Source organism: Enterobacter quasihormaechei (assembly GCF_004331385.1).
GTDB classification, from domain to species: Bacteria; Pseudomonadota; Gammaproteobacteria; order Enterobacterales; family Enterobacteriaceae; genus Enterobacter; species Enterobacter quasihormaechei.
The window spans coordinates 402,304-459,555 of sequence record NZ_SJON01000001.1; the positions used below are offsets into that span (position 1 = coordinate 402,304).

A 57,252-nucleotide genomic window follows, 5' to 3' on the forward strand; every position below is an offset into this window, starting at 1 on the left:
AAGCGTCTGGTAACCTACCAGACAGACGCGAACGGCCAGCCGGTTAACCAGATCCTGGTGGAAGCGGCGACCGATATCGCGAAAGAGCTGTACCTGGGCGCAGTCGTAGACCGTAGCTCCCGTCGCGTGGTGTTCATGGCGTCTACCGAAGGCGGCGTGGAAATTGAAAAAGTGGCGGAAGAAACCCCGCACCTGATCCATAAAGTGGCTATCGATCCGCTGGCGGGCCCAATGCCTTACCAGGGGCGCGAGCTGGCGTTCAAACTGGGTCTGGAAGGTAAGCTGGTTCAGCAGTTCACCAAGATCTTCATGGGTCTGGCGACTATCTTCCTGGAGCGCGATCTGGCGCTGATCGAGATCAACCCGCTGGTGATCACCACCCAGGGCGACCTGATCTGCCTCGACGGCAAGCTGGGCGCTGACGGCAACGCGCTGTTCCGCCAGTCCGATCTGCGTGAAATGCGCGACCAGTCTCAGGAAGATCCGCGTGAAGCGCAGGCTGCACAGTGGGAACTGAACTACGTGGCGCTGGATGGCAACATCGGCTGCATGGTTAACGGTGCAGGCCTGGCGATGGGCACCATGGACATCGTTAAGCTGCACGGCGGCGAGCCGGCGAACTTCCTCGACGTGGGCGGTGGCGCAACCAAAGAGCGCGTAACCGAAGCGTTCAAAATCATTCTCTCTGACAGCAACGTTAAAGCCGTTCTGGTTAACATCTTCGGCGGTATCGTCCGTTGCGACCTGATCGCCGACGGTATCATCGGTGCGGTAGAAGAAGTGGGCGTTAACGTTCCGGTTGTTGTCCGTCTGGAAGGAAACAACGCTGAACTCGGCGCGAAAAAACTGGCTGACAGCGGCCTGAATATTATTGCAGCGAAAAGTCTGACGGATGCAGCTCAGCAGGTTGTTGCCGCAGTGGAGGGGAAATAATGTCCGTTTTAATTAATAAAGATACCAAGGTTATCTGCCAGGGCTTCACCGGTAGCCAGGGGACTTTCCACTCCGAACAGGCGATTGCCTACGGCACGCAGATGGTTGGCGGCGTAACGCCAGGTAAAGGTGGCACCACGCACCTGGGCCTGCCGGTGTTCAACACCGTGCGTGAAGCCGTAGAAGCGACCGGCGCAACCGCGACCGTGATCTACGTTCCGGCGCCGTTCTGCAAAGACTCCATTCTGGAAGCGATCGACGCAGGCATCAAACTGATCATCACCATTACCGAAGGTATCCCGACGCTTGATATGCTGACCGTGAAGGTGAAGCTGGATGAAGCGGGCGTGCGCATGATCGGCCCGAACTGCCCAGGCGTGATCACCCCGGGCGAATGCAAAATCGGCATCATGCCGGGCCACATTCACAAGCCGGGTAAAGTGGGCATCGTGTCCCGTTCCGGTACCCTGACCTATGAAGCGGTTAAGCAGACCACCGACTACGGTTTCGGCCAGTCTACCTGTGTAGGCATCGGCGGTGACCCGATCCCGGGCTCTAACTTCATCGACATCCTGAAGCTGTTCCAGGAAGATCCGCAGACCGAAGCGATCGTAATGATCGGCGAGATCGGCGGTAGCGCCGAAGAAGAAGCGGCGGCTTACATCAAAGATCACGTCACCAAGCCGGTAGTGGGTTACATCGCGGGTGTGACCGCGCCGAAAGGCAAGCGTATGGGTCACGCGGGCGCGATCATCGCTGGCGGTAAAGGTACGGCGGACGAGAAGTTTGCCGCGCTGGAAGCCGCAGGCGTGAAGACCGTTCGCAGCCTGGCGGATATCGGCGAAGCGCTGAAATCCATCATTAAGTAAATCCTCTCTGCTCCCCGGATGGGGAGCGTTAAAGTATAAAAATGTCCGTTTCGACATGGTTGGCCGCTGAATAGCGGCCTTTTTTTTACATGACGACGCTGAAACCGGCAAAGAGGGTGAATTTCGGCAGATTATCCCCGTCGTGCGCAACCGTCCACTGCGGCTCGACAAAGGCGCTGACCACTTTTCCTCCCACTCCCCAGGCGCGCCCGCCGCCAATGCCAACCGGAATGTAATAATCATCCGACTCCCGATCCCAGGTCCAGATGCCCGAGCTGCGCAAGTACCAGCCGCCCTGAAACTTATAGATGAAAATCGGCTGGAACGTCGCGGTCTCTACGTCGTCGCGCGCGTCGTCTCCGGCAAAGCTTTTCTGCCATTGCACCAGCGTGCCCGCCATCCAGCCGGGGGTGGATTTGATCGCAACGGCAGAGAGCCCGCCCTGCCATTTGCCGCTGCCCAGCGCGTCGTCGCTGGCGGAGTCTGCGGTGATGAGCGGCCCCACGCCAATTTTTACCCCCTCCTGTTTGAGCAGGAAAATATCAAACACGTTGATATCGCCAGGCCCGGTCTTATAGCCCTGCGGCTGTGGGCGGGTTGCCATCGGAACGGTTAAGCGAAGGATCTGCGGCACGGGTACCCAGCTGTTAGCGGCTAACGGAACGGTTGCGCGAAAGAGCGTATCGTTGAGATGCCGATCGCTGTTGTAAAGCTCAGGCGTGTAGTAATCCTGAAGCGCAACGGAGGTTGAAAGGTGTAACGGGTTGGTGGCTTTTTCAATGGCATCCTCTACCGCGGCGTGGCCGAGAGCCGGCATCAACATCATCAGGCCGGGTAACAGTAAACGGTTTCGCATGTTGTCCTCCTTACCATAGATATTGCAGACGGAATGACCAGGTGGTGACGTCCGGCGAGCCATCCCGCTGATGCGTGGTGTCGGTGTAGGCGATCATCCCCCCAAAACGCGGGCTCAGCATGAAGCCCAGAGAGCCCCCAAGCAGCACGTTCTCCTGTTCGTCGTCCTGCAACGTTCCGTCAACGCGGGTTTCGCCGCCTTTCGTCCAGCTGGAGTCCAGCGAGAGCCAGAGCGCGGGCGAGAGGGTATAGCTCCAGTGGCCCTCGAGGGTGTAGAGCGGGCGCTGTTCCAGACGGCTGTTTTGCTGGTAGTCGTTATTGTCGGTGAAGAAACTGACCCAGCTGTTGAGCTCCAGCCAGGTCGGACCGAGCGGCACGCCGAACGCCAGCTCGGGCTTAAAGGCCCAGCGGTTCGCGCCGATGTTGATCGCGTTATCGCTGTCATAGTCTCCCGTGGGAAGGGTGAGCCAGAGCGCGCCCGTCAGGAACATCTCCGGCTGCCAGCGCTTAAATTCCTCCACGCTGAGCGCCGGGCCGCCGAACAGGTTATGGGCAAAGACCACCTGGGTATCGCCAAGATTTTCATGATTGAGCGAACCGGTAAGGTATTTGGCATTATCCAGCGAGGCCGTCATGCTGGCGTAGGGCTGGATGACCTGTATCGCTGAAACGCGTCCGTCGATATCGAACGAATGCGCGTAGCGTAAAACGTACACGTCCGCGTCCACGCTGGCGCCATCGGCGGGAAGGTTTCCGTCGAGCGAGGTATTGGTATGAACATTGTTGTAATAGCCGAAGATGAGATTGGTGTCCTTCGGCAGGTTTTGCCAGTCGCGGGCGTTATCGGCCCGCACGTACAGCGGCAACAAAACCAGCAGCAGGCCTGCGATCAGAACGATAATGGCCACCACGAGATGACGTTCAGATTTTTGCATAACATTGTCCCGTTATGTTTTTGCAATAAACGCCCCGACCGCGCGGGCAGGGGCGGGCAAGGGTCAGGGGGTGACGATGTTGAACATCTGCGGGAAGGTATCCAGCAGGTCCAGCAGCTCCTTCAGCTTCTGGGTGCTGCCGTCGACGCTGAGCTCGCCATCAGCGATACTCTTGTCCAGCGGCTGCTGGTGGTTTATCAAATGGGACATCCCGGCCACGCTGGTCTTCACGCTGAAATCAGGGTCGCTGAAGGGGAGATCCTTGTGGTACATGATGACGCTGTTGTTAAGCGCGATCCCCCACTTGTCGCCGTCAGGCAACGTCCAGTTGAAGCGCAGCTGCTTGCCGTTGGCCTTCGGCCCGTTAAGCGCCACGCCCATATAATCAAGCAGGGCTTCAGGGGCAATGCTGGCGGTTAAATCGCTGTCCATTGTCGACCCGGCCGGGATAACCGGAACGCCGTCGCGCAGCTCTTTCGCGCCGCTCAGGTACTCATTGCGCCAGAGCGCGTTCTCGCTCTGCCAGCCGAGCTGGGAGAAGACGTCCGCCTGTAGCGCCTTAGCCTGCTTGTTCTCCGGGTTGGCGAAAATCAGATGGTTAAGAAGCTGTGCGGCCCAGCGATAGTCTCCGCTGTTCACCGCCTGCTGCGCCTGCTGGTAGACCTGCTTCTCGCCGCCCATGAGGTGAATATATTTAGGCGCGGCCTCTTTTTCGGGGAGAGGATTCAGGTTAGCGGGGTTACTGTCGTACCAGCCCATGTAATACATGTACATGCCTTTGGCATTGTGGCTGACCGTGCCGTAGTAGCCCTGGTTGGCCCAGTTTTTCGCGAGGCTGTCCGGCAGGCGGATGGTCTCGGCGATCTCATCCATGGTATAGCCCTTGTTGATCAGATTAAGCACCTGATCGTTCAGGTATTTATACATGTCGCGCTGGTCGCCCATGTACTTCCTGATGCGGGCGTTATCCCACATAGGCCAGAGGTGCTGGCTGATGGTGATTTGCGCTTTATCGCCGTAGGTGACGAGCGCTTTGTCCAGCGCTTTCCACCAGTTCACCGCGCTACGCGCCTTGGCGCCCCGCAGGGTATAGAGGTTGTGCATGCTGGGGTTCAGCAGCTCCGTGGTGTCCAGCACGTTGAACTGCGGGAACCACATCATCATCTCGGACGGTGCCTCCGTTCCGGGAACCAGCAGGAACTCTATATCAATACCGTCTATGTTCACCCGGTCGCCGGATTTATTCACGATATACGTCGGAGCGATTAAGCTGTTTTTGCCGGTTGCCAGCGATTTGCCCATGCCGTTATCCACGTGGCCTTCTGGCCCGGGTTTCAGCATCATGCCGTACATATAAAGCGCCCGGCGGCTCATCGCGTTTCCCGCCAGCAGGTTTTCGCTGGTGGCTTCCTCCATGAATCCATCCGGCGCGTAGATTTTCACCTTGCCGCTCTTCACGTCGCTCTCGGAAACGACGCCCTTCACGCCGCCGAAATGATCCACATGGCTATGCGTATAAATGACGGCAACAATGGGCTTTTTCGGACGGTGCTGATAATAAAGCTCAAGCGCCGCACGGGCGGTATCGGTCGCCACCAGCGGATCGATAATAATAATGCCGCTGTCGCCTTCAACAATGGTCATGTTGGAAATATCCAGCCCGCGCACCTGATACATTTTATCGGTGACTTTAAATAACCCGGAAATATTGTTGAGCTGGGCGTGGCGCCATAAAGAAGGGTTAACCGTTGCCGGGGCATCTCCCTTGAGGAAAGACCAGCCGTCAATATTCATTACGGTTTTGCCGCCGTCGGTTTTAATTACCGGCGTGGTGAGCGTGGCGATAAATCCGCGTTTCGCGTCAGCGATACCCTGCTGGTCGGTGAAATCCAGCGTTTTATAGACGGCGGCATTGCGCTCTTTCGTATAGGCAGAAGGGCTGGGGGCGCTGTCGTTTGCGCTGGCCTGAAAAGCGAACAGCGTGAAAAGACTAACTGCAATCAGAGTCGGTTTCATATCCTGCATCCTTAGGTGATAAATCTCACGCTAAGAGTGCGGCAAAGCAGATTCGGAAAAGACAAATTATATCCGCAGCTACTATAAATCGGCGGAAATAAAAACAAAAGTGGCGGTAATTATTGATTATTTGTATGAGACTGGCGAAACAGCCACCACAAGGGATGCGCGCGCTGATGGTGTCGCGCGTCGAAAAACAAATGTGATGCTCTGCACAGAATTCTATTCATGAAATAAATAGCCGGAAAATGCATTTTTACAATAAACCACGAAATGCAATGGCAAATAATTAAATGTCAGCGATATCCTAACGCGAAGCTATTAGGACATCGCCTCTTAATGATGGCGCCGGGCAATTAAGGTGAAGCGATAGTCGTCGCTTTTAAAGCTGTTGCGGCTGTACTCAAACAGCGTCCCGTCATTAAGAAAACCGCGGGAGATTTTTTCAAGAATCGGGCGGGAAGGATCGATTCCCAGTGCCTCGATGGTTTCTGGCGTAGGGTTTACCGCGACGATCTCCTGCTCGCTCCGGTCAATGACCATCTTCTTTATCTGCTCAATGTAGTGGTACTTGGAGTTTTCCATCACTTCCCAGGTGAGATCGGGGAAAAGCGCCAGCGGCATCCACGTCTCTTCCAGCGTAACCGGCTTTTGCTTGATAAAGCGGACGCGCTTAACGTGCCAGACCTTATCGCCTTCGGCGAGCGCCATCGTTGCCGCCAGCGCCGCATCGGCTTTTATCACTTCGAACACCCGCACGTCGCTGTGGGTTTCCACGCGTCTGTCCGCCAGCTTTTCGTAAAAGCTGGTGAGCTGGTAGATGTCGTAATTAACCCGTTCCTCTTTAACGTAGGTGCCGCTGCCCTGAACGCTCTCCACGATGCCCTGCTCGGTCAACAGCTTCAGGGCCTGCCGGACGGTTACGCGGCTCACGCCGAAGGTGGCCTGGAGCGCGGATTCGGTCGGCAGGGCGTCCCCGGCGGCCAGCACGCCCTGCTGGATCTGATCCCGCAGGGTATCCGCGATCTGACGATATTTCGGTTTTCCGCTCATGCACGCCCGTTGTCTTGTTCCGTTAATACCATTGATGACGATTATGCCTCGGCTGATGAAATTGTAAATAATACAAATTAAATACAAATGATCGTTAAACATGAAAATGATCACATAATCGTCTTATTTGCTCTGCGATACTCTCGCCAGTCTGTTTACGGGAGTAACCATAATGATGAACCTGACGGCGTTAACGCATCCAGATGCGCTCTGCCTGAACGCGCGATTCCGCAGTCGCGATGAGGCCATAGACGCGCTGGCCGGCAGGCTGGCCCGGTGTGGCGCAGTCTCCGATCTGGCGCTTTTTTTGCGTGATGTCCACCAGCGTGAGGCCCAGGGGCCGACGGCGCTGGGAGAGGGGCTTGCCGTTCCGCACGGGAAATCCGTGGCCGTGAGCAGGGCTGCGTTTGCCGTGGCGACGCTCGCCGATCCGCTGGAGTGGGAGGGGGTGGATGGCCCCGAACGCGTGGAGCTGATTGTTCTCCTCGCCATCCCGCCAGCCGAAGCGGGATCGACGCACATGCAGCTATTAACCGCGCTCACCACCCGTCTGGCGGACGATGCGCTTCGCGCGCGCGTCATGAGCGCCACCACCGCGGACGCGCTGCTTGCTGCCCTGGAGGATGCACCGCAGCCAGAGGATAGCGCGCGTTTGGCCGACGCCCCGACGGTTGTCTGCGTAACCGCCTGTCCGGCAGGGATCGCCCATACCTATATGGCCGCAGAATATCTCGAAAAAGCGGGACGTAAGCTCGGCGTCAATGTGGTGGTCGAGAAGCAGGGGGCGAACGGCGTTGAGGGGCGCATTACCGCTCAGCAGCTGCGGGAAGCCAAAGCGTGTATCTTCGCGGCAGAAGTAGCGATCAAAGAGAGCGAACGCTTTCAGGGGATCCCCGCCATTTCCGTACCCGTAGCTGAACCCTTGCGCCATGCGGAAGCGCTCATTGAGCGCGCGCTGGCGCTAGAGCCAGTATCCGATGCGCGCCCTGCGCATGTCGACACAGACACCAAAAAGCGCGTTAAAACCGAACTTAAGCAGGCGCTTCTTAGCGGCATCTCCTTTGCGGTGCCGCTGATTGTCGCTGGCGGCACGGTGCTGGCCGTGTCGGTACTGCTGGCGCAAATCCTGGGCTTGCAGCATCTGTTCGATCAGGAAAACTCGTGGCTGTGGATGTACCGCAAACTGGGCGGCGGGATGCTCGGTATTCTGATGGTTCCTGTTCTCGCGGCCTTTACCGCTTACTCGCTGGCGGATAAACCTGCGCTTACGCCGGGTTTTGCTGCGGGTCTGGCCGCCAATATGATTGGTTCCGGTTTTCTGGGGGCCATCGTCGGCGGGCTGATTGCGGGTTACCTGATGCGCTGGGTGAAAAACCACATCCGGCTGAGCAGCCGCTACAACGGCTTTCTGACCTTTTATCTCTATCCGGTGATGGGCGTGCTGGGTGCAGGCAGCCTGATGCTGTTTGTGATTGGCGAACCGGTGGCCTGGATCAATAACGCCCTGACAGCCTGGCTTAACGGGCTGTCCGGTGCGAACGCGCTGCTTCTGGGCGCGATTCTGGGCTTTATGTGCTCGTTCGATCTGGGCGGCCCGGTCAACAAAGCCTCTTACGCGTTCTGCCTGGGGGCGATGGCCAACGGCGTCTACGGGCCTTATGCGATCTTTGCCTCCGTCAAAATGGTATCGGCCTTTACCGTGACGGCGTCAACGATGCTGGCCCCGAGCCTGTTTAAACAGTTCGAAATTGAGACCGGCAAATCCACCTGGCTGCTGGGGCTGGCGGGCATCACCGAGGGGGCAATTCCGATGGCTATCGAGGATCCGCTGCGGGTCATCGGCTCATTCGTTCTGGGATCAATGGCGACCGGCGCGATTGTCGGGGCGATGGGGATTGGGCTTTCCACCCCGGGAGCGGGCATTTTCTCGCTCTTCTTACTGCATGATGCCGGGCTGGGTGGCGTGATGGCCGCTGCGGGCTGGTTTGGCGCCGCGCTGGTTGGCGCCGCCATCTCTACGCTCATGTTACTGCTCTGGCGACGTCACGCCGTGAAGCGCGGCACCTACGTGACTGAAGACATTACATCCTAAACACGCACCGACAGGAAACGAAGATGAAAGCTGTATCTCGCGTTCATATCACGCCACATATGCACTGGGACCGTGAGTGGTACTTCACCACCGAAGCGTCACGTATTCTTCTGGTCAATAATATGGAAGAGATCCTCACCCGTCTTGAACAGGATGCAGAGTACAAATACTACGTCCTCGACGGCCAGACGGCGGTGCTGGAAGATTATTTTGCCGTGAAGCCGGAAAGCAGGCCACGCGTGAAAGCGCTGGTGGAGGCCGGGAAGCTGATCGTGGGTCCGTGGTATACCCAGACGGATACCACCCTTGTCTCCGGCGAGTCGATTGTCCGCAATCTGATGTACGGCATGCGTGACTGCATGGCCTTTGGCGAGCCGATGAAAATTGGCTATCTGCCGGACTCCTTCGGCATGTCTTCCCAGCTGCCGCACATTTATAACGGTTTTGGCATCACGCGCACCATGTTCTGGCGCGGGTGCTCCGAGCGGCACGGTACCGATAAAACCGAATTTCTCTGGCAAAGCCTGGACGGCAGCGAAGTGACGGCACAGGTGCTGCCCTTGGGCTACGCGATTGGTAAGTACTTACCGGAGGATGAAGACGGGCTGCGGAAACGGCTCGACGCCTGGCTAGAGGTGCTCGAAAAAGCCTCCGTGACGAAAGAAATTTTGCTGCCTAACGGCCACGACCAGATGCCGCTCCAGCAGAACATTTTTGCGGTGATGGATAAGCTTCGCGAAATCTATCCGCAGCGTCAGTTTGTAATGAGCCGCTTCGAGGAGGTATTTGACCACATCGACGCGCACCGCGATGAACTGGCAACCCTGAAAGGGGAGTTTATTGACGGAAAATACATGCGAGTGCACCGGACCATCGGCTCCACGCGGATGGACATCAAAATCGCCCACGCCCGGATAGAAAACAAAATCGTCAACGTTCTTGAGCCGCTGGCCACGCTTGCCTGGACGCTGGGCTTTGAGTATCACCACGGCCTGCTGGAAAAAATGTGGAAAGAGATCCTCAAGAATCACGCCCACGACAGTATCGGCTGCTGCTGTAGTGACAAAGTGCATCGCGAGGTGATGTCCCGCTTCGAGCTGGCGGAAGACATGGCCGATAACCTGACGTGCTTCTATATGCGCAAGATTGTCGACAACATGCCGCAAAGCGATGAAGACAAACTGGTGATGTTTAACCTGACGCCCTGGCCGCGCGAGGAAGTGATTAACACCACGATACGTCTGCGCGCCAGCCAGTTCCGCCTGCTGGACGATAAGGGGAATGACATTCCTTATTTCCTCCGCAGCGCGCGCGAGATCGACCCCGGGCTGATTGACCGCCAGATTGTGCATTACGGCAACTATGAGCCGTTTATGGAGTTCGACATCCAGCTCAACCAGATCCTGCCATCAATGGGCTACCGCACGCTGTTTATCGAGCCGCACGTGGCCGGCAAGCTGCGGGTGCCAGAAAATGCGTCGGCGGCGCTGCTGGAAAATGCGTTCTGGGAAATAACGTTAAATGAAGACGGGTCGCTGCGCCTGCGCGACAAAGAGTCCGGGCTGATTTATGACCGCGCGCTGGAAATAGAAGAGAGCTCGGATGATGGCGATGAGTACGACTACTCGCCCTCTCGGGAAGAGTGGCGGCTCACTTCCGCGCAGGGCGAGCACGACGTTGAGGTGATCCACGAGGCCTGGCAGAGCAGGGCGGTGATCCGCCATCGCATGGCGGTGCCGGCGAATCTCGCCGAACGTTCTGCGCGTCAGCAGACGGGGATGCTTGAGGCAGAACTGACGGTCACGCTCGGCCATAACAGCCGGCGTATCGACGTTGAGGCGCGTCTCGGCAATCACGCGGATGACCATCGCGTGCGGGTGTTGATCCCGACGCCGTTCACCACGGAGGCGGTATTAGCCGATACCCAGTTCGGTTCGCTGACGCGCCCCGTACGGGATGAAGCGATGGCGAACTGGCAGGAGGAAGGATGGAAGGAAGCACCGCTGCCGGTGTGGAACCTGCTCAACTACGCGGTGCTCCAGGAACGGCGTAACGGGATGGCGCTGTTCACCGAAGGGTTGCGCGAATTTGAGGTGACCGGCGAGCGTCAAAAAACATTTGCTCTGACGTTGCTTCGCGGCGTGGGGCTGCTTGGAAAAGAGGATTTACTTTTGCGCCCGGGCAGGCCGTCCGGGATCAAAATGCCGGTGCCGGATTCGCAGGTACGGGGCCAGCTACGCTGTCGCTTCAGCCTGTTCACGTTTACCGGCACGCCCGTGAGTGCCGGCGTTGCGCAGCAGGCGAAGTCGTGGCTAACGCCGGTGCACTGCTATAACAAAATCCCCTGGGACGCAATGAAGCTTAACCGCACCGCCTTCACCACGCCCGGCAGCTACAGTCTGCTAACGCTTTCGCCAAACGGATGCGTGCTCAGCGCGCTGAAGAAAGCAGAAGATCGTGACGAGATGATAGTGCGTCTCTACAACCCGTCCGAAACGCAATCCTGCGACGTCGCCCTGTCAGTGAACCGCGTGGTGCTGGCCTGTTGCGAAACGAACATGAATGAGTTGCCCGACGCGGCAGGGGAGGAGAGTGCGGGCATTTCTGGTCCGTTCCGTCCGTGCCAGTCCCGAACCTTTAGCGTCAGGATAGAGAGGTAATACCTGGCTTAACAAAAGGCCGCAGGGGGTGCGGCCTTTTTTTTCATTAAAAAGTCACACAGGGGTGTTAATTTTAATGCTGCTAAAGGTGAATAAAATGTAATCATTTATTCTGATGGCAAAGTAATAAAAAAATACTGTGAAGCGGATAACAGAATATGTTTCGTCGTCCATAAAATACGATTTTCCTGTCGCGTTAATAAAAATCACAACTGTTTATATTATCTTCTGCCTTTTATAACGCTGCGCGCCTAAAAATATACATGTCATTAACAAGGTCTTTACTATGCATACCACAAAGAAACATCGTTAACAGATGCCGGCGTTTTTGATTTAAATCAATGTTTAATGCTTGGAAAAAGGCTCCAAAAGGCGTTAAATTGTTCCCGATCAAAATGGCCGAAAAGTGGTAATTTTGCTATAAATTGATCGCCGTCGAAAAACGTAAATCTGTTCGAATAAAAACCTGTTTATTGTAAGGGTTTTGCAGCGTATTATATTTACGGGATCAATTTGGTTTTTTCTTAACGTATTTGTAACCTTTCATCGTTGCTTTTTCCCCCTCCGGAGAATAAGCAACGAAGAAGGGACGCAGATAACTTTGTATTGGGGCATGCGTGTGGATCCTTATCTAACGGGGTTCACTCTCGGAGTCTTCATGCGATGAGCAAGGAGTCATAATGTTAGACGTAGTCGAACTGTCGCGCTTACAGTTTGCCTTGACCGCGATGTACCACTTCCTGTTTGTGCCGCTGACGCTGGGTATGGCGTTCCTGCTGGCGATCATGGAAACGGTTTACGTCCTCTCCGGCAAACAGATTTATAAAGATATGACCAAGTTCTGGGGCAAGTTGTTTGGCATCAACTTTGCGCTGGGCGTGGCAACCGGTCTGACCATGGAGTTCCAGTTCGGGACTAACTGGTCTTACTATTCCCACTACGTTGGGGATATTTTTGGTGCGCCGCTGGCCATTGAAGGTCTGATGGCCTTCTTCCTCGAATCCACCTTTGTAGGTCTGTTCTTCTTCGGTTGGGACCGTCTGGGTAAAGTCCAGCATATGGCGGTAACCTGGCTGGTGGCATTAGGCTCCAACCTGTCCGCGCTGTGGATCCTGGTGGCGAACGGCTGGATGCAAAACCCCATCGCGTCTGATTTCAACTTCGAAACCATGCGTATGGAGATGGTCAGCTTCGCTGAACTCGTCCTGAACCCGGTTGCTCAGGTGAAATTCGTCCACACCGTGGCGTCTGGCTACGTCTGCGGCGCGATGTTCGTGCTGGGCATCAGCTCCTACTATATGCTGCGCGGTCGTGACTTCGCGTTTGCGAAACGCTCCTTTGCTATCGCAGCAAGCTTCGGCATGGCGGCGATTCTGTCCGTTATTGTTCTGGGTGATGAATCCGGTTACGAAATGGGCGACGTGCAGAAAACCAAGCTGGCCGCGATTGAAGCGGAATGGGAAACCCAGCCGGCGCCTGCCGCGTTTACCCTGTTCGGCGTGCCTGACCAGGATGCGCAGGAAAACCGCTTCGCCATTCAAATTCCTTACGCTCTGGGTATTATCGCCACGCGCTCCGTCGACAAACAGGTCACTGGCCTGAAAGATCTGATGGTGCAGCATGAAGAGCGTATCCGTAACGGGATGAAAGCCTACTCGCTGCTGGAACAGCTGCGCGCCGGTTCTACCGACCAGGCCGTTCGCGATCGCTTTAACGACGTGAAAAAAGACCTGGGCTACGGCCTGCTGCTGAAACGCTATACCCCGAACGTCTCCGACGCGACGGAAGAGCAGATTCAGATGGCAACCAAAGACTCCATTCCACGCGTTGCGCCGCTGTACTTTGCGTTCCGCATCATGGTCGGTTGCGGCATTATTATGCTGCTGATCATCGCGGCCTCGTTCTGGTCCGTCATTCGTAACCGCATCGGCGAGAAAAAATGGCTGCTGCGCACCGCGCTGTACGGTATTCCACTGCCGTGGATCGCGATTGAATCCGGCTGGTTTGTCGCGGAGTATGGCCGTCAGCCGTGGGCGATCGGTGAGGTGCTGCCAACCGCGGTAGCGAACTCCTCCCTGACCGCAGGCGACCTGATCTTCTCCATGCTGCTCATTTGCGGTCTGTACACCCTGTTCCTGGTGGCTGAACTGTTCCTGATGTTCAAGTTCGCGCGCCTTGGCCCAAGCAGCCTGAAAACCGGTCGCTACCACTACGAGCAGTCTGCTGTGACGACTCAGCCGGCACGCTAAGACAGGAGTCATCAAATGATCGATTATGAAGTATTGCGTTTTGTCTGGTGGCTGCTGATCGGCGTTCTGCTGATTGGATTTGCGGTCACCGATGGTTTCGACATGGGCGTGGGCATGCTCACCCGTTTCCTCGGTCGTAATGACACCGAGCGTCGAATCATGATTAACTCCATCGCCCCGCACTGGGACGGTAACCAGGTGTGGCTGATCACCGCAGGCGGCGCGCTGTTCGCTGCCTGGCCGATGGTCTACGCGGCTGCGTTCTCCGGCTTCTATGTGGCGATGATTCTGGTGCTGGCCTCTTTATTCTTCCGTCCGGTGGGTTTTGACTACCGTTCCAAGATTGAAGACACCCGCTGGCGTAACATGTGGGACTGGGGCATCTTCATTGGTAGCTTCGTTCCACCGCTGGTCATTGGTGTGGCGTTCGGTAACCTGTTGCAGGGCGTACCGTTCCACGTCGACGAATATATGCGTCTGTTCTACACCGGTAACTTCTTCCAGCTGCTGAATCCGTTTGGTCTGCTGGCGGGCGTGGTGAGCGTGGCGATGATTATTACCCAGGGCGCAACCTACCTTCAGATGCGTACCGTGGGTGAACTGCACCTGCGTTCCCGCGCAACCGCGCAGGTTGCAGCGCTGGTGACGCTGGTCTGCTTCGCTCTGGCAGGCGTGTGGGTGGTGTACGGTATTGATGGTTACGTGGTGACGTCCGCGATCAACCATACTGCACCGTCTAACCCGCTGACCAAAGAAGTGGCGCGTCAGGCTGGTGCATGGCTGGTGAACTTCAACACGACCCCTGCGCTGTGGGCTATCCCGGCTCTGGGTGTGCTGCTGCCGCTGCTGACCGTGCTGACGTCTCGTCTGGAGAAAGGCGCTCTGGCGTTCGTGTTCTCCTCCCTGACGCTGGCGTGCATCATCCTGACCGCGGGTATTGCGATGTTCCCATTCGTGATGCCGTCCAGCACCATGATGAATGCTAGCCTGACCATGTGGGATGCAACCTCCAGCCAGCTGACGCTGAACCTGATGACGTATGTTGCTTGCGTATTCGTACCGATTATCCTGCTCTACACCAGCTGGTGTTACTGGAAAATGTTCGGTCGTATTACCAAAGAACATATTGAAAGCAACACCCACTCTATGTACTAAGTAAGGAGCTGAATATGTGGTATTTCGCATGGATTTTAGGGACGCTTCTTGCCTGTGCATTTGGTGTCATTACTGCCCTGGCGCTTGAGCATGTTGAAGCGTCCAAAGCAGGTGAAGAAAAGCACTAATGAACATTATCGCAACGTTATATGCGGTAATGGATAAGCGCCCCCTGAGGGCGCTTTCCCTCATTATGGCATTACTGCTGGCGGGCTGTATTTTCTGGGACCCGTCGCGCTTCGCGGCAAAAACCAGCGAGCTTGAGATCTGGCACGGCTTCCTGATTATGTGGGCGGTGTGTGCAGGGGTCATTCACGGCGTTGGCTTTCGTCCGAAAGCGCTTCACTGGCAGGGCATCTTCTGCCCGCTGATTGCCGATCTGGTTCTCCTCGCCGGTTTGATTTTCTTCTTCTTCTGAATAAGAAATGTCCGTTAACGATATGGGCTTACCCGAGCCCATAAAAATTTACTCTCCGTTTACTTTCCCCCATTCCAAACCATCATTCCCGCGCGTATAGTAGCGAAGTTTGAAAGCTCCAACTTTTCTTGTATTACCGGGATGTAAAGTGAATACAACGCTGTTTCGATGGCCGGTACGTGTCTACTACGAAGATACCGATGCCGGTGGTGTGGTCTACCACGCCAGCTACGTTGCTTTTTATGAACGGGCACGCACAGAGATGCTGCGCCATCATCACTTTAGTCAACAGGTGCTGTTGGCTGAGCGAGTTGCCTTCGTGGTACGCAAGATGACGCTTGAGTATTTTGCGCCTGCCAGACTCGACGATATGCTCGAAGTCCAAACAGAAATTACATCAATGCGCGGAACTTCACTGGTTTTCACGCAGCGGATAGTCAATGCAGAGAACACGGTACTGAACTCAGCTGAAGTCCTGATTGTCTGTGTTGATCCAACCATAATGAAGCCTCGTGCGCTTCCTAAGTCTATTGTCGCGGAGTTTAAGCAGTGACTGACATGAATATCCTTGATTTGTTCCTGAAGGCAAGCCTTCTGGTTAAACTTATCATGTTGATTTTGATTGGTTTTTCAATCGCATCCTGGGCCATCATCATCCAGAGAACGCGTATCCTCAATGCCGCTGGCCGCGAAGCCGAAGCGTTTGAAGATAAGTTCTGGTCGGGTATCGAGCTTTCTCGTCTGTACCAGGAAAGCCAGGGACGCCGTGATAGCCTTTCAGGCTCCGAACAAATTTTCTATAGTGGTTTTAAAGAGTTCGCTCGCTTACACCGTGCTAACAGCCATGCGCCGGAAGCCGTAGTAGAAGGTGCGTCGCGTGCGATGCGCATCTCTATGAACCGCGAACTGGAAAATCTTGAAACGCATATTCCGTTCCTCGGCACCGTGGGTTCCATCAGCCCGTATATCGGCCTGTTTGGTACGGTGTGGGGGATCATGCACGCCTTTATCGCGCTGGGCGCGGTGAAGCAGGCGACGTTGCAGATGGTTGCACCGGGTATCGCAGAAGCACTGATCGCGACCGCAATCGGTCTGTTCGCTGCAATTCCGGCGGTGATGGCGTACAACCGTCTGAACCAGCGCGTGAACAAACTGGAACTGAACTACGACAACTTTATGGAAGAGTTCACCGCGATTCTGCATCGTCAGGCGTTTACCAGCACCGAGAGCAACAAGGGGTAAACCATGGCCAGATCGCGTGGACGAGGTCGTCGCGAGCTCAAGTCCGAAATCAATATCGTTCCGTTACTGGACGTGCTGCTGGTGCTGCTGCTGATCTTTATGGCGACAGCGCCCATCATCACCCAGAGCGTGGAAGTTGATCTGCCGGATGCGACAGAATCACAGGCGGTAAGCACCAATGACGATCCTCCGGTCATCATTGAGGTTTCCGGCGTAGGGCAGTACAGCGTGGTGGTGGAGAAGGATCGGATGGATCAGCTTCCCCCTGAGCAGGTTATTGCTGAAGCGCAACGACGCCTGGAGTCAAATCCGAAGACGGTCTTCTTAATCGGTGGTGCGAAAGACGTACCATATGATGAAATTATCAAAGCGCTGAACTTGCTACATAGCGCGGGCGTTAAGTCAGTTGGCTTAATGACTCAGCCTATTTGATCATCTGCGTAGTTTTTGGGAACCGATAGTGTCAAAGGCAACCGAACAGAACGACAAGCTTAAGCGAGCGATAATCGTCTCCGCAGTGCTGCACGTGATTCTTTTTGCAGCGCTGATCTGGAGTTCGTTCGATGAGCACATTGATGCATCGGGCGGTGGTGGAGGCTCATCCATCGACGCCGTCATGGTAGATCCCGGTGCGGTAGTGCAGAACTATAATCGTCAGCAACAGCAGCAGGCGAGCGCAAAGCGCGCGGAAGAACAGCGTGAAAAACAGGCGCAACAGCAGGCGGAAGAGTTGCGTGAAAAGCAGGCCGCCGAGCAGGAACGTCTGAAGCAGCTTGAGAAAGAACGTTTGCAGGCGCAGGAAGCGGCGAAAGAGCAGGCGGAGCAGCAGAAACAGGCTGAAGCCGCAGCGAAGCAAGCCCAGGAACAGCAGAAGCAGGCGGAAGAGGCGGCAGCCAAAGCCGCAGCAGACGCGAAGGCGAAGGCAGATGCTCAGGCCAAGTTAGCCGCAGACGCGGCGAAGAAAGCGGCTGCTGATGCTCAGAAGAAAGCGGAAGCGGAAGCGGTGAAGAAAGCGGCTGCTGACGCGAAGAAGAAAGCGGAAGCGGAAGCGGCGAAAAAAGCGGCTGCCGACGCACAGAAGAAAGCCGAAGCGGAAGCCGCGAAGAAAGCTGCGCAGGAAGCCGAGAAGAAAGCGGCTGCTGATGCTGCGAAAAAAGCGGCCGCCGCCGAGAAAGCTGCGGCAGAAAAAGCCGCCGCTGCGGAAAAAGCTGCCGCTGATAAAAAAGCAGCCGCTGAGAAAGCCGCTGCCGATAAAAAAGCGGCTGCCGAAAAAGCCGCGGCTAAAAAGGCCGCAGCCGCTGAGAAAGCTGCCGCTGCCGCCGGTGTAGACGACCTGCTGGGTGACCTGAGCTCCGGTAAGAATGCACCGAAAACGGGCGGTGGGGCCAAAGGAAATGGACAGCCGTCAAAAGACAGCGGTACCTCCGGAGCCAACGGTGGGGCAACAGGTGCAGATATCAGCGCTTATGCCAAGCAGATCCAGGTTGCGATTCAGAGCCGACTCTTTGATGCAGGCCTGTATCAGGGCAAGCAGTGCGTACTGCACATCAATCTTGCGCCAGACGGCAGGTTGAAAAGCGTGATGTCTGAAGGGGGCGATCCTGCGCTCTGTCAGGCTGCACTGGCCGCAGCCAGATCGGCGAACATTCCTAAACCGCCTAGCGAGGCTGTTTATGAAAAGATAAAAGATGCCAAACTGGACTTTAAGCTGTAATCAACTCTTCTAACGGAAGTCTGAAAAACAGTCTATGGTCGTAAACAGGATAAGTAGTTTTGTCTATTTGGGTTTGTTAACATTCTGCTAAATTATCGTGGGTAAGGTTACCCAGATAAGGGAGATATGATGAAGCAGGCATTACGTGTAGCAGTTAGTTTTTTAATGCTGTGGGCAGCTGTACTGCACGCAGAAGTACGCATTGAGATCACCCAGGGGGTGGACTCAGCGCGTCCAATCGGTGTCGTTCCGTTCCAGTGGGCAGGCCCGGGCGCTGCGCCTGAAGATATTGGCGGCATTGTTGCAGCTGACCTGCGTAACAGCGGTAAATTTAACCCGTTAGATCGTTCTCGTCTGCCGCAGCAGCCGGGTACTGCGCAGGACGTTCAGCCTGCTGCATGGTCTGCGCTGGGGATTGATGCGGTAGTTGTCGGTCAGGTTACGCCTGCACCAGACGGCGGCTATAACGTTGCGTATCAGCTGGTGGATACCGGCGGTGCGCCGGGCACCGTTCTGGCTCAAAACACCTATAAAGTGAACAAGCAGTGGCTGCGTTATGCAGGCCACACGGCGAGTGACGAAGTGTTTGAGAAGCTGACCGGGATTAAAGGTGCGTTCCGTACCCGTATCGCGTATGTTGTGCAGACCAACGGCGGCCAGTTCCCTTATGAGCTGCGCGTCTCTGACTACGATGGTTACAACCAGTTCACCGTACACCGTTCTCCGCAGCCGTTGATGTCTCCGGCATGGTCTCCAGACGGCTCCAAGCTGGCGTACGTGACCTTCGAGAGCGGCCGTTCCGCGCTGGTTATCCAGACGCTGTCTAACGGTGCCGTGCGTCAGGTTGCGTCATTCCCGCGTCACAACGGTGCGCCTGCGTTCTCTCCGGACGGGACTAAACTGGCGTTTGCCCTGTCTAAAACCGGTAGCCTGAACCTGTACGTCATGGACATTGGCTCTGGCCAGATCCGCCAGGTAACCGATGGTCGTAGCAACAACACGGAGCCAACCTGGTTCCCGGACAGCCAGAATCTGGCCTTTACGTCTGACCAGGCCGGTCGTCCACAAGTTTATAAAATGAATATCAACGGCGGAGCAGCGCAGCGCATTACCTGGGAAGGTTCTCAGAACCAGGATGCTGACGTCAGTGCCGATGGTAAAACAATGGTAATGGTCAGCACTGCGGGTGGTCAGCAGCACATTGCCAAACAAGATCTGGTAACGGGAGGCGTACAAATACTGTCGTCAACGTTCCTGGATGAAACGCCAAGTCTGGCACCTAACGGCACCATGGTAATCTACAGCTCTTCTCAGGGGATGGGATCCGTGCTGAATCTGGTTTCTACAGATGGGCGTTTCAAAGCGCGTCTTCCGGCAACTGATGGACAGGTAAAATCACCTGCCTGGTCGCCGTATCTGTAATAATAATTAATTGATTACTAAAGGAATCTTAGAAATGCAACTGAACAAAGTGCTGAAGGGGCTGATGATCGCTCTGCCTGTAATGGCAATCGCAGCGTGTTCTTCTAACAAGAACGCAAGCAATGACCAGAGCGGCGAAGGCATGATGGGTGCCGGCACCGGTATGGACGCTAACGGCAATGGCAATATGTCTTCTGAAGAGCAAGCGCGTCTTCAGATGCAGCAGTTACAGCAGAACAACATCGTTTACTTCGATCTGGATAAATACGACATCCGTTCTGACTTCGCTGCAATGCTGGATGCGCACGCAAACTTCCTGCGTAGTAACCCGTCTTACAAAGTCACCGTAGAAGGTCATGCGGACGAACGTGGTACCCCAGAGTACAACATCTCCCTGGGTGAACGTCGTGCAAACGCTGTTAAAATGTACCTCCAGGGTAAAGGCGTTTCTGCTGACCAGATCTCCATCGTTTCTTACGGTAAAGAAAAACCAGCAGTACTGGGTCACGACGAAGCGGCTTACTCCAAAAACCGTCGTGCCGTACTCGTTTACTAAGAGAATTGCATGAGCAGTAACTTCAGACATCATCTGATGAGTCTGTCGTTACTGGTTGGAATAGCGGCCCCCTGGGCCGCTTTTGCTCAGGCACCAATCAGTAGTGTCGGCTCAGGCTCGGTAGAAGACCGGGTCACTCAGCTCGAGCGTATTTCTAACGCTCACAGTCAGCTTTTAACTCAACTCCAGCAGCAACTTTCCGACAACCAGAACGATATCGATTCCCTTCGTGGTCAGATCCAGGAGAGTCAGTATCAGCTTAATCAGGTTGTGGAGCGCCAGAAGCAAATCTTGTCGCAGATGGATAGCCTGAGCAGCGGCGGTGCGGCTGCACAGCCCGCAGCAGGCGATCAAAGCGGTGCGGCGACGCCTGCTCCAGCGGCAGATGCCTCAGCGTCGTCTGGAGCGCCTGTACAGAGCGGTGACGCGAATACGGACTATAACGCGGCCATTGCCCTGGTGCAGGACAAATCGCGCCAGGACGATGCTATCGTTGCGTTTCAGAACTTCGTGAAGAAGTACCCTGATTCCACTTACCAGCCCAATGCGAACTACTGGCTGGGTCAGTTGAATTACAACAAGGGTAAAAAGGATGATGCGGCGTTTTATTTTGCCTCTGTGGTGAAAAATTACCCGAAATCACCGAAAGCGCCGGATGCGATGTTTAAAGTTGGCGTGATCATGCAGGACAAAGGCGACACGGCTAAAGCCAAAGCGGTTTATCAGCAGGTGGTTGCTAAATTCCCGGGCACCGACGGCGCCAAACAAGCGCAAAAACGTTTAAGTTCGATGGGTTGATTACCGCATGACCAGAAATCGCGTTATTTCTGGTCGTGCAGCATGATTCCTAAGCAGTTAAGTGATCTTCATCGAAATTTTTGTTGCGCAGAATTCTTAAATCAGTAATATATGCCGCCGTTGCCACGGGATATCAAACAACGTGAAAGCAGCGCAAAAGTGGGTCGTTAGCTCAGTTGGTAGAGCAGTTGACTTTTAATCAATTGGTCGCAGGTTCGAATCCTGCACGACCCACCACTTAAAGCAGTTCCGGCAGTACAGAGTGGGTGATTAGCTCAGTTGGTAGAGCATCTCCTTTACACGGAGGGGGTCGGCGGTTCGAGCCCGTCATCACCCACCACTCGGGTCGTTAGCTCAGTTGGTAGAGCAGTTGACTTTTAATCAATTGGTCGCAGGTTCGAATCCTGCACGACCCACCAATTTTATTGGTTCCGAGTGATAATTCAGGCAACACCCGAATGGGTCGTTAGCTCAGTTGGTAGAGCAGTTGACTTTTAATCAATTGGTCGCAGGTTCGAATCCTGCACGACCCACCAGCCTGAATAGATTTGAAGTACATCCCGTAAGGGGTCGTTAGCTCAGTTGGTAGAGCAGTTGACTTTTAATCAATTGGTCGCAGGTTCGAATCCTGCACGACCCACCAATTTTAATGTCTTACTCAGATGTTAAACGTGAAGGATAACGTTGCTTTAGCAACGGCCCGAAGGGCGAGGCGAAGCCGAGTCATCCTGCACGACCCACCAATGTAAAAAGGCGCCCTAAAGGCGCCTTTTTGCTATCTGTCGTTCCCCAGTGCTTTGTAGGTCGGGTAAGGCGAAGCCGCCACCCGACAAATACTTCCGGCACCAATTCCCGATGACATTCCACCTGATATTCGCTATCTTGTTTAGTATACAAAACACCATTGCCGTCATTTTTGCTATCTACCGCAAAACAAAGGCAATATTGTTAAGCCAGTAAAACGAGAAGCCATAATGAGTGTGATGTTTGATCCCGAAGCCGCAATTTATCCCTTCCCGCCGAAGCCAGCGCCGCTAAGCCGGGATGAGAAGCAGTTCTATCGTGAGAAAATTAAGCGTCTTCTTAAAGCGCGTGATGCGGTGATGGTGGCGCATTACTACACTGACCCGGAAATTCAGCAGCTGGCAGAAGAGACGGGCGGCTGTATCTCAGACTCGCTGGAGATGGCGCGTTTCGGCGCTAAACATCCTGCCTCTACGCTTCTCGTTGCGGGCGTTCGTTTTATGGGGGAAACGGCAAAAATCCTCAGCCCGGAAAAAACGGTTCTGATGCCGACGCTGAATGCCGAATGCTCCCTCGATCTCGGCTGCCCGATTGATGAGTTCACCGCCTTCTGTGATGCTCACCCTGACCGTACCGTCGTGGTCTACGCCAACACCTCCGCTGCCGTCAAAGCCCGGGCAGACTGGGTAGTGACGTCCAGTATCGCCGTTGAGCTGATTGAACATCTGGACAGCATGGGTGAAAAAATCATCTGGGCGCCCGATCGCCATCTGGGAAACTACGTGCAAAAACAGACCGGTGCGGATGTGCTGTGCTGGCAGGGTGCCTGTATCGTCCACGATGAGTTCAAGACCCAGGCGCTGACCCGGATGAGAGCCTTATACCCGCAGGCCGCGATTCTGGTGCACCCGGAATCCCCGCAGTCGATCGTCGAGATGGCGGACGCCGTCGGCTCAACCAGCCAGTTAATTAACGCGGCGAAAACGCTGCCACACAAGCAGCTCATCGTGGCGACCGATCGCGGTATCTTCTACAAAATGCAGCAGGCCGTGCCGGAAAAAGAGCTTCTTGAAGCGCCAACCGCCGGAGAAGGGGCGACCTGCCGTAGCTGCGCGCACTGCCCGTGGATGGCAATGAATGGCCTAAAAGCCATTGCGGAGGGGCTGGAGAACGGTGGCGCTGCGCATGAGATCCACGTGGATGCTGCCCTGCGTGAAGGCGCGTTAATTCCGCTTAACCGCATGCTGGATTTTGCGGCTACACTACGTACTTAACTTATTACGCCCCGGAGAAAAAATGGATTTTTTTAGTACACAGAACATCCTGGTTCACATCCCCATCGGTGCGGGCGGCTATGACCTGTCGTGGATTGAAGCGGTAGGTACGTTGGCCGGTTTACTCTGTATCTGGCTGGCCAGCCTTGAGAAGATCAGCAACTATGCGTTCGGGCTGATTAACGTTACGCTGTTTGCGATCATCTTCTTTCAGATCCAGCTCTACGCCAGCCTGCTTCTACAGCTGTTCTTCTTCGCGGCCAACATCTACGGCTGGTATGCCTGGTCACGGCAAAACAGCCAGCAGGAGGCGGAGCTGCAAATCCGCTGGCTGCCGTTGCCAAAAGCCCTCGCCTGGCTCGCGGCCTGCGTGGTGGCTATCGGCCTGATGACCGTCTTTATCGATCCGGTATTTGCCTTCCTGACGCGCGTGGCGGTCTCGGTGATGTCGGGGCTGGGATTGAACGTCACCCTGCCACAGCTTCAGCCGGACGCCTTCCCGTTCTGGGATTCCTGCATGATGGTGCTGTCGATTGCGGCGATGATCCTGATGACGCGTAAATACGTTGAGAACTGGCTGTTGTGGGTGGTGATAAATGTGATTAGCGTGGTGATTTTTGCCCTTCAGGGCGTTTATGCCATGTCGCTGGAGTACATGCTGCTGACCTTCATTGCTCTCAACGGCAGCCGCATGTGGATTAACAGCGCGCGTGAGCATGGCTCTCGCGCGCTTTCACGTTAATGGTAATGTGCGTGTGAGTGGCCGGACTGCGCCTCGTTAAGGTGACAGTCTGGCCCGCTGCAAGGCTGGTACTCCATCTGGATGGTGGAGTGCGCAATCTCATAGTGATGCTCAAGGAAATGCTGAATACGTTCAAGCAGCGCGTCGTGATCGTGGGGCGGAACAACCTGAACGTGCAGCGTCATAAGCGGTTTTTCGCCAACCAGCCAGACGTGAACGTGATGAACGTTACGAACCTCAGGAATGGAGCGACTCAGGTTGCGCTTCAGTTCGCCAATATCCAGTGACGTGGGCGCGCCTTCCAGCAGCTCATTTACGCTCTCCTTCAACAGCCGCCAGGCGCTGCGCAATACCAGGCACGATACCAGCACGGAAAGAATCGGGTCGATAGGGGTCCAGCCCGTGCCCATAATGATCAGCGCGGCCACAATCGCACCAACAGAACCCAGCAAATCACCGAGCACGTGAAGCGCCGCGGCCCGCACGTTCAGATTTTTTTCGCTGCTGCCGCGGTGCAATATCCAGAACGCCAGAATATTGGCAACCAGGCCGGCAATGGCAATCACCATCATCGTTGTCCCGGCTACCGGTTGAGGATGCCGAAAGCGCTGAAAAGCCTCCCAGACGATGAGTATGGTAATCACCACTAAGGCAATCGCATTCACAAAGGCGGCAAGCGTGGTCAGCCTGAGCCAGCCAAACGTGTGGCGAGCATTGGGCGGGCGACGGGCAAACTGCACGGCCAGCAGCGCGAAGAGCAGCGCCGCGGCATCGGTAAGCATGTGTCCGGCATCGGCCAGCAGCGCCAGCGAGCCGGAAATAAGACCACCGATGACCTCAATAACCATAAACGTGGCGGTGACCGCAAATGCCAGCAGAAGCCGTTTGGCGTTTTCATCGCCGGAAGAGGGAGAATGGGAGTGGGAATGCGCCATGATATCTTTCCTGATTTATTATTATTTTTAGTGTAGCGTTTTTAAGTGCTTAAATAAAAAAGGAGAGCATGCGCTCTCCTTATTTCTTCTTAGACAGGCTTACTGAGTGGTGCCGTCCGTTTTGGTATTGGCATCGCTACCCACTTTGTCATTGGGGTCCGGACATTTACCGTCTTTACACATCGAGTTTTTATGAACCTCATCGTTGGTCATGCCGTCGTGGTTCATGGTGCCGGTATTCGTACCGCCGGTGTTAGTATTGCCCGTGTTGATATTGCTGTTATCAACATTATTTGGCGCAATATTCTGTTTTGCATCCGGCGCAACCTGGCCTGCTTCGGCGGCAGCATTAGCGTCACCGTTGCTGCCGGATGAACCTGCATCGGCTGCCAGCACGCTGCCGCTTGCCAGGGTAAGGGTTGCCGTCAGGAAAAGCGTAGTCAGTTTCGTCATTTTCATCATGGTGCTCCTGTTCTTATCGTTACGCTGGATAACATTCTCCAACAGTGCATCTTGTTCAGTGGCGAAAGATCCCGGATTTCTGCGTGAGGGCAGAATGGAATCGCGTATAAATATTTAAATTCAGCTGTTACAAGTAAAAAGTTTAGGCCAGATCTCATTTTTCGCTATTTTGTGGTGAATTTTAAGCGAATTCCAGGAATTATCTGCGTGAAGTGTAAAAGCCCGTTTACACTTCAAGGCCGACAAGTTAGATTGAAAGCATTGCTTTCATTACTAAAGATATGGCAGAGCCGGAAAGAAGATGAATTATCAGAACGACGATTTACGTATTAAAGAGATCAATGAGTTATTACCTCCCGTAGCGCTCCTTGAAAAATTCCCCGCCACTGAAAATGCCGCCAACACGGTGTCTCATGCCCGCAAGGCGATCCACAAGATCCTCAAAGGTAGCGACGATCGTCTTCTGGTGGTGATCGGGCCGTGCTCTATTCACGATCCTGCTGCGGCCAAAGAGTACGCGTCACGACTGCTCACCCTGCGTGAAGAGCTGAAGGACGAACTGGAAATCGTGATGCGCGTCTATTTCGAAAAACCGCGTACCACCGTGGGCTGGAAAGGGCTGATCAACGATCCGCACATGGACAACAGCTTCCAGATCAACGATGGCCTGCGCATTGCGCGTAAGCTGCTGCTGGAAATTAACGACAGCGGGCTGCCGGCGGCGGGAGAATTCCTGGATATGATCACGCCGCAGTATCTGGCTGACCTGATGAGCTGGGGCGCCATCGGCGCGCGCACCACGGAATCTCAGGTTCACCGCGAGCTGGCGTCTGGTCTCTCATGCCCGGTCGGCTTCAAAAACGGCACGGATGGCACCATCAAGGTCGCGATTGATGCCATCAATGCGGCTGGCGCGCCGCACTGCTTCCTGTCGGTGACCAAGTGGGGCCACTCGGCTATCGTGAATACCAGCGGTAACGGCGACTGCCATATCATTCTGCGCGGCGGTAAAGAGCCTAACTACAGCGCAAAACACGTGGCGGAAGTGAAGGCGGGTCTGGAGAAAGCGGGACTGGCGCCGCAGGTGATGATCGATTTCAGCCATGCGAACTCCAGCAAACAGTTCAAAAAGCAGATGGAAGTCGGGGCGGATGTTTGTCAGCAAATCGCCAACGGTGAACGCGCGGTGATTGGGGTGATGATCGAGAGCCATCTGGTGGAAGGCAACCAGAATCTTGAGGGCAGCGAACCGCTGGTCTACGGTAAGAGCGTGACGGATGCCTGCATTGGCTGGGAAGATACCGATGCGATCCTGCGCCAGCTGGCGGATGCGGTAAAAGCGCGTCGCGGCTAAGTCTGTCGCGGGCAATAAAAAAGCGTGGATTGCTCCACGCTTTTTTTATGTCCGGCGAAAATTACTTCGCTTTACCCTGGTTCGCCACTGCCGCCGCTTTTGCAGCGATTTCGTCGGCGTTACCCAGATAGTAATGTTTAACAGGTTTGAAGTTCTCGTCGAACTCGTACACCAGCGGTACGCCGGTAGGGATGTTCAGCTCGAGGATCTCATCTTCACCCATGTTGTCCAGGTATTTCACCAGCGCGCGCAGGGAGTTACCGTGAGCAGCGATAATAACGCGCTCGCCGCTTTTCAGGCGCGGCAGAATGGTTTCGTTCCAGTAAGGCACCACGCGGTCGATGGTCAGCGCCAGGCTTTCGGTCTGTGGCAGTTCAGCCTCAGTCAACTTCGCGTAGCGCGGATCGTGACCCGGGTAGCGCTCGTCATCTTTGCTCAGCTCTGGAGGCGTTACCGCGAAACCGCGACGCCACTGCTTAACCTGCTCGTCACCGTATTTCTCTGCGGTTTCCGCTTTGTTCAGACCTTGCAGCGCACCGTAGTGACGCTCGTTCAGCTTCCAGGATTTCTCAACCGGCAGCCAGGCCTGATCCAGCTCGTCCAGAACGTTCCACAGGGTATGGATGGCACGTTTCAGCACAGAGGTGTAAGCAAAGTCAAAGGTGAAGCCTTCTTCTTTCAGCAGTTTACCTGCCGCTTTTGCTTCGCTCACGCCTTTCTCGGACAGATCAACGTCATACCAGCCGGTGAAGCGGTTTTCATTGTTCCACTGGCTTTCGCCGTGGCGCACCAGGACAAGCTTAGTATTAGCCATTTCTTACTCCTCAAGCATTTTGAATGATAACAATTCTCATTATATTGCCGTGACTGTGCCAGCAGCAACGCTTAACCCTAACCATAGCGAAAATAGTTCGAGAGTGTAAGATGCATGTGAATCCAGGGTTATGATTTTGTCTGCGATCGCCGCTATTTTCAGCAAGCGGAGATAAAAAAGCCCTCGCGGTGAGGGCCTGGCTTTTTTGCCGGACGGCGCTTCGCTTATCCGGCCTACATTCATAGGCCCGTGCAGGCGCAGCGCCGCCGGGCGTTAAGCGCGCGGAATGAAATGATACTCGGTGACGCTCGTGTACTCTTCACCCGGACGCAGTACGCAGTCCGGCTGCGGCCATTCTGGATGGTTAGGGCTGTCCGGCAGGAATTCGCTCTCCAGCGCCAGACCTTGCCAGGCGGCGTAGTCGTTATGTTCACGCGCCGTGGTGCCCTCCAGGTAGTTGCCGGAGTAGAACTGAAGGGCAGGGGCGGTGGTGTAGACCGTCATCTGTAACTTCTCATCCGCAGACCAGACCTGTGCGGCAGGTTGAGAAAGATCGCCTTTCGCCTGCAACAGGAAAGCGTGGTCGTAGCCCTTCACCTTGCGCTGATCGTCATCACTCAGAAAATCCTGGGCGATGGTTTTCGGCTGACGGAAATCAAAGCTATTGCCGCTTACCGGTTTCAGCCCCTGGTACGGGATACCCATCTCATCGACCGGCAGATACGCGTCCGCCAGGATCTGGAGTTTGTGGTTACGGACATCGGTCTGGTTGCCGTCGAGGTTAAAGTAAGCGTGGTTAGTCAGGTTGACCGGGCACGGCTTGTCGACCGTCGCGCGGTACTCAATGGCGATGCGATTATCCCCGGTCAGGGTGAAGCGCGCGGTTGCGGTCAGATTGCCCGGGAAGCCCTGGTCTCCGTCGAGGGAGTCCAGAGAGAACCAGACCTCACCATCATTTTGCTGCACAATCTTCCAGCGGCGTTTATCAAACCCTTCCGGACCGCCGTGCAGCTGATTTTCACCCTGGCTTGAAAGCAGGGAATATTCTACGCCGTCCAGCTCAAACCGGCTTCTGGCGATGCGGTTGGCGTAGCGGCCTATGGACGCGCCAAGAAAAGCGTTCTGCTCAATATACTGCTCGGGGGATGCGCAGCCGAGCAGGGTTTCGCGCACGCTGCCGTCAGGCATGGGGACGCGGGCAGAAAGTAGGGTTGCGCCCCAGTCCATCAGCGTAACCACCATCCCGGCGCTGTTGCGCAGGGTTAACAGGCGATACGGCAGACCATCCGGTGCGAGTGTAGGTATTTCGTTTAGCACTGTCCGGCTCCTTGTGATGCTTTGCAGACATAGAAAGTTTCTTTGATGCCCGTTTTGGCTTCGTACTGTTTCGCCACGGCGTCCTGAACGGCAGGGACCAGCTCTTCCGGCACCAGGGCGACGACGCAGCCGCCAAACCCACCGCCGGTCATACGCACGCCGCCTTTGTCGCCAATCGTGGCTTTTACAATTTCAACCAGGGTGTCGATTTGCGGCACGGTGATTTCGAAATCGTCGCGCATGGAGGCATGCGATTCTGCCATCAGTTCGCCCATGCGCTTCAGGTCACCTTTCGCCAGCGCGGAGGCGGCTTCTACGGTACGGGCATTTTCCGTCAGTACGTGACGCACGCGCTTCGTTACGACCGGATCCAGCTCGTGGGCAACCTTGTTAAATTCATCGAGAGAAACATCACGCAGGGCCGGCTGCTGGAAGAAGCGCGCGCCGGTTTCACACTGCTCGCGGCGGGTGTTGTACTCGCTGCCCACCAGGGTGCGTTTGAAGTTACTGTTGATGATCACCACCGCCGCACCTTTTGGCAGCGGAACCGCTTTGGTGGCGAGCGAGCGGCAGTCAATCAGCAACGCATGCTCTTTCTTGCCCAGCGCGGAAATAAGCTGATCCATAATGCCGCAGTTGCAGCCCACGAACTGGTTTTCCGCTTCCTGACCGTTGAGGGCGATCTGCGCGCCGTCCAGCGGCAGATGATAAAGCTGCTGGAAAACGGTGCCGACCGCCACTTCCAGCGATGCAGAAGAGCTCAATCCTGCTCCCTGCGGCACGTTGCCGCTGATGACCATGTCGGCCCCGCCGAAATCCTTGTTACGCTTCAGAAGATGCTTCACCACGCCGCGCACATAGTTCGACCACTGCTGGCTGTCGTGGGTCACGATCGGCGCGTCGAGGGAAAATTCGTCCATTTCGTTGCCGTAATCCGCGGCGATCACCCGCACCATACGATCTGAACGTTTCGCGCAGCCGATCACCGTCTGGTAGTCAATGGCACAGGGCAGCACAAAACCGTCGTTATAGTCGGTGTGCTCGCCAATTAAATTAACGCGGCCAGGCGCCTGAATAACGTGGGTGGCAGGGTAGCCAAATTTTTCAGCAAACAGGGATTGTGTTTTATCTTTCAGATTCATTTTTAGACTCCTGATTCGCGGTAATGGACGTCGCTAACGGCACGCAGACGTTCTGCCGCCTGTTCCGCCGTCAGGTCGCGCTGGGTTTCCGCCAGCATTTCATAGCCCACCATGAATTTACGTACCGTTGCTGAGCGCAGCAGCGGCGGGTAGAAATGCGCATGCAGCTGCCAGTGTTGATTCTCTTTGCCGTTGAACGGCGCGCCGTGCCAGCCCATGGAGTAGGGGAAGGAGCACTGGAAGAGGTTATCGTAACGGCTGGTCAGTTTTTTCAGCGCCAGGGCAAGGTCGTCTTTCTGCGCGTCGCTGAGGTCGGTAATGCGCTGGACGTTGGCTTTTGGCAGCAGCAGCGTTTCAAACGGCCACGCCGCCCAGTACGGCACCACGGCAAGCCAGTGCTCGGTTTCCACCACGGTGCGGCTGCCGTCCGCCAGCTCACGCTGGGTGTAATCCACCAGCATTGGCGACCCGTTCTCTGCAAAATAGGCTTTTTGCAGCCTGTCTTCACGTTCGGCTTCGTTCGGCAGGAAGCTGTTCGCCCAGATCTGGCCGTGCGGGTGCGGGTTAGAGCAGCCCATCGCCGCGCCTTTGTTTTCAAACACCTGCACCCACGGATAGGTCTGGCCCAGCTCCGCCGTTTGCGCCTGCCAGGTGCTGACAACCTCTTTCAGCGCCTCAACGCTCAGCTCCGGCAGCGTTTTGCTGTGGTCGGGAGAGAAGCAGATCACGCGGCTGGTGCCGCGAGCGCTTTCGCAGCGCATCAGCGGGTCGTGGTTTTCCGGCGCGTCCGGCGTGTCGGTCATCAGCGCCGCGAAATCGTTTGTGAAAACGAAGGTGCCCTTGTAGTCCGGGTTTTTATCGCCCGTCACGCGCGTGTTGCCCGGACAGAGGAAGCAGTCCGGATCGTGCTGTGGCAGCGTCTGTTTTGCAGGCGTCTCTTGCGCCCCCTGCCAGGGGCGCTTGGCGCGATGCGGTGAAACTAAAATCCATTGCCCGCTGAGCGGGTTAAAACGACGATGCGGGTGATCGACGGGATTAAATTGCGTCATGACAAATCCTTAGTCCGGATAGCCCTGCGGATGGCGTGACTGCCAGTGCCAGGTATCCTGTGCCATTTCATCGAGCGTGCGGGTGACACGCCAGTTAAGCTCTTTATCCGCTTTGGAGGCATCGGCCCAGTAAGCCGGAAGATCGCCATCGCGGCGCGGCGCGAAGTGGTAGTTCACCGGCTTGCCGCAGGCTTTGCTGAAGGCATTCACCACATCCAGCACGCTGCTGCCGACGCCGGCGCCGAGGTTGTAAATATGCACGCCCGGTTTATCTGCCAGCTGCTGCATCGCCGCCACGTGGCCGTCGGCCAGATCCATCACGTGAATGTAATCGCGCACGCCGGTGCCGTCTTCGGTGGGATAATCGTTACCAAAAATCGCCAGTGAGTCGCGACGCCCCACGGCCACCTGCGCGATATACGGCATCAGGTTATTAGGAATGCCCTGCGGATCTTCGCCCATATCGCCTGACGGATGCGCGCCAACCGGGTTGAAGTAGCGCAGCAGCGCAATGCTCCACTCAGGCTGGGCTTTTTGCAGGTCGGTCAGGATCTGCTCCACCATCAGCTTGCTTTTGCCATACGGGCTTTGCGGCGTACCGGTCGGGAAGCTTTCAACGTAAGGAATTTTTGGCTGGTCGCCGTAGACGGTCGCGGAGGAGCTGAAGATAAAGTTTTTCACGTTTGCCGCACGCATGGCGGAGATCAGACGCAGGGTACCGTTGACGTTGTTGTCATAGTACTCAAGCGGTTTTGCTACCGATTCGCCCACCGCTTTCAGGCCTGCGAAGTGGATAACGGTTTCAATCGCGTGATCGTGAAGGATTTCAGTCATCAATGCTTCATTGCGAATATCACCTTCCACGAAAGTCGGCTGTTTTCCCGCAAGGCGTTCAATGACCGGCAGCACGCTGCGCTTACTGTTGCACAGGTTATCAAGAATGACGACGTCGTGACCGCTTTGCAGCAGTTGCACACAGGTATGACTACCTATGTAACCGCTACCACCTGTTACCAGAACTCGCATATTTCGCTCCATTAGGCTTATGGTATGAATTAACCATAGCATATCAGAGACGCGAAAAGTGTGACATGGGATAAAATAGTGGTATCGTTTACACAGGGTTTCACACGCGCTTTTTCACAGACTTCGTGCATTTTAGATCAAAGAGATAGAGAAGTATTGTTGCGGGTTGTCTGAAAAGCGGAGGGCGGCGCCCTCCACGGGTTAATCGATTTTGCTCAGCAGGTAGCGGTAATGCTCCCCGTCAGGCACAAATTCCAGCCGATGGGTCATGCAGGACGGGGCGTCTTCAGCATGGTGGGAGACAAACAGCAACTGGGTTTCACCTTCGCTAATCAGTACATCCACAAAGCGTCGGATCAGCTGTCGGTTAAGCGGATCCAGTCCCTGCAACGGTTCGTCCAGAATCAGCAGCGTAGGGTGTTTGACCAGCGCGCGTACGATTAATGCCAGCCGCTGCTGCCCCCACGACAGGCTGTGGAAGGGCGCATCGGCTACCCGATGATCCATGCCCAGAATATCCAGCCACTCCTGCGCCAGCTTGTGCTGCTTGTCCGATACCGCCTGATAAATACCGATAGAATCAAAGAAACCGGACAGGATCACGTTGCGCACCGTAGTGCTGACGCGGTAGTCCAGATGCAGGCTGCTGCTGACATAGCCGATGTGCTTTTTGATCTCCCAGATGGTTTCCCCGCTGCCTCGACGACGACCGAAGAGGGTCAGATCGTTGCTGTATCCCTGCGGATGATCCCCGGTGATCAGGCTCAGCAGCGTTGATTTACCCGCCCCGTTGGGGCCGACGATCTGCCAGTGCTCACCGGGATTAACCGTCCAGCTAAGGTGATTAAGAACAGGGCGATCGTCGTAGGCAACCACGCCATCGCGCAGCACGATGCGCGGCTGATCGGGATCAAGCCCGTGGCGCGCCGATGGCGCATCCGGCTCCGGCAGGGCGATACCGTCCAGCTTTTCGCTGTGCGCCAGCTGCGCAATCAGCGCCTGCCGGAGCAGTCCGGCTTTCTCGCCGGTTTCGGTCAGGCTACAGTCAGCCAGCACGCCCGCATAATGGACGAAATCAGGGATCTCATCAAAGCGGTTAAGGACCAGCACAAGCGTGTATCCCTGCTGGTTAAGCGTTGCCAGCAACGCGGCCAGCTGCGCGCGGGACTGCACATCCAGCCCGTCAAACGGCTCATCCAGAATCAGGAGTTCCGGCTCGCTCATCAGCGCCTGGCACAGCAGCGTTTTGCGCGTCTCGCCGGTAGAAAGGTATTTGAAACGGCGGTTAAGCAGGGCGGTAATGCCAAATTGCTCCGCCAGCTGCTGGCAGCGGGCAGGGTCTTTGATTTCATCCTGGATAATCTCCGCCGTCGTGCGGCCGGTATCTTCTTCACCGGGGCTGAGCAAATCGGTATTGTTACGCTGCCACTCATCGCTGACCAGCTTTTGCAGCTGTTCGAAGGAAAGGCGCGTCAGCCGGGTAAACGTGCACCGACGCTCACCCTCCAGCTGGGTTAATTCACCCGCCAGGGCGCGGGCCAGCGCCGATTTTCCGCTGCCGTTCGTGCCCACAAACGCCCAGCTTTCTCCGGCGCGCAAGGTTAACTCTGGCAGCGATAAGGTACGGGTATCGCTAAGACGAAACGTGCCTTGCGAAATATGCAATGATGACATGTGTTATCCCATTTTTTGCAGCAACAGATGTCAGGGATACCCAGAGTCGTCAGGGTTGTCAATGCGCTTAGCATAATGTGGCGATAATTACCCGGTCGGCATTGAAATATGCGGTCACTACAGCACCTTCGACTAATTTAGCCGCGTCGTTCACCGGAACGGTGGCGCAGAGCGACTGTCCATCCGGCAGGGTCATCAGCACTTCACACTGTTCTGCGCCGCGTTCAATGTGGCTGATTTCACCGCGTAGTTGGTTGTCGGCCTCTGCGGCCTGCTCAGGGTTAAGCGCGATGCCGATCCAGGGCGCTTTAAGTAATACCAGCACCTCCTGCCCTTCGTTCAGCCCGAGGCGCTGACCGCTTTGCGCGGTGATGGCGGCTTTAAGGCGCGTCGTACCGTCCGCGAGCAGGATCTCAATATGCTCCTGCACCTGCGAATGGTCGCGTCCCGTCACTGTACCAAACCACTGGTTGCGGGCGCTGGTCTGTAATGAAAAACGGGAGATGGCGCCCAGCAGGCTGTCCAGCGGCAGATTGTCGTCATCGCTCAACACATCAAAGGCTTTTTGCTGGATCTGCGCCAGTAAATCGTAGAGCTGGATCAGACGTTGCCCGTAACGCGTCAACACGGCGCCGCCGCCGCCTTTTCCGCCTGTGGCGCGGTCAACCAGCGTTTGTTCGCTCAGGGTGTTCATGTCGTTAATCGCATCCCAGGCGCTTTTATAGCTGATACCGGCGTTTTTGGCGCCCTGGCTAATCGAGCCAGTTTGTTCTATTTGTTTTAACAGGGCGATGCGTCGCGGATCGGCGAAAAGCTTCTGCTGAAGGCGTAGGGTGAGGAGAATTTCAGCCTGCATAACGGGGTCCCGGCAAAAAGGCTATTGTGACCCAAATGCCCTGATGCGAAAAGCGCACCGCACAAAAGGGGATGTTTTTCTTACTTTTCAGGGTAGAATAAGCCGTTCACAAGATCTGGAGAAAACCATGTTAGAGTTGTTGAAAAGTCTGGTATTCGCGGTAATCATGGTGCCAGTAGTGATGGCTATCATCCTCGGTGCCATCTACGGCCTGGGTGAAGTGTTCAACGTCTTTTCGAACATTGGTCATCGTCGTGACCAGCCTAAAAAGCAGCAATGATTTCCTCCAAAACGCCCGGTCAGTCCGGGCGTTTTGCTCTCAAGTTTATTTCTCTCCCGCCGATATCTTTTACAACGTTCCTTGAGTTTACGCACTAATGGGTACGATTTAACGCTATGAACGCCTGTGATATATCGTTATATTTATTTGTATATAACGAAACGCAAAGGAGCTTCAAATGGCACGTTCATGGGTACGCCTTTTCGCAGGGGCAACGCTGACACTCTCACTCACCGGCCACGCGCTGGCGGATGAAGGAAAAATCACGGTCTTTGCGGCGGCGTCGCTGACTAACGCGATGCAGGTTATTGCTGCGGAATACAAAAAAGAGAAAAACGTCGAGGTTGTCTCGTCATTTGCCTCCTCTTCCACGCTGGCCCGCCAGATCGAAGCGGGGGCGCCTGCGGATCTGTTCATCTCTGCCGATCAGAAATGGATGGATTATGCGGTGGACAAAAAGTCTGTTGAAACGGCTACCCGCGAAACGCTGCTGGGCAATAGCCTGGTGGTGGTCGCGCCCGCAAACAGCAAGCAGGGCGACATTGCCATTAACAAACAGACGGACTGGACCCGTCTGCTGAACGGTGGCCGTCTGGCGGTGGGCGATCCGGAGCATGTTCCTGCCGGAATTTATGCGAAGGAAGCGCTGCAAAAGCTGGGCGCATGGGAGACCTTATCGCCTAAGCTGGCACCCGCAGAAGATGTGCGTGGCGCGCTGGCGCTGGTGGAGCGTAACGAAGCCCCGCTCGGGATTGTTTACGGCTCCGATGCCGTCGCCAGTAAAGGCGTGAAGGTAGTGGGTACCTTCCCGGAAGACTCGCATAAGAAAGTGGAATATCCTGTTGCGATAGTTGATGGACATAAAAATGCGACCGTGACGGCCTTCGTTGACTACCTGAAGGGGCCGGAAGCGTCCGCTATCTTTAAACGTTACGGATTTACGACTCACGAATGATATTGACCGAACCTGAATGGCAAGCCGTGCTGCTGAGCCTGAAAGTCTCTTCCCTGGCGGTTGCGCTGAGTTTGCCCTTTGGGGTGTTCTTTGCCTGGTTACTGGTTCGCGTGAAGTTTCCAGGCAAAGCCCTGCTCGACAGTGTTCTTCATCTTCCGCTCGTCTTGCCGCCTGTGGTGGTCGGCTATCTGCTGCTGATCTCCATGGGGCGACGCGGCGTTATCGGCGAATGGTTGTACGACTGGTTTGGCCTGACCTTTGCTTTCAGCTGGCGCGGCGCGGTGCTTGCCGCGGCGGTGATGTCCTTCCCGCTGATGGTGCGCGCAATTCGTCTGGCACTGGAAGCGGTGGATATCCGGCTGGAACAGGCCGCCCGCACGCTGGGCGCAGGCCGCTGGCGGGTATTTCTGACCATCACCCTGCCGCTCACGTTACCGGGCATTATCGTCGGTACGGTGCTGGCCTTCGCCCGCTCGCTGGGCGAGTTTGGTGCGACTATTACTTTTGTATCAAACATTCCGGGCGAGACGCGGACCATCCCGTCGGCGATGTATACCCTGATTCAGACGCCGGGCGGCGAAGGTGCGGCGGCCCGTCTGTGTATTATTTCGATTGTGCTCGCCCTGGTCTCGCTGCTGGTGTCGGAGTGGCTGGCGCGCCTCAGCCGTGAACGGATGGGGAAACCGTGATGCTGGAACTCAACTTTACGCAAACCCTGGGCAACCACACCCTGACGCTGAACGAAACGCTGCCTGCCAGCGGTATCACCGCGATTTTTGGCGTTTCCGGGGCGGGAAAAACGTCGCTGATAAATGCGATTAGCGGCCTGACGCGCCCCCAATCTGGCCGCATTGTGCTAAATAACCGCGTCTTAAACGACGCGGAAAAGAAGGTTTGCCTGTCACCGGACAAGCGCCGCATCGGCTATGTATTTCAGGATGCGCGCCTCTTTCCGCACTACAGCGTGCGCGGTAACCTGCGCTACGGCATGGCAAAAAGCATGGCCGGACAGTTCGATAAGCTGGTGGCGCTGCTGGGTATCGAATCGCTGCTGGATCGTCTGCCGTCTTCGCTGTCGGGGGGCGAAAAACAGCGCGTGGCGATTGGCCGCGCCCTGTTAACCGCGCCGGAACTGCTGCTGCTGGATGAGCCGCTGGCCTCGCTGGATATTCCGCGCAAGCGCGAGCTGCTGCCGTACCTGCAACGTCTGGCGCGGGAAATCAACGTGCCCATGCTGTACGTCAGCCATTCGCTGGATGAGATCTTACATCTGGCCGATAAAGTGCTGGTGCTGGAAGCGGGGAGGGTGAAGGCCTTCGGTAATCTCGAAGAGGTGTGGGGCAGCAGCGTTATGCACCCGTGGCTGCCAAAGGAGCAGCAGAGCAGCATTCTGAAGGTGAGCGTACTGGAGCACCATCCGCACTATGCGATGACCGCCCTGGCGCTGGGCGATCAGCATCTGTGGGTTAACAAAATCGACACGCCGATTCAGTCGACGTTACGTATCCGCATTCAGGCGTCAGATGTCTCACTGGTCCTGCAACCGCCGCTGCAAACCAGTATCCGCAATGTGTTGCGCGCAAAAGTGGCGCAGTGTTTTGATGATAACGGCCAGGTAGAAGTGCAGCTGGAAGTGGGCAGCAGAACGCTGTGGGCGCGCATCAGCCCGTGGGCCAGGGATGAGTTAGGCATCAGGCCTGGCCTGTGGCTTTACGCGCAAATCAAGAGCGTCTCCATCACCGCCTGATTACAGCAGGTGGGTGTAGATAAACTGCGCGATGCTGTCGGTGGTGTTATCGCCAATTACTACGTCAGCACGCGCTTTCACCGCGTCATCGGCGTTGCCCATCGCCACGCCCGTGCCGGCGGCTTCCAGCATGCTGATGTCGTTATAGTTATCGCCAAAGGCAATCACGTCGCGCATCGATCCGCCCTGAGATTCAACGAACTGGGTCAGACGTTTGCCTTTGCTGTTGCCTTTGCGGGCGATATCCACCTGATCGTGCCAGGACCATTCACATTCCAGACCCAGCGTATGCTCGACATGCTTCGCGAAGGTATTGAGTTTGCTGGTGTCCTCATCGGTCAGGGCAAATTTCCAGATGGCCTCAACCTCTTCCGCCGCCCGGCGCAGGGAGGCAACCTGCGTGAACACCGGACGCTGCGCTTCCGGCAGGGACAGAGCCCAGTTGCTGGTGCGGATCACATGACCGGTAGGGCGTTCATACAGCATGGCGTTATCCACATACATCAGGCCGTGAATTGCGCGCTCATCCAGTAAATCAATTAATTGCAGCGCCTGAGAAACAGGAAGCGGATCGGAGGTTAAAACCTTTTTTGCCTGATAATCATACAAATAGGTGCCATTACAGCAAATTGCAGGTGTATCTAAGCCCAGTGCCTGATAAAAAGGATGAATGGCAACGTGATGTCGACCCGTTACGATGAGGAGTTGATACCCCGCTTCCTGGGCTCGTTTGAGGGCTTCAAGGGAAGAGGGGAGCAGGGTTTTCTGCGGGGTAAGCAGTGTTCCGTCTAAATCCAGTGCAATCACTCGCGAGGTCATTTTTTCTTCCGGGTTAACGTTGAATTTAAGGTCTGTCGGGATGGTACACCGAGAGCGGAACCCTGCAAAATCCCGGACTACAATTCAGCATTCACCGTTAAAAAATAATCAGGAGTATTCATGAAACAAACCGTTTATACCGCCAGTCCTGAAAGTCAGCAGATCCATGTCTGGCGTTTGAATACAGAAGGTTCGCTTACGCTGGTTCAGGTTGTTGATGTGCCAGGCCAGGTTCAGCCGATGGTCGTCAGCCCGGATAAACGTTTTCTTTATGTCGGCGTGCGCCCGGAATTCCGCGTGCTGGCCTACCGCATCTCCCCGGATGATGGCGCCCTGACCTATACCGCAGAAGCCCCCCTGCCGGGCAGCCCGACCCATATTTCTACCGACCACAAAGGCAACTTTATCTTCAGCGGCTCCTACAATGCAGGCTGCGTGAGCGTTACCCGCCTGGAAGACGGTATTCCCGTTGAAACCGTCGATGTGGTCGAAGGGCTCGAAGGATGCCACTCCGCCAACATCTCGCCGGATAACCGTACGCTGTGGGTGCCCGCGCTCAAGCAGGATCGCATCTGCCTGTTTACCCTGAGCGATGACGGCCATCTGGTCGCGCAAAGCCCGGCGGAAGTCACCACCGTGGAAGGGGCAGGCCCGCGCCACATGGTCTTCCACCCGAATCAGCAGTATGCCTATGTCGTTAACGAGCTGAACAGCTCGGTAGATGTATGGGAACTGAAAGATCCTAACGGGCAGATTGAGTGCGTACAGACGCTGGATATGATGCCATCTGACTTCTCCGACACGCGTTGGGCGGCAGACATTCATATCACGCCGGATGGCCGTCACCTGTATGCCTGCGATCGTACCTCCAGCCTGATCACCGTGTTCAGCGTCTCAGAAGACGGCAGCGTCCTGGCAGTTGAAGGCTTCCAGCCGACAGAAACCCAGCCGCGCGGCTTTAACGTCGACCACAGCGGCAAATACCTGATTGCGGCGGGGCAGAAATCCCACCACATCGCGCTGTATGAAATCACAGGCGTGCAGGGGCTGCTGGAAGAGAAAGGCCGCTATGCGGTCGGACAAGGTCCAATGTGGGTTGTGATTAACGCGCACTGATCCGCAGACGAAAAAAAACCTCGCACATGCGAGGTTTTTTTATGTCTGGAGTAGGCCGGGTAAGGCGAAGCCGCCACCCGGCAAAACAGCTTACTGCTTCGGCTCAGCAACCACTTTACTGCCCAGACCGCGGTTGTTGTATTCCCACATGCGGTTGAAGTTAGCGTCGTTCAGGTTGCGCTGCACGTTCTCTTTATCATCCACCGTGCCCGTGTTGCCGGAGAATGGACGTTTCGAGATCGCCGCATCCGCCCACGGTTTCGCCATGTTAAATCCTTCATTAATCATGCTGTCGCGGATCACGACCTGGCCATTGGTGGCAGAGTCTACGTCCAGAGAGCGACCAAGCTGGGCAACGCCATCGCCAGCCGCAGTAAAGCGGCTATTCACGGCCAGGAAACCATAGAACAGGTTGGACTGCGTGGCCGGTGCGAACACGTAACCTTCCTGCTGAGTGCGAGAATTCACCACGCGGAAATCGGTGTTCTCAAACACCACCGCACCGCGGCCAGAGACCATATCCACGTCGCCTTCAACGTAGCTGTTGGTCACCAGAGTACGCGTCAGACGGTTGTTCTGAAGGGTGTTCTGCACGCCGCTGTTGGTCACGAAGAAGGTGTTCTGGCGGCCCAGAATATTGACGTTGTTAATCTGTACCTTGTCGCCATCGCTGCGCAGCGCCACGGCCTGGTGATTACCCGCGTCAACGCTATCCCCCAGGGTGTTCTGAATGGTCAGGTTCTGCAATTGCAGGCCGTTGTTCTGTGACCAGAATACCGCAGAGCACATCACGCCAATGGTGGCGGCACGCTTGCTCTGGCAGTTATCAAACATATACCACGCCGGTTTACCTGGCATGTATTTACCGGCCGGGTTCACCAGATGACGCCAGGTGGTGCTGTCGATTTCGGAATCAATCGCCAGGCCAATTTTCACGTCGACCGCTTTTTCACCCAGGCCGTAAAGCGTAATGCTTCCCGGCGCGGCAGGAACGTAAACGGTTCCTTCGTATTCACCCGGCAGGATGGCAATGTACTGACGAGATGCGCTGTGCTTGGTGATGGCAGCATCAACGGCTGCCTGAATGGAGGTGTGCGTCACGCCCTGCGCCCCGGCCGGACCCACGACGAAGTCTGGCTGTTTCGGCAGATTAATAGAAGAAGGCGTCCACGGGGCTGCATTAGGATCCATCGCCGAGAAGTAGTGCGCACGGGTGAAGTTCTTCGCTTCATCCGCTGACAGGATCGGACGGGAAGCGGTGCCCGGAGCAACCTGCTCAGAAGGTTGCTGATCCGGTGGAGTTGAACTGCAAGCGGATAAAGTCACGCCAAAGGCAAGTGCCAACGCCAGACGGGAAATCCTGGATATAGTCAAGGTAATGCTCCTGGGTATGCAAGTCTTATCTGGATAGACGAAATAGCCTGCTTTTTTATACTAAGTTGAGCGAAACGGGAAGATAAAAAGGGCAAAAGTTGCATTTTTGCCCTGAGGTGACGGGAAAGTCATCACAAATAAATAACATTTTCCCACAAGGCGGTTGACAGCAGGCGACAGATGAAAATAAATGTCTATACAACCCATGACAAGTGGAAGGCACATGCAGCAGCTTCATCCCGACGATGTGATATGGCGAAATGCGCGACTGGCAACCCTGGCCGCAGGCGAGCCGGAACCTTATGGCCTGAAGGCGCATCATGCCCTCGTCGTGCGCGGCCAGACGATCCTGGCCGTTATCCCTGATTCAGAGGTTCCCTCCGGGCATTCCCAGTGTGTCGATCTCCATGGACGTCTGGTGACACCCGGCCTGATTGACTGCCACACCCATCTGGTGTTCGGCGGCGATCGCGCAGCGGAATGGGAGCAACGGCTTAACGGCGTGTCGTATCAGCGTATCAGCGAGCAGGGCGGCGGCATTAACGCCACGGTCACGGCCACCCGCAATAGTTCGCCGGAAACGCTGCTGACCGTGGCACAGCAGCGGCTCCAGCGGTTGATGAATGAAGGCGTAACGACCGTTGAAATCAAATCGGGATACGGACTGAATGCCGAAGCCGAAGAGAAAATGCTGCGGGTTGCCCGCCAGCTCAGCCTGAACAATCAGGTCGATATCAGCCCGACGCTGCTGGCCGCGCACGCCGTCCCCGCGGAGTACCGACAGGATCCGGATGCGTATCTGACGCTGGTCTGTGAGCAGATCGTGCCCGCGCTGTGGCAAAAAGAGTTGTTTGAAGCGGTGGACGTGTTTTGTGAAAACGTCGGCTTTACGCCGGCGCAAACCGAGCGCCTGTTCCGGGCCGCCACCGCGCTCGGTATTCCGGTAAAAGGGCATGTGGAGCAACTGTCGAATCTGGGCGGTGCGGCGCTGGTCAGCCAGTATAAAGGGCTGTCGGCCGATCATATTGAGTATCTCGATGACGCGGGTATTCAGGCAATGGCGCAAAGCGGTACGGTGGCGGTATTGCTCCCCGGCGCGTTCTATTTTCTTCAGGAACGCCAGCGTCCACCGGTGGCGCAGCTCAGAAAGCAGGGTGTGCCGATGGCCGTCGCCACCGACTACAACCCGGGCACCAGTCCGTTTGCCAGCCTGCATCTGGCGATGAACATGGCCTGCGTCCAGTTTGGCCTCACGCCGGAAGAGGCCTGGGCTGGCGTGACGCGCCATGCGGCGCAGGCGTTAGGACGTGGTGAGACGCACGGGCAGTTAAGGGCGGGTTATGTGGCTGATTTCGTGGTCTGGGAGGCGGACCATCCGGTTGAGATGGTTTATGAGCCGGGGCGGAATCCTTTATATCAACGCGTGTTTCGGGGGCAGGTAGCATGAAATTGTGGCATCCCGTTTCCCCTCAGGTGTGGCAGGGACGTGACGACAGCGCCGAGTCCAGCACCGCAAAACGTCTCTTCCAGACCATACAGCAGCGCGAACGCTTTTCACCCGTACCGTCGGGCATCGCCCTGATGGGCTTTGAATGTGATGAAGGCGTAAAGCGTAACCAGGGCAGGCCCGGCGCTGCACGGGCGCCCGATGCGTTGCGCGGCGCGCTGGCGAATATGGCAAGCCATCAGGGACATGCGCGTCTCGTGGATATGGGCTCCATTTACGTTGAGGGCAATGATCTGGAGGCGGCGCAGCAGGCGCTGAGCGAGGCCATAACCACGTGCCAGCAATCCGGGATGCGTACTCTTGTTTTCGGCGGTGGACATGAAACCGCCTGGGCGCACGGGCGCGGCGTGCTGGACGCTTTTCCGCAGGATCGCGTTGCGGTGATTAACCTGGATGCGCACCTTGATTTGCGCAAGGCCGAGCGGGCCACCTCCGGCACGCCGTTCCGCCAGCTGGCGCAGTACTGCGCGTCGCAGTCGCGGGACTTTCTCTACGCCTGCCTGGGGGTCAGCCGCGCGGCGAATACTCAGGCGCTGTGGGAGGAAGCCGGGCGGCTGAACGTTACGCTGGTTGAAGATATTGATTTTCGCCGCGACGCGTTATCCGCACTGGATAGCGTGCTTGCGCAGGCAGATCGGGTTTATCTTACCGTTGACCTCGATGTGCTGCCCGCCGCAGAAATGCCCGCCGTGTCGGCCCCTGCGGCGTTGGGGATCCCGGCGCTGGATCTGTTACCGGTGATTGAGCGTATCTGCCGAAGCGGTAAACTACAGGCGGCGGATCTGGTGGAATATAATCCGCACTACGACCGGGACGGTCAGAGGGCGAAGCTTGCTGCCCGACTGGCCTGGCAAATTGCTCACTGGTGGGCATAACACATTACAGGAGTCAGCATGTTTTCACGCTCACCGCAGCAACCCTCCAGCCCACCCGCACCTTTTTATGAGAAGGTGAAAAAGGCGATCAGCGAAAAAATTGCTGCCGGCGTCTGGCGTCCGCACGATCGTATTCCCTCCGAAGCCGAACTGGTCGCACAGTTTGGCTTTAGCCGGATGACCATCAACCGGGCGCTGCGGGAACTTACCGATGAGGGATTGCTGGTGCGTTTGCAGGGCGTCGGGACCTTCGTGGCCGAGCCCAAAGGGCAGTCGGCGCTGTTTGAAATCCGCAGCATTGCCGATGAAATTGCCGCCCGTAACCATCAGCACCACTGCGAGGTGCTGGTGCTTGAAGAGACGCAGGCCAGTGCCGAGCAGGCCATTGAGCTGAACGTTAAAGAGGGCACGCGAATTTTTCATTCGGTGATGGTGCATTATGAGAACGACATTCCTGTCCAGATTGAGGATCGCTGCGTCAACGCGGAGCGGATACCGGACTACCTGAACCAGGATTACACCCAAACCACGCCGCACGCGTATCTCTCGCTCGTCGCCCCGCTGACGGAAGGGGAGCATATCGTGGAGGCCGTGCGCGCGACCCCGCAAGAGTGCGAGCTGTTGCGCATTAAAGAGCACGATCCCTGCCTGCTGATCCGCCGTCGAACCTGGTCGTCCACGTACATTGTGTCGCATGCGAAGCTGCTGTTCCCGGGGGATCGCTACCGGTTACAGGGCCATTTTATGTCATAAGTTTTATAAGCGTGATCGCTAACGCAATATAGCAAAATTGTATCTTTTTTGTTAAATCCGGCCTTGTGTGTGCTTGTCTATACAAGTATATCTAAATGCATCACCTGTCCCGAATGAGGAACACACAATGTCGTCAGATAAATACCGCAAGCAGGATGTCCGCGCCCCGCGCGGCACCACGCTCACCGCAAAAAGCTGGCTCACCGAAGCACCGCTGCGCATGTTGATGAACAACCTCGATCCTGAGGTGGCTGAAAATCCCCACGAGCTGGTGGTCTACGGCGGTATTGGCCGCGCCGCGCGCAACTGGGCGTGCTATGACGCCATTGTCGACTCTTTGACGAATCTCGAAAACGACGAAACGCTGCTGGTGCAATCCGGCAAGCCGGTCGGCGTATTCAAAACCCATAAAAATGCGCCACGGGTGCTGATAGCCAACTCCAACCTGGTGCCGCACTGGGCGACGTGGGAGCACTTTAACGAGCTGGACGCGAAAGGGCTGGCCATGTACGGCCAGATGACCGCCGGTAGCTGGATCTACATCGGCAGCCAGGGGATTGTGCAGGGCACCTATGAAACCTTCGTGGAAGCGGGTCGCCAGCACTACAGCGGCTCGCTGAAAGGCCGCTGGGTGCTTACCGCCGGACTGGGCGGCATGGGCGGTGCCCAGCCGCTGGCCGCCACGCTGGCGGGCGCGTGCTCGCTAAATATTGAGTGCCAGCAGAGCCGTATCGATTTCCGTCTGCGTACCCGTTACGTCGATGAACAGGCCGACAACCTCGATGACGCACTGGCGCGCATCAAACGCTACACCGCCGAAGGAAAAGCGGTGTCGGTTGCCCTGTGCGGCAATGCGGCGGATATTCTTCCTGAACTGGTCGCGCGCGGCGTGCGTCCGGACCTGGTTACGGACCAGACCAGCGCCCACGATCCGCTCCACGGCTATCTACCAAAAGGCTGGACGTGGGAAGACTACCAGCAAAAAGCGGAAACCGATCCTGAAGGCACGGTGCTGGCGGCGAAGCGTTCGATGGCGGAACACGTCTCCGCGATGCTGGCCTTCAGCCAGATGGGTATTCCAACCTTTGATTACGGGAATAACATCCGCCAGATGGCGAAAGAGATGGGTGTGAATAACGCCTTTGACTTCCCGGGCTTCGTGCCCGCCTATATTCGTCCGCTGTTCTGTCGCGGCATCGGGCCGTTCCGCTGGGTTGCCCTGTCCGGCGACCCGGAAGATATCTACAAAACCGATGCCAAAGTGAAGGAAATTGTTGCCGACGACGAACACCTGCACCGCTGGCTGGATATGGCGCGCGAGCGCATTAATTTCCAGGGCTTACCGGCGCGTATCTGCTGGGTCGGGCTGGAGTGGCGGCAAAAACTCGGCCTGGCCTTTAACGAAATGGTGCGCAGCGGTGAGGTCTCCGCGCCGATTGTTATTGGTCGCGATCACCTGGACTCCGGCTCCGTCGCCAGTCCGAACCGTGAAACCGAAGCCATGCGCGACGGCTCGGATGCGGTTTCCGACTGGCCGCTGCTGAATGCTTTACTGAATACCGCCAGCGGTGCGACCTGGGTGTCGCTGCACCACGGCGGCGGCGTCGGGATGGGCTTCTCCCAGCACTCGGGGATGGTTATTGTCTGTGACGGTACCGACGAAGCGGCGGCGCGTATTGCCCGCGTACTGCATAACGACCCGGCAACCGGCGTGATGCGCCATGCGGATGCGGGTTACGAGATTGCCATTGATTGTGCCAAAGAGCAGGGTCTGAACCTGCCGATGATCCACGCCACACAAGGAAAGCCTGCATGAACGCCTTAACACTGACTCCCGGCTCTCTGACGCTCAAACAGCTGCGTAACGTCTGGCGTAAGCCGGTCACCCTTTCGCTGGATGAAAGCGCCCACGCAGCAATAAACGACAGCGTCGCCTGCGTAGAAGCGATTGTTGCCGAAGGACGCACCGCCTACGGCATCAATACCGGGTTTGGCCTGCTGGCGCAGACCCGCATCGCTACCCACGATCTGGAGAATCTACAGCGCTCGCTGGTGCTGTCGCACGCGGCGGGGGTTGGCCAGCCGCTGGATGATGAGATTGTCCGCCTGATGATGGTATTGAAAATCAATAGCCTGGCGCGCGGTTTTTCCGGCATTCGCCTGAGTGTGATCCAGGCGCTGATGGCGCTGGTCAATGCGGAAGTTTACCCGTGGATCCCGGCGAAAGGTTCCGTCGGCGCCTCCGGCGATCTGGCGCCGCTGGCGCATATGTCGCTGCTGCTGCTGGGTGAAGGCAAAGCGCGCTGGCAGGGCGCGTGGCTGCCTGCGAAAGAGGCGCTGGCAAAAGCTGGCTTAACCCCAATCACCCTCGCGGCAAAAGAGGGGCTGGCGCTGCTTAACGGCACCCAGGCGTCGACGGCCTTTGCGCTGCGCGGCCTGTTTGAAGCGGAAGATCTGTTCGCCTCCGCGGTGGTCTGCGGTGCGCTGACCACCGAGGCGGTGCTCGGCTCACGTCGTCCGTTTGACGCGCGTATTCACGCGGTACGCGGCCAGCGCGGGCAGATTGACGCCGCGGCGATGTACCGCCACGTGCTTACCGACACGAGTGAGATTGCGGATTCACACCATAACTGTGAGAAGGTGCAGGATCCGTATTCCCTGCGCTGTCAGCCGCAGGTGATGGGCGCATGCCTGACGCAGCTGCGCCAGGCGGCAGAGGTGCTGCTGGTGGAGGCCAATGCGGTCTCCGACAACCCGCTGGTGTTTGCTCAGGAAAATGAGGTGGTTTCCGGCGGCAACTTCCACGCCGAGCCGGTGGCAATGGCGGCGGATAATATCGCGCTGGCGATTGCCGAAGTGGGCGCGTTGTCCGAACGTCGCATCGCGCTGATGATGGATAAACATATGTCCCAGCTGCCGCCGTTCCTGGTGCGCAACGGCGGGGTGAACTCGGGCTTTATGATCGCCCAGGTGACCGCCGCGGCGCTGGCAAGCGAGAACAAAGCGCTGTCGCATCCGCACAGCGTGGATAGCCTGCCAACCTCCGCGAACCAGGAAGATCACGTATCGATGGCCCCGGCTGCCGGGCGTCGACTGTGGGAGATGGCCTCCAACACCCGTGGCGTGCTGGCAGTAGAATGGCTGGCGGCGTGTCAGGGTATCGATCTGCGCGAAGGGCTTAAATCCAGTCCGCTGCTGGAGCAGGCGCGTCATACGCTGCGCGAGCACGTTACGCACTACGATGATGACCGCTTCTTTGCGCCGGATATTGATAAGGCGATGCAGCTTCTGGAAGAAGGAACCCTTGCAGGACTGCTACCTTCCGTGCTGTGATTTTTTGCCCGGTGGCGCTGCGCTTACCGGGCCTGCGAATGCGAAATATAGGCCGGGTAAGGCGTAGCAGCCACCCGGCTTTTTTTATGAATACATCGCCGTGATCGACGCGCTGCCCAGCGTATGGAAATGGACGTTGAAACCGACCATCGCGCCGCTTGCCTCTTCGTCGACCTCAATCTTGTCCACGTCCAGCGCGTGCACCGTGAAGATATAGCGGTGGGTTTCCCCTTTTGGCGGCGCCGCGCCGCCGTAGCCCGCTTTACCAAAGTCCGTGCGCGTCTGTATGGCGCCGTTTGGCAGGGCGACCAGGTCGGAGCCCGACCCCTGCGGCAGCACGCGCGTATCCGCAGGCAGGTTTGCCACCACCCAGTGCCACCAGCCGGAGCCGGTCGGGGCGTCCGGATCGTAGCAGGTCACCACAAAGCTTTTGGTTCCCGGCGGCACGTCGTCCCACGCCAGATGGGGAGAGATGTTATCCCCCTGATAGCCCATCCCGTTAAACACGTGACGTTCCGGCAGCTTTTCACCGTCGCGCAAATCTTTACTGATGATTTTCATCCGATTTCCCTCGTTACTGACTCATTCAGAAAGTGTAACGCATGGGGCTAAATCGTGAAATGCGCTGGCATGTGAACGGCTTTGACCACTGCGTCGGTCAGCTTGCGTAACTGCTCCGGAGAAATGGTGTACGGCGGCATGAGGTAAATCAGCTTGCCGAAGGGCCGCACCCACACGCCCTGGTCAACGAAGAAGCGCTGCAATGCGGCCATGTTTACCGGATGCGTTGTCTCGATCACGCCGATGGCGCCCAGCACGCGGACGTCCGCAACGTATTCCGCATTCGCCGCCGCGCTCAGCTGCTGCTTCAGCTGCGCCTCAATCGCCGCCACCTGCGCCTGCCACTCGCCGCTTTCCAGAATGGCGAGGCTTTCGCTTGCCACGGCGCAGGCCAGCGGGTTGCCCATAAACGTCGGGCCGTGCATAAAGCAGCCCGCGTCGCCGTCGCTAATGGTGTCGGCAACATGCCGGGTAGTGAGCGTGGCGGAGAGCGTCATGGTGCCGCCGGTCAGCGCTTTACCCAGGCACAAAATATCCGGTGCGATCCCCGCATATTCGCAGGCGAAAAGCTTCCCGGTGCGGCCAAAGCCGGTGGCAATCTCATCGGCAATCAGCAGAATACCTTCGCGGTCGCACATCTTGCGAATGCGCTTCAGCCATTCGGGATGGTACATCCGCATTCCGCCCGCGCCCTGCACAATCGGTTCGAGAATAACGGCGGCAATTTCATGGCGATGGGCCGCCATCAGCCGCGCGAAGCATACCATGTCCCTCTCGTCCCATTCGCCGTCAAAGCGGCTTTGCGGAGCTGGTGCAAACAGGTTTTCCGGCAGATAGCCTTTCCACAGGCTGTGCATGGAATTGTCCGGATCGCACACCGACATCGCCCCGAAGGTGTCGCCGTGATAGCCGTTGCGGAAGGTGAGAAACCGCTGGCGCGTTTCGCCCTTCGCATGCCAGTACTGCAACGCCATTTTCATCGCCACCTCCACGGCTACCGAGCCGGAATCTGCAAGGAACACGCACTCCAGCGCGTTGGGGGTCATTGCGACCAGGCGGCGACACAGATCGACCGCAGGCTGATGGGTGATCCCGCCAAACATCACGTGTGACATCCGGTCAATCTGCGCCTTCATCGCCGCGTTCAGCCGCGGGTGGTTGTAGCCATGGATCGCCGCCCACCAGGAGGACATTCCGTCAACCAGCCGCTCGCCGCTGGCGAGATGCAGCTCGCAGCCGTGGGCAGAGGCCACCGGATAGACGGGAAGGGGGCGGGTCGTGGAGGTGTAAGGGTGCCAGATATGCTGCTTGTCGAAGGCGAGATCGTCCTGGGTCATAATCGACTTGTAAACCATTCTGAAAAGTTTTAGGTTTACAAGTATAAACCGAACCGACAATTAACAAAACCCTTTGGAGAAGCCCGATGGCTCACCACGCACGCTGGACGATGTCGCAAGTCACTGAATTGTTCAATAAACCTTTCCTGGAGCTGATGTTTGAAGCGCAACAGGTGCACCGCCAGCACTTCGATCCTCGCCATGTGCAGGTCAGCACGCTGCTGTCGATCAAAACCGGGGCCTGCCCGGAAGACTGCAAATATTGCCCGCAAAGCGCGCGCTACAAAACCGGTCTCGAATCCGAACGCCTGATGGAAGTCGAGCAGGTACTCGACTCCGCGCGTAAGGCCAAAAACGCCGGCTCGACCCGCTTCTGCATGGGCGCCGCGTGGAAGAATCCACATGACCGCGACATGCCCTATCTGGAGCAGATGGTGAAGGGCGTGAAGGAGATGGGGCTTGAGGCCTGCATGACCCTCGGCACGCTGAACGAGGAGCAGGCGCAGCGCCTCTCGGCGGCGGGGCTGGATTACTACAACCACAACCTTGATACCTCGCCGGAATTTTACGGCAATATCATTACCACGCGCACCTATCAGGAGCGTCTGGACACACTGGATAAAGTGCGCGATGCGGGGATCAAGGTCTGTTCCGGCGGTATCGTGGGGCTGGGCGAGACGGTAAAAGATCGTGCCGGCCTGCTGTTACAGCTGGCGAACCTGCCGACCCCGCCGGAAAGCGTGCCCATCAACATGCTGGTGAAGGTAAAAGGCACGCCGCTGGCGGATAACGAGGACGTGGATGCCTTCGATTTTATCCGCACCATCGCGGTGGCGCGCATCATGATGCCGACCTCCTACGTGCGCCTCTCTGCCGGTCGCGAGCAGATGAGCGAGCAGACCCAGGCGATGTGCTTTATGGCCGGGGCCAACTCTATTTTCTACGGCTGCAAGCTCCTGACCACGCCGAACCCGGAAGAGGACAAAGACGTCCAGCTGTTCCGCAAGCTGGGGCTGAACCCGCACCAGACAGAAGTGCTGGCGGGGGATAACGAGCAACAGCAGGAGCTGGAGCAGCAGATTTTCAACGCCGACACCGACCAGTTCTACAACGCGGCAGCCGTATGACCTGGCAGGCACGTATCAATTCCGCGCTCGACGAGCGTCGGGCAGCGGATGCGTTTCGGGTACGCGGGGTAGTGGAAAACGGCGCAGGCCGTTTTCTCACCCGGGAAGGCCGGCGGTTCTGTAATTTCTCCAGCAACGACTATCTCGGGCTGAGCCAGCATCCGGCCATCGTCCGCGCCTGGCAGCAGGGCGCGGAACGATACGGCGTGGGCAGCGGTGGCTCCGGGCACGTCAGCGGCTACACCACGGCGCATCAGGCGCTGGAGGAGGCGCTGGCCGACTGGCTGGGTTACCCGCGAGCGCTGCTGTTTATCTCCGGTTTTGCCGCGAATCAGGGGGTTATTGCCGCCCTGATGGGCAAAGACGACCGCATTATCGCGGACCGCCTGAGCCATGCCTCCCTGCTTGAAGCGGCACACCTCAGCCCGGCACAGCTGCGGCGTTTTGCCCATAACGATGCCGCTCATCTGAACGTCCTGCTGGGGAAACCCTGCGCAGGACTTCAGCTGGCGGTAACGGAAGGGATCTTCAGCATGGATGGCGACAGCGCGCCCCTTGCCGCGCTGCACGACGCCGCAAAGCAGCAGAACGCCTGGCTGCTGGTTGACGATGCCCACGGCATTGGCGTTACCGGCGAGGAAGGACGCGGAAGCGCTTATCAGCAGGGCGTCAGGCCGGAACTTCTGGTGGTCACCTTTGGAAAAGGCTTTGGCGTCAGCGGCGCCGCGGTGTTATGCAGCGAGCCGGTGGCCGACTACCTGATGCAGTTCGCCCGACACCTGATCTACAGCACCAGCATGCCCCCGGCGCAGGCCGTGGCGCTGTCTGCCTCGCTGGACGTGATCCGCAGCGAGGATGGCGCTGAACGCCGTGCGCGTCTGGCTGAACATATTCAGCGTTTTCGTCGGGGAGTCAGCGAGCTTTCTTTCCGGCTAACCGACTCCCGCAGCGCCATTCAGCCCGTGATTGTGGGTGAAAACCCGCGCGCGCTGGCGCTGGCACAGATGCTGCGAGAACGCGGGCAGTGGGTAACGGCGATCCGTCCGCCCACCGTGCCGCCGGGTACGGCGCGTTTGCGTCTGACGCTCACGGCAGCGCACGAGCCGCAGGATATCGATACGCTTCTGGAGGCTCTGCATGTCTCCTGTCAATAAACAGGCCGTTGCCGCCGCGTTTGGCCGGGCAGCGCAAAGCTATTCCCGGCACGATGAACTTCAACGCCTGAGCGCGCGCGGGCTGCTGGCCGCGCTCGGTGAGAGCCGGTTTGCGCAGGTGCTGGACGCTGGCTGCGGGCCAGGAGGCAACAGCCGCTACTGGCGCGCAGCGGGCAGCCACGTGACGGCGCTGGATTTATCCGCGCAGATGCTGGATGAAGCCCGCCAGCAGCAGTCAGCAGACCGCTATCTGGTGGCTGACATCGAGGCCATCCCGCTGGAGGATGCCCAGTTTGACCTCGTCTGGAGCCATCTGGCGGTGCAGTGGTGCGCCAGCCTGCCGCAGGCGCTACGCGAGCTTTACCGCATGGCGCGTCCCGGCGGAACGGTGGCCTTTACCACCCTGCTGGAAAGTTCGTTGCCGGAGCTGAATCAGGCGTGGAAGGCGGTGGACGAGCAGCCGCACGCCAACCGGTTTCTCGCTCACGAGCAGGTCATTCAGGCGCTGGCAGGCTGGCGCTATCGCAGCGTGGTCCAGACCGTCACCCTCGAATTTAGCGATGCGTTAAGCGCCATGCGCTCTCTTAAGGGCATAGGCGCTACGCACCTGCACGCCGGGCGGGAGAAGAAACCCCTTACCCGCGGCCAGCTCCAGCGTCTGGAGCTGGCGTGGCCGCAGGAACGGGGCCAGTTCCCGCTCTCTTATCATCTTTTTCATGGGATTATTGAACGTGACTGAACGTTATTTTGTTACCGGCACGGACACCGAAGTCGGTAAAACCGTTGCCAGCGCCGCGCTGTTGCAGGCGGCGCGTCTGCTGGGGAAAACGACGGCGGGGTACAAGCCCGTGGCCTCTGGCAGCGAGATGACGCCGGAAGGCTTACGCAATACCGATGCGCTGGCGCTACAGCGTAACAGCAGCCTTGCGCTGGCCTATTCTGCGGTAAACCCCTATACCTTTGCTGAACCCACCTCGCCGCACATCGTCAGCGCTGATGAAGATCGGCCGATTGATTTTTCGGTTCTCTCTTCCGGGTTACGCGCTCTGGAAACACAGGCCAACTGGGTGCTGGTGGAAGGGGCCGGTGGCTGGTTCACCCCGCTGACTGACGAGCAGACGTTTGCTGACTGGGTGCAGGCCGAACAGCTTCCGGTCATTCTGGTGGTGGGCGTGAAGCTTGGCTGCATCAACCACGCCATGCTGACCGCCCAAGCGGTGCAGCAGGCCGGGTTGCGTCTGGCTGGGTGGATTGCCAACGACGTGGTTGCGCCGGGTAAACGTCATGCTGAGTATCTGGCGACGCTGAAGCGAATGCTGCCTGCGCCGTTCCTCGGGGAGATCCCGTGGCTTGCCGACGGCGCAGAGCAGGCGGAAACCGGACGCTATCTTGACCTCAGCGCCTTATGTCCCGCGCCATCCAGTGGGCAATAAGATCGTCATCCAGCTCGTTAACGTGGCCCTGCGCCACGTTACGCCCGCGATAAAGCATGCAGAAACGATCCGCGACCCGGCGGATGAACGACAGCTGTTGCTCCGCTAACAGCACCGTCATGCCCAGCTCCCGATTTAGCCGCACCAGCAGTTGCCCGAGCCTGCGGGCAAAACGTTGTCCTGCGCCATGCATAGGCTCGTCCAGGATCAGCACGCGCGGGCGATTAACCAGCGCGCTGGCGAGGGCGAGCTGATACTGGTCGTCAGGGGACAGCGTAGAGGCCCGGATCTGTCGCAGCGTATAAAGCTCCGGAAACAGGGCGTATACCTCATTTTTTAATGCCGGATCGGGTTTCCCCGTCGCCCGCATGGCGATATGCAAATTTTCATCGACGGTCAGTTGGGAAAATATCCGCCGGTCCTGCGGGACGTAGCCTATCGTTGGCGTCGCCGGACATTCTGAGGCAGGACTGAGCAAATTTCGCGGCGGTGCACCGGCCTCGTGCCAGATGATGGTGCCGCTCTCGACGGGCACTTTCCCGGTAATGCAGTTCATGAGCGTGGACTTACCCATACCAGGCAGGCCAACGATGCCTGTACAGATGCCTTGCGGGAAATCGATATTCACGTTCCATAGCGTATGTTGGCTTCCGTAAAACTGATTTACAGCACGCAGACTCAACATCTTTCTCTCCTTAAAAATGTGTGGGGTGATGCTCAGATTGATATCTGCAAAACGCCTGCCAGGAACTTCATAATGATTAAAAAAAGGCAGTTTTTAGGAATAACTCACTGCTAAAAGCGCAACGTTTGTTCGAAATGCACGCTTCCGGTGCCGTGCATGTCGGGTTGTGGTGCAGTGAAAATGACGGAAATGTGATTAAGATCTCGCCAGGCGCTTATGAAAAAATGAATGTTTTCCAGGAAAAAAAGAGTGATAAAAATATTTTATTGCCGCTTCGTGGGAAAAACCGGGAATTTGCGGGAGTGCATGCTGTACGGGCTGGAGGCAGTTATCCACTATTCCTGTGGATAACCTTGTGCATTAGAGTTAGAAAACACGCGATAAGCGAGAGAATACGCGGGTTACGCCCAAATTGATGCGAAACGCGGCTTCAGGAAATAGTCTATATTTTTTAACGAATTAGATAAAAGCAATTCCCTCAACCCCGGCGAGACCTGTTGCCATAAAACTTTCATAACCGCCCTTGACAAATGTTAAAAAAGTAATAGTTCTGGGGATAACCCCCTGAGGCTGGTGTTTTATAGGGTCACAGTCGAAATTTGGCTCGCGAACGCACTAATCCTCTCCGTGCTACGCTAAATATCCTGACACGCTACTGGTTTTTCATCCAGTGTTTTTTACTGGCAATCCTGGCCACAACGAGTAAAATTACTCACCTGCCGCTTATTCTGTCATCAGGTCGTCGCCAATGAGTAAACCGTTCAAACTGAATTCTGCTTTCCGTCCTTCCGGGGATCAGCCCGAGGCCATTCGTCGCCTGGAAGAGGGGCTGGAAGACGGGCTGGCGCACCAGACCCTGCTGGGGGTAACCGGTTCGGGTAAAACCTTCACCATTGCCAACGTCATTGCCGATCTCCAGCGTCCGACGATGGTCCTCGCGCCGAACAAAACGCTGGCGGCGCAGCTGTATGGTGAGATGAAAGAGTTCTTCCCCGAGAACGCGGTGGAATATTTCGTCTCTTACTACGACTACTACCAGCCGGAAGCCTACGTTCCCAGCTCTGACACGTTTATCGAGAAAGATGCCTCGGTGAACGAACATATCGAGCAGATGCGTTTGTCTGCGACCAAGGCGCTGCTTGAGCGTCGCGATGTGGTGGTGGTGGCCTCGGTGTCGGCGATCTACGGCCTGGGCGATCCGGATCTCTATCTCAAGATGATGCTGCACCTGACGCAGGGGATGATTATCGATCAGCGGGCGATTTTGCGCCGTCTGGCGGAGTTGCAGTACACCCGTAACGATCAGGCGTTCCAGCGCGGGACCTTCCGCGTGCGCGGTGAGGTGATTGATATCTTCCCGGCGGAATCGGACGACATGGCGCTGCGCGTTGAACTGTTCGACGAAGAGGTTGAACGCCTGTCGCTGTTCGATCCGCTGACCGGCCACGTCGAGTCGGTGATCCAGCGCTTCACCATCTACCCCAAAACGCACTACGTGACGCCACGCGAGCGTATCGTGCAGGCGATGGAAGAGATCAAAGGCGAGCTGGCGGACCGCCGCAAGGTGCTGCTGGCGAACAATAAGCTGCTGGAAGAGCAGCGCCTGAGCCAGCGTACCCAGTTCGATCTGGAGATGATGAACGAGCTGGGCTACTGCTCCGGCATTGAAAACTACTCGCGCTACCTCTCCGGGCGCGGGCCAGGCGAAGCGCCGCCGACGCTGTTTGACTACCTTCCGGCGGACGGCCTGCTGGTGATCGACGAATCTCACGTTACGATCCCGCAGATCGGCGGGATGTATCGCGGTGACCGGGCGCGTAAAGAGACGCTCGTGGAGTACGGCTTCCGTCTGCCGTCGGCGCTGGACAACCGTCCGATGAAGTTTGAAGAATTTGAGGCGCTCGCCCCGCAGACCATCTACGTATCGGCAACGCCGGGCAACTACGAACTGGAAAAATCCGGTGATGACGTGGTGGACCAGGTGGTGCGTCCGACCGGGCTGCTGGATCCGATTATCGAGGTGCGGCCCGTGGCGACGCAGGTGGACGATCTGCTCTCGGAAATCCGTGCCCGTTCCGCCATCAACGAGCGCGTGCTGGTGACCACGCTCACCAAACGTATGGCGGAAGATTTGACGGAGTATCTGGAAGAACACGGCGAGAAGGTGCGGTATCTGCACTCGGATATCGATACCGTGGAGCGTATGGAGATCATCCGCGACCTGCGCCTGGGCGAGTTCGACGTGCTGGTGGGTATCAACCTTCTGCGAGAAGGTCTGGATATGCCGGAAGTGTCGCTGGTGGCGATTCTGGACGCCGACAAAGAGGGCTTCCTGCGTTCTGAGCGCTCGCTGATCCAGACCATTGGCCGCGCCGCGCGCAACGTCAACGGGAAGGCGATTCTGTACGGGGATAAAATTACCCCGTCGATGGCCAAAGCCATTGGCGAAACGGAGCGCCGTCGCGAGAAACAGCAGCGCTACAACGAAGAGCACGGCATCACGCCGCAAGGGCTGAACAAGAAGGTGGTGGATATCCTGGCGCTGGGTCAGAACATAGCGAAGACCAAAGCGAAAGGCCGCGGCAAGGCCCGTTCAGTGGTGGAAGAGGATACCGTTGCGCTGACGCCGAAAGCGTTGCAGCAGAAGATCCACGAGCTGGAAGGGCAGATGATGCAGCACGCGCAGAACCTGGAGTTCGAAGAGGCTGCGCAAATCCGCGATCAGCTGCATCAGCTGCGGGATCTGTTTATTGCGGCATCGTGAGTTTTTTGCCCGGTGGCGCTGCGCTTACCGGGCCTACAGGTTTAGCGTCTTTTGTAGCCCCGGTAAGCGCAGCGCCACCGGGGTTTTTGTTAACCCAATTCCTGAATCGCTTTCTCCAGCGCCTCGCGCAGCAGGTGGCGGTCGTGACGATATTTAATATCGCTGGCTTCCAGCGGCTCCTGCACCACCACGCGATCGCCAATCCCTGACACATCCACTTTCGGCCCAACCACCACGCCGTCGATAATTTTCTTACCGACGTACTGTTCCATCAGGTTCAGCTTGTCCGCCAGCGACAGGCTCGCCGCCGCCGGGCTAAGTTCGCGGCCTAAATTACCGATATAGACCATGGGTGCAGGCGTTCTGCGCAGCGCCTGCGCCAGCTCTTTGACCAGCAGGAGCGGCATCAGGCTGGTGTAAAAACTCCCCGGCCCAATCAGGATCAGATCGGCCTCGCCAATCGCTTCAACCGCTTCCCGCGTCGCGGGTACGCTGGGGTAGGTCATCAGCTCTTTTGGCGGCAGGAGAAGCTGGTCGATATTCACTTCACCATACACTTCGTGATCGTCGGCATCGATCGCCATCAAATCCACCGGCTGTTCGGACATCGGGATCAGAAACGCATCCACCTTAAGCAGGTTCCGAATTAAATTAATCGCTTCCAGAGGGCGCACGCTCAGGTGATCCAGCGCCTTTAACATCAGATTTCCAAGGTTATGGCCTGAAAGTTCGCCATTACCGCCAAAACGGTACTCAAACATCGCTGAAGCCACGCTGGGCTCCGTAATGAGCTGGTTAAGGCAGTTGCGCATGTCACCCCAGGCGATCCCGCCTTCAGCACGTCGAATCCGCCCGGTTGAGCCGCCGTTATCCGTTGTTGTCACAATGCCCGTCAGGCGTGAGCCCAGTGACGATAACGACGACATGACCCGTCCCAGACCGTGACCCCCGCCAAGAGCCACCACGCGGTCCAGATCCGCAAAAGTGCGATTGCGCATACCCATTCCTTATCCTGTTTAGCTTGCGTCACAGTAACGCAACTACTCCTAAAAGACGATGCCTCTCACAATCCATAA

At 56.9% G+C, this 57,252-nt stretch carries 52 protein-coding genes and 5 tRNA genes (1 of these 57 only partly in view); 38 read left to right on the top strand and 19 right to left on the bottom strand.

Translation table 11 applies throughout. The features are described from left to right. Positions 1-933: the 3' portion of an ADP-forming succinate--CoA ligase subunit beta gene (sucC, locus tag E0L16_RS01930; RefSeq protein ID WP_017384968.1), read on the top strand. 234 nt of this gene lie to the left of the window's left edge; the window shows 933 of its 1,167 coding nt (coding positions 235-1,167); the start codon falls outside the window, past its left edge; it ends in the stop codon at positions 931-933. Further along, on the top strand, positions 933-1,802 hold the full coding sequence (sucD, locus tag E0L16_RS01935) for a succinate--CoA ligase subunit alpha (protein ID WP_006809578.1): 870 nt from the start codon (positions 933-935) through the stop codon (positions 1,800-1,802). The genes sucC and sucD overlap by 1 nt, the downstream gene beginning before the upstream one ends. An 85-nt stretch (positions 1,803-1,887) precedes the next feature. Here the strand turns inward: sucD and E0L16_RS01940 are convergent, their stop codons facing one another. From E0L16_RS01940 to E0L16_RS01955, 4 genes are all read right to left on the bottom strand, one after another. Continuing rightward, entirely contained in the window at positions 1,888-2,658 is a 771-nt protein-coding gene (locus E0L16_RS01940) for a hypothetical protein (protein WP_107534937.1), read from the bottom strand. 10 nt (positions 2,659-2,668) lie between these two features. Continuing rightward, complete coding sequence (locus E0L16_RS01945; protein WP_131636190.1) at positions 2,669-3,592, bottom strand: transporter; 924 nt, start codon at positions 3,590-3,592, stop codon at positions 2,669-2,671. Positions 3,593-3,655: 63 nt separating this feature from the next. Beyond that, positions 3,656-5,608: an alkyl/aryl-sulfatase gene (locus E0L16_RS01950; protein ID WP_131636191.1), complete on the bottom strand. Its 1,953-nt coding sequence runs from the start codon at positions 5,606-5,608 to the stop codon at positions 3,656-3,658. 336 nt (positions 5,609-5,944) lie between these two features. After that, positions 5,945-6,661, bottom strand: coding sequence for a GntR family transcriptional regulator (locus tag E0L16_RS01955; RefSeq protein WP_131636192.1), 717 nt, complete (start codon positions 6,659-6,661; stop codon positions 5,945-5,947). A 175-nt stretch (positions 6,662-6,836) separates the two neighbouring features. Here E0L16_RS01955 and mngA point away from each other — a divergent pair, with 175 nt between their 5' ends. The 20 genes from mngA (at position 6,837) to pnuC (ending at position 23,727) form a co-directional block, all read left to right on the top strand. Continuing rightward, entirely contained in the window at positions 6,837-8,753 is a 1,917-nt protein-coding gene (mngA, locus tag E0L16_RS01960) for a PTS 2-O-a-mannosyl-D-glycerate transporter subunit IIABC (protein ID WP_131636259.1), read from the top strand. 23 nt (positions 8,754-8,776) lie between these two features. Beyond that, the gene (mngB, locus tag E0L16_RS01965; protein ID WP_131636193.1) at positions 8,777-11,413 is read left to right on the top strand and encodes a mannosylglycerate hydrolase; all 2,637 of its coding nucleotides are present in this window, start codon (positions 8,777-8,779) and stop codon (positions 11,411-11,413) included. Positions 11,414-12,093: 680 nt separating this feature from the next. Next, a complete protein-coding gene (cydA, locus tag E0L16_RS01970) occupies positions 12,094-13,662 on the top strand; it encodes a cytochrome ubiquinol oxidase subunit I (RefSeq protein ID WP_063449338.1) in 1,569 nt (522 codons plus the stop codon). Between the two features lie 15 nt (positions 13,663-13,677). Further along, positions 13,678-14,817, top strand: coding sequence for a cytochrome d ubiquinol oxidase subunit II (gene cydB, locus E0L16_RS01975; protein ID WP_063449337.1), 1,140 nt, complete (start codon positions 13,678-13,680; stop codon positions 14,815-14,817). Between the two features lie 14 nt (positions 14,818-14,831). After that, a complete protein-coding gene (gene cydX, locus E0L16_RS01980; protein ID WP_006177208.1) occupies positions 14,832-14,945 on the top strand; it encodes a cytochrome bd-I oxidase subunit CydX in 114 nt (37 codons plus the stop codon). Beyond that, complete coding sequence (gene ybgE / locus E0L16_RS01985) at positions 14,945-15,235, top strand: cyd operon protein YbgE (RefSeq protein ID WP_003858596.1); 291 nt, start codon at positions 14,945-14,947, stop codon at positions 15,233-15,235. The genes cydX and ybgE overlap by 1 nt, the downstream gene beginning before the upstream one ends. 148 nt (positions 15,236-15,383) lie before the next feature. Continuing rightward, positions 15,384-15,788, top strand: a complete 405-nt coding sequence (gene ybgC, locus E0L16_RS01990) for a tol-pal system-associated acyl-CoA thioesterase (protein WP_003858593.1) — start codon at positions 15,384-15,386, stop codon at positions 15,786-15,788. Then, the gene (tolQ, locus tag E0L16_RS01995; protein WP_072201887.1) at positions 15,785-16,477 is read left to right on the top strand and encodes a Tol-Pal system protein TolQ; all 693 of its coding nucleotides are present in this window, start codon (positions 15,785-15,787) and stop codon (positions 16,475-16,477) included. The genes ybgC and tolQ overlap by 4 nt, the downstream gene beginning before the upstream one ends. Positions 16,478-16,480: 3 nt before the next feature. After that, positions 16,481-16,909 carry a colicin uptake protein TolR gene (tolR, locus tag E0L16_RS02000; RefSeq protein WP_003858589.1) on the top strand — a complete coding sequence of 143 codons (429 nt, stop codon included), beginning with the start codon at positions 16,481-16,483 and terminating at the stop codon, positions 16,907-16,909. A gap of 28 nt (positions 16,910-16,937) precedes the next feature. After that, entirely contained in the window at positions 16,938-18,191 is a 1,254-nt protein-coding gene (gene tolA, locus E0L16_RS02005; protein ID WP_131636194.1) for a cell envelope integrity protein TolA, read from the top strand. 129 nt (positions 18,192-18,320) lie between these two features. Next, positions 18,321-19,613 (top strand): Tol-Pal system beta propeller repeat protein TolB, encoded by a 1,293-nt coding sequence (gene tolB / locus E0L16_RS02010; protein WP_063866121.1) that lies wholly within the window; start codon positions 18,321-18,323, stop codon positions 19,611-19,613. Between the two features lie 34 nt (positions 19,614-19,647). After that, positions 19,648-20,169, top strand: a complete 522-nt coding sequence (gene pal / locus E0L16_RS02015) for a peptidoglycan-associated lipoprotein Pal (RefSeq protein ID WP_003858578.1) — start codon at positions 19,648-19,650, stop codon at positions 20,167-20,169. Positions 20,170-20,178: 9 nt separating this feature from the next. Then, on the top strand, positions 20,179-20,967 hold the full coding sequence (gene cpoB / locus E0L16_RS02020; protein WP_063449334.1) for a cell division protein CpoB: 789 nt from the start codon (positions 20,179-20,181) through the stop codon (positions 20,965-20,967). A 161-nt stretch (positions 20,968-21,128) separates the two neighbouring features. Next, a tRNA-Lys gene (locus E0L16_RS02025) sits at positions 21,129-21,204 on the top strand. Positions 21,205-21,231: 27 nt separating this feature from the next. After that, positions 21,232-21,307, top strand: a tRNA-Val gene (locus E0L16_RS02030). Positions 21,308-21,310: 3 nt separating this feature from the next. Beyond that, a tRNA-Lys gene (locus tag E0L16_RS02035) sits at positions 21,311-21,386 on the top strand. Between the two features lie 41 nt (positions 21,387-21,427). After that, positions 21,428-21,503: transfer RNA gene (locus tag E0L16_RS02040), tRNA-Lys, on the top strand. Between the two features lie 31 nt (positions 21,504-21,534). After that, positions 21,535-21,610, top strand: a tRNA-Lys gene (locus tag E0L16_RS02045). A gap of 331 nt (positions 21,611-21,941) precedes the next feature. Continuing rightward, positions 21,942-22,985: a quinolinate synthase NadA gene (gene nadA, locus E0L16_RS02050; protein ID WP_131636195.1), complete on the top strand. Its 1,044-nt coding sequence runs from the start codon at positions 21,942-21,944 to the stop codon at positions 22,983-22,985. Between the two features lie 22 nt (positions 22,986-23,007). Further along, complete coding sequence (gene pnuC, locus E0L16_RS02055) at positions 23,008-23,727, top strand: nicotinamide riboside transporter PnuC (RefSeq protein WP_131636196.1); 720 nt, start codon at positions 23,008-23,010, stop codon at positions 23,725-23,727. Here the strand turns inward: pnuC and zitB are convergent. Both zitB and E0L16_RS02065 read right to left on the bottom strand, forming a co-directional pair. Further along, positions 23,724-24,662, bottom strand: coding sequence for a CDF family zinc transporter ZitB (gene zitB / locus E0L16_RS02060; RefSeq protein ID WP_131636197.1), 939 nt, complete (start codon positions 24,660-24,662; stop codon positions 23,724-23,726). The two genes, pnuC and zitB, sit on opposite strands and share 4 nt — an antisense overlap. Before the next feature lie 99 nt (positions 24,663-24,761). After that, on the bottom strand, positions 24,762-25,121 hold the full coding sequence (locus tag E0L16_RS02065) for a protein YbgS (RefSeq protein ID WP_063449330.1): 360 nt from the start codon (positions 25,119-25,121) through the stop codon (positions 24,762-24,764). A 304-nt stretch (positions 25,122-25,425) separates the two neighbouring features. Between E0L16_RS02065 and aroG the strand changes: the two genes are divergently transcribed. Further along, entirely contained in the window at positions 25,426-26,478 is a 1,053-nt protein-coding gene (aroG, locus tag E0L16_RS02070) for a 3-deoxy-7-phosphoheptulonate synthase AroG (protein ID WP_107534944.1), read from the top strand. Positions 26,479-26,539: 61 nt separating this feature from the next. On the opposite strand, the gene gpmA is transcribed toward aroG, so the two are convergent. The 7 genes from gpmA to modE all read right to left on the bottom strand — a co-directional run bounded on the left by gpmA (position 26,540) and on the right by modE (position 34,356). After that, positions 26,540-27,292, bottom strand: coding sequence for a 2,3-diphosphoglycerate-dependent phosphoglycerate mutase (gene gpmA / locus E0L16_RS02075; protein WP_006809557.1), 753 nt, complete (start codon positions 27,290-27,292; stop codon positions 26,540-26,542). A 273-nt stretch (positions 27,293-27,565) separates the two neighbouring features. Beyond that, entirely contained in the window at positions 27,566-28,609 is a 1,044-nt protein-coding gene (gene galM / locus E0L16_RS02080; RefSeq protein ID WP_063866128.1) for a galactose-1-epimerase, read from the bottom strand. Further along, positions 28,603-29,751, bottom strand: coding sequence for a galactokinase (gene galK, locus E0L16_RS02085; RefSeq protein ID WP_131636198.1), 1,149 nt, complete (start codon positions 29,749-29,751; stop codon positions 28,603-28,605). Before galK ends, galM begins: the two co-directional genes overlap by 7 nt. Positions 29,752-29,753: 2 nt before the next feature. Continuing rightward, on the bottom strand, positions 29,754-30,800 hold the full coding sequence (gene galT, locus E0L16_RS02090) for a galactose-1-phosphate uridylyltransferase (RefSeq protein ID WP_131636199.1): 1,047 nt from the start codon (positions 30,798-30,800) through the stop codon (positions 29,754-29,756). Between the two features lie 9 nt (positions 30,801-30,809). After that, on the bottom strand, positions 30,810-31,826 hold the full coding sequence (galE, locus tag E0L16_RS02095) for a UDP-glucose 4-epimerase GalE (RefSeq protein ID WP_063449325.1): 1,017 nt from the start codon (positions 31,824-31,826) through the stop codon (positions 30,810-30,812). A 201-nt stretch (positions 31,827-32,027) separates the two neighbouring features. Beyond that, positions 32,028-33,500 (bottom strand): molybdate ABC transporter ATP-binding protein ModF, encoded by a 1,473-nt coding sequence (gene modF, locus E0L16_RS02100; RefSeq protein WP_131636200.1) that lies wholly within the window; start codon positions 33,498-33,500, stop codon positions 32,028-32,030. A 67-nt stretch (positions 33,501-33,567) separates the two neighbouring features. Further along, positions 33,568-34,356 (bottom strand): molybdenum-dependent transcriptional regulator, encoded by a 789-nt coding sequence (gene modE / locus E0L16_RS02105; protein WP_131636201.1) that lies wholly within the window; start codon positions 34,354-34,356, stop codon positions 33,568-33,570. A gap of 127 nt (positions 34,357-34,483) precedes the next feature. Between modE and E0L16_RS02110 the strand changes: the two genes are divergently transcribed. The 4 genes from E0L16_RS02110 (at position 34,484) to modC (ending at position 37,338) form a co-directional block, all read left to right on the top strand. Continuing rightward, the gene (locus E0L16_RS02110; RefSeq protein WP_003858549.1) at positions 34,484-34,636 is read left to right on the top strand and encodes an AcrZ family multidrug efflux pump-associated protein; all 153 of its coding nucleotides are present in this window, start codon (positions 34,484-34,486) and stop codon (positions 34,634-34,636) included. A 178-nt stretch (positions 34,637-34,814) separates the two neighbouring features. Then, positions 34,815-35,591: a molybdate ABC transporter substrate-binding protein gene (gene modA, locus E0L16_RS02115; protein WP_131636202.1), complete on the top strand. Its 777-nt coding sequence runs from the start codon at positions 34,815-34,817 to the stop codon at positions 35,589-35,591. Further along, positions 35,588-36,280, top strand: a complete 693-nt coding sequence (gene modB / locus E0L16_RS02120) for a molybdate ABC transporter permease subunit (protein WP_063866136.1) — start codon at positions 35,588-35,590, stop codon at positions 36,278-36,280. Before modA ends, modB begins: the two co-directional genes overlap by 4 nt. Beyond that, the gene (gene modC / locus E0L16_RS02125; protein WP_112792583.1) at positions 36,280-37,338 is read left to right on the top strand and encodes a molybdenum ABC transporter ATP-binding protein ModC; all 1,059 of its coding nucleotides are present in this window, start codon (positions 36,280-36,282) and stop codon (positions 37,336-37,338) included. The genes modB and modC overlap by 1 nt, the downstream gene beginning before the upstream one ends. Here the strand turns inward: modC and E0L16_RS02130 are convergent, their stop codons facing one another. Further along, positions 37,339-38,157: a pyridoxal phosphatase gene (locus E0L16_RS02130; protein WP_131636203.1), complete on the bottom strand. Its 819-nt coding sequence runs from the start codon at positions 38,155-38,157 to the stop codon at positions 37,339-37,341. A gap of 120 nt (positions 38,158-38,277) precedes the next feature. Between E0L16_RS02130 and pgl the strand changes: the two genes are divergently transcribed. Continuing rightward, the gene (pgl, locus tag E0L16_RS02135; RefSeq protein ID WP_063449318.1) at positions 38,278-39,273 is read left to right on the top strand and encodes a 6-phosphogluconolactonase; all 996 of its coding nucleotides are present in this window, start codon (positions 38,278-38,280) and stop codon (positions 39,271-39,273) included. A gap of 90 nt (positions 39,274-39,363) precedes the next feature. On the opposite strand, the gene E0L16_RS02140 is transcribed toward pgl, so the two are convergent. Then, positions 39,364-40,647: a putative acyl-CoA thioester hydrolase gene (locus E0L16_RS02140; RefSeq protein WP_131636204.1), complete on the bottom strand. Its 1,284-nt coding sequence runs from the start codon at positions 40,645-40,647 to the stop codon at positions 39,364-39,366. A gap of 223 nt (positions 40,648-40,870) precedes the next feature. Here E0L16_RS02140 and hutI point away from each other — a divergent pair, with 223 nt between their 5' ends. From hutI to hutH, 5 genes are all read left to right on the top strand, one after another. Then, positions 40,871-42,094: an imidazolonepropionase gene (gene hutI / locus E0L16_RS02145; RefSeq protein ID WP_063449316.1), complete on the top strand. Its 1,224-nt coding sequence runs from the start codon at positions 40,871-40,873 to the stop codon at positions 42,092-42,094. Continuing rightward, the gene (hutG, locus tag E0L16_RS02150; protein WP_131636205.1) at positions 42,091-43,029 is read left to right on the top strand and encodes a formimidoylglutamase; all 939 of its coding nucleotides are present in this window, start codon (positions 42,091-42,093) and stop codon (positions 43,027-43,029) included. The genes hutI and hutG overlap by 4 nt, the downstream gene beginning before the upstream one ends. An 18-nt stretch (positions 43,030-43,047) precedes the next feature. After that, positions 43,048-43,782 carry a histidine utilization repressor gene (locus E0L16_RS02155; protein ID WP_131636206.1) on the top strand — a complete coding sequence of 245 codons (735 nt, stop codon included), beginning with the start codon at positions 43,048-43,050 and terminating at the stop codon, positions 43,780-43,782. 127 nt (positions 43,783-43,909) lie between these two features. Beyond that, positions 43,910-45,598, top strand: coding sequence for a urocanate hydratase (hutU, locus tag E0L16_RS02160; protein ID WP_131636207.1), 1,689 nt, complete (start codon positions 43,910-43,912; stop codon positions 45,596-45,598). Continuing rightward, on the top strand, positions 45,595-47,115 hold the full coding sequence (hutH, locus tag E0L16_RS02165; protein WP_131636208.1) for a histidine ammonia-lyase: 1,521 nt from the start codon (positions 45,595-45,597) through the stop codon (positions 47,113-47,115). The genes hutU and hutH overlap by 4 nt, the downstream gene beginning before the upstream one ends. Positions 47,116-47,199: 84 nt before the next feature. On the opposite strand, the gene E0L16_RS02170 is transcribed toward hutH, so the two are convergent. Next, on the bottom strand, positions 47,200-47,676 hold the full coding sequence (locus E0L16_RS02170) for a kinase inhibitor (RefSeq protein ID WP_131636209.1): 477 nt from the start codon (positions 47,674-47,676) through the stop codon (positions 47,200-47,202). A 47-nt stretch (positions 47,677-47,723) separates the two neighbouring features. Next, the gene (bioA, locus tag E0L16_RS02175; RefSeq protein WP_427854516.1) at positions 47,724-49,013 is read right to left on the bottom strand and encodes an adenosylmethionine--8-amino-7-oxononanoate transaminase; all 1,290 of its coding nucleotides are present in this window, start codon (positions 49,011-49,013) and stop codon (positions 47,724-47,726) included. A gap of 86 nt (positions 49,014-49,099) precedes the next feature. Here bioA and bioB point away from each other — a divergent pair, with 86 nt between their 5' ends. From bioB to bioD, 4 genes are read left to right on the top strand one after another with little or no spacing between them, the layout of a single operon-like run. Beyond that, a complete protein-coding gene (gene bioB, locus E0L16_RS02180; protein WP_063866146.1) occupies positions 49,100-50,140 on the top strand; it encodes a biotin synthase BioB in 1,041 nt (346 codons plus the stop codon). Further along, a complete protein-coding gene (gene bioF / locus E0L16_RS02185; RefSeq protein WP_131636211.1) occupies positions 50,137-51,294 on the top strand; it encodes an 8-amino-7-oxononanoate synthase in 1,158 nt (385 codons plus the stop codon). The genes bioB and bioF overlap by 4 nt, the downstream gene beginning before the upstream one ends. Continuing rightward, positions 51,278-52,033 (top strand): malonyl-ACP O-methyltransferase BioC, encoded by a 756-nt coding sequence (gene bioC / locus E0L16_RS02190; protein WP_063866148.1) that lies wholly within the window; start codon positions 51,278-51,280, stop codon positions 52,031-52,033. The genes bioF and bioC overlap by 17 nt, the downstream gene beginning before the upstream one ends. Beyond that, positions 52,026-52,727, top strand: coding sequence for a dethiobiotin synthase (bioD, locus tag E0L16_RS02195; protein WP_203464331.1), 702 nt, complete (start codon positions 52,026-52,028; stop codon positions 52,725-52,727). The genes bioC and bioD overlap by 8 nt, the downstream gene beginning before the upstream one ends. Here bioD and E0L16_RS02200 read toward each other — a convergent pair. After that, positions 52,690-53,412 (bottom strand): ABC transporter ATP-binding protein, encoded by a 723-nt coding sequence (locus tag E0L16_RS02200; RefSeq protein WP_063866151.1) that lies wholly within the window; start codon positions 53,410-53,412, stop codon positions 52,690-52,692. The genes bioD and E0L16_RS02200 overlap by 38 nt on opposite strands. 748 nt (positions 53,413-54,160) lie before the next feature. On the opposite strand from E0L16_RS02200, the gene uvrB reads away from it, so the two are divergent. Continuing rightward, positions 54,161-56,176 (top strand): excinuclease ABC subunit UvrB, encoded by a 2,016-nt coding sequence (uvrB, locus tag E0L16_RS02210; RefSeq protein ID WP_063449304.1) that lies wholly within the window; start codon positions 54,161-54,163, stop codon positions 56,174-56,176. Between the two features lie 89 nt (positions 56,177-56,265). On the opposite strand, the gene yvcK is transcribed toward uvrB, so the two are convergent. Then, positions 56,266-57,174, bottom strand: coding sequence for a uridine diphosphate-N-acetylglucosamine-binding protein YvcK (gene yvcK, locus E0L16_RS02215; RefSeq protein ID WP_063866505.1), 909 nt, complete (start codon positions 57,172-57,174; stop codon positions 56,266-56,268). Positions 57,175-57,252 lie beyond the last annotated feature (78 nt).

Excerpts from the sequence above, each read along its gene's own strand:
- sucD (WP_006809578.1), top strand. The coding sequence starts at position 933 with ATGTCCGTTTTAATTAATAAAGATACCAAGGTTATCTGCCAGGGCTTC.
- E0L16_RS01940 (WP_107534937.1), bottom strand. The coding sequence starts at position 2,658 with ATGCGAAACCGTTTACTGTTACCCGGCCTGATGATGTTGATGCCGGCT.
- E0L16_RS01945 (WP_131636190.1), bottom strand. The coding sequence starts at position 3,592 with ATGCAAAAATCTGAACGTCATCTCGTGGTGGCCATTATCGTTCTGATC.
- E0L16_RS01950 (WP_131636191.1), bottom strand. The coding sequence starts at position 5,608 with ATGAAACCGACTCTGATTGCAGTTAGTCTTTTCACGCTGTTCGCTTTT.
- E0L16_RS01955 (WP_131636192.1), bottom strand. The coding sequence starts at position 6,661 with ATGAGCGGAAAACCGAAATATCGTCAGATCGCGGATACCCTGCGGGAT.
- mngA (WP_131636259.1), top strand. The coding sequence starts at position 6,837 with ATGAACCTGACGGCGTTAACGCATCCAGATGCGCTCTGCCTGAACGCG.
- mngB (WP_131636193.1), top strand. The coding sequence starts at position 8,777 with ATGAAAGCTGTATCTCGCGTTCATATCACGCCACATATGCACTGGGAC.
- cydA (WP_063449338.1), top strand. The coding sequence starts at position 12,094 with ATGTTAGACGTAGTCGAACTGTCGCGCTTACAGTTTGCCTTGACCGCG.
- cydB (WP_063449337.1), top strand. The coding sequence starts at position 13,678 with ATGATCGATTATGAAGTATTGCGTTTTGTCTGGTGGCTGCTGATCGGC.
- cydX (WP_006177208.1), top strand. The coding sequence starts at position 14,832 with ATGTGGTATTTCGCATGGATTTTAGGGACGCTTCTTGCCTGTGCATTT.
- ybgE (WP_003858596.1), top strand. The coding sequence starts at position 14,945 with ATGAACATTATCGCAACGTTATATGCGGTAATGGATAAGCGCCCCCTG.
- tolR (WP_003858589.1), top strand. The coding sequence starts at position 16,481 with ATGGCCAGATCGCGTGGACGAGGTCGTCGCGAGCTCAAGTCCGAAATC.
- tolB (WP_063866121.1), top strand. The coding sequence starts at position 18,321 with ATGAAGCAGGCATTACGTGTAGCAGTTAGTTTTTTAATGCTGTGGGCA.
- pal (WP_003858578.1), top strand. The coding sequence starts at position 19,648 with ATGCAACTGAACAAAGTGCTGAAGGGGCTGATGATCGCTCTGCCTGTA.
- cpoB (WP_063449334.1), top strand. The coding sequence starts at position 20,179 with ATGAGCAGTAACTTCAGACATCATCTGATGAGTCTGTCGTTACTGGTT.
- nadA (WP_131636195.1), top strand. The coding sequence starts at position 21,942 with ATGAGTGTGATGTTTGATCCCGAAGCCGCAATTTATCCCTTCCCGCCG.
- pnuC (WP_131636196.1), top strand. The coding sequence starts at position 23,008 with ATGGATTTTTTTAGTACACAGAACATCCTGGTTCACATCCCCATCGGT.
- zitB (WP_131636197.1), bottom strand. The coding sequence starts at position 24,662 with ATGGCGCATTCCCACTCCCATTCTCCCTCTTCCGGCGATGAAAACGCC.
- E0L16_RS02065 (WP_063449330.1), bottom strand. The coding sequence starts at position 25,121 with ATGAAAATGACGAAACTGACTACGCTTTTCCTGACGGCAACCCTTACC.
- aroG (WP_107534944.1), top strand. The coding sequence starts at position 25,426 with ATGAATTATCAGAACGACGATTTACGTATTAAAGAGATCAATGAGTTA.
- gpmA (WP_006809557.1), bottom strand. The coding sequence starts at position 27,292 with ATGGCTAATACTAAGCTTGTCCTGGTGCGCCACGGCGAAAGCCAGTGG.
- galK (WP_131636198.1), bottom strand. The coding sequence starts at position 29,751 with ATGAATCTGAAAGATAAAACACAATCCCTGTTTGCTGAAAAATTTGGC.
- galT (WP_131636199.1), bottom strand. The coding sequence starts at position 30,800 with ATGACGCAATTTAATCCCGTCGATCACCCGCATCGTCGTTTTAACCCG.
- galE (WP_063449325.1), bottom strand. The coding sequence starts at position 31,826 with ATGCGAGTTCTGGTAACAGGTGGTAGCGGTTACATAGGTAGTCATACC.
- modF (WP_131636200.1), bottom strand. The coding sequence starts at position 33,500 with ATGTCATCATTGCATATTTCGCAAGGCACGTTTCGTCTTAGCGATACC.
- modE (WP_131636201.1), bottom strand. The coding sequence starts at position 34,356 with ATGCAGGCTGAAATTCTCCTCACCCTACGCCTTCAGCAGAAGCTTTTC.
- E0L16_RS02110 (WP_003858549.1), top strand. The coding sequence starts at position 34,484 with ATGTTAGAGTTGTTGAAAAGTCTGGTATTCGCGGTAATCATGGTGCCA.
- modA (WP_131636202.1), top strand. The coding sequence starts at position 34,815 with ATGGCACGTTCATGGGTACGCCTTTTCGCAGGGGCAACGCTGACACTC.
- modB (WP_063866136.1), top strand. The coding sequence starts at position 35,588 with ATGATATTGACCGAACCTGAATGGCAAGCCGTGCTGCTGAGCCTGAAA.
- modC (WP_112792583.1), top strand. The coding sequence starts at position 36,280 with ATGCTGGAACTCAACTTTACGCAAACCCTGGGCAACCACACCCTGACG.
- E0L16_RS02130 (WP_131636203.1), bottom strand. The coding sequence starts at position 38,157 with ATGACCTCGCGAGTGATTGCACTGGATTTAGACGGAACACTGCTTACC.
- pgl (WP_063449318.1), top strand. The coding sequence starts at position 38,278 with ATGAAACAAACCGTTTATACCGCCAGTCCTGAAAGTCAGCAGATCCAT.
- hutI (WP_063449316.1), top strand. The coding sequence starts at position 40,871 with ATGCAGCAGCTTCATCCCGACGATGTGATATGGCGAAATGCGCGACTG.
- hutG (WP_131636205.1), top strand. The coding sequence starts at position 42,091 with ATGAAATTGTGGCATCCCGTTTCCCCTCAGGTGTGGCAGGGACGTGAC.
- E0L16_RS02155 (WP_131636206.1), top strand. The coding sequence starts at position 43,048 with ATGTTTTCACGCTCACCGCAGCAACCCTCCAGCCCACCCGCACCTTTT.
- hutU (WP_131636207.1), top strand. The coding sequence starts at position 43,910 with ATGTCGTCAGATAAATACCGCAAGCAGGATGTCCGCGCCCCGCGCGGC.
- hutH (WP_131636208.1), top strand. The coding sequence starts at position 45,595 with ATGAACGCCTTAACACTGACTCCCGGCTCTCTGACGCTCAAACAGCTG.
- E0L16_RS02170 (WP_131636209.1), bottom strand. The coding sequence starts at position 47,676 with ATGAAAATCATCAGTAAAGATTTGCGCGACGGTGAAAAGCTGCCGGAA.
- bioA (WP_427854516.1), bottom strand. The coding sequence starts at position 49,013 with ATGACCCAGGACGATCTCGCCTTCGACAAGCAGCATATCTGGCACCCT.
- bioB (WP_063866146.1), top strand. The coding sequence starts at position 49,100 with ATGGCTCACCACGCACGCTGGACGATGTCGCAAGTCACTGAATTGTTC.
- bioF (WP_131636211.1), top strand. The coding sequence starts at position 50,137 with ATGACCTGGCAGGCACGTATCAATTCCGCGCTCGACGAGCGTCGGGCA.
- bioC (WP_063866148.1), top strand. The coding sequence starts at position 51,278 with ATGTCTCCTGTCAATAAACAGGCCGTTGCCGCCGCGTTTGGCCGGGCA.
- E0L16_RS02200 (WP_063866151.1), bottom strand. The coding sequence starts at position 53,412 with ATGTTGAGTCTGCGTGCTGTAAATCAGTTTTACGGAAGCCAACATACG.
- uvrB (WP_063449304.1), top strand. The coding sequence starts at position 54,161 with ATGAGTAAACCGTTCAAACTGAATTCTGCTTTCCGTCCTTCCGGGGAT.
- yvcK (WP_063866505.1), bottom strand. The coding sequence starts at position 57,174 with ATGCGCAATCGCACTTTTGCGGATCTGGACCGCGTGGTGGCTCTTGGC.